Here is a 57671-nt window from a genome sequence, read left to right as displayed (position 1 = left end):
GGATGCAGATCAGCGCGTCCATGAGCTGGCCGCCCTCAACGAGGGAGCGGGCGGAGTGCTGTTCAAGATGCGTGACGACCCACGAGTCACCTCGGTGGGCAAGGTGATGCGCAAGTACAGCCTCGATGAGCTCCCACAATTCGTCAACGTGCTCAGGCGTGAAATGAGCGTCGTGGGCCCGCGGCCGCCGCTGCGCAGCGAAGTGGAAACGTACGACGGTGAGGTGCGGCGCCGCCTGCTGGTCAAGCCGGGCATCACGGGACTGTGGCAGGTGAGCGGCCGTTCGGATCTCTCATGGGAAGAGAGCGTGCGGCTCGATCTTTCCTATGTCGAGAACTGGTCCATGACAGGCGATCTGCTCATCATCGCCAAGACAGCAGTGGCCGTGCTCGAGAGTGAGGGTGCGTACTGACCCATTCGGGTCGCCTGTGCTGTGAGGGTTGTCCTCGAGTATCGAGGACCGCCGAAGTGTGTTTACTATTCGCGGGTGAGACGCTGACTCACGGGAACTTCAGTACTGACGACGGGGAACGGACAGCATGCGAATCACAGTCTTCGGTACCGGCTATCTCGGTGCCACACATGCCGCGTGCATGGCCGAACTCGGCCACGAGGTGCTCGGTGTCGATGTGGACCCGGCCAAGCTCGCCAAGCTCGAATCCGGCGAGGTCCCGTTCTGGGAACCCGGTCTCGAAGAGGTGCTGCAGCGCAACATCGCTGCCGGGCGTCTGCGTTTCACCGCGTCGTACCAGGAAGCCGCCGACTTCGCTGAGGTCCACTTTCTCGGCGTCGGGACTCCCCAGAAGAAAGGGGAGTACGCGGCCGACATGAAGTTCGTCGACTCGGTCATCGAGACGCTGGCTCCGTTGTTGACCAAGCCGGCCGTCATCTTCGGCAAGTCGACAGTTCCGGTGGGGACGGCCGAGCGTTTGGGCCGTATGGCACGCGAGCTCGCTCCCGCAGGCGACGACGTCGAGGTTGCCTGGAATCCAGAGTTTCTCCGGGAGGGCTATGCCGTCAAAGACACCCTCCATCCCGATCGCCTGGTGCTCGGTGTCGACCGAGCCCGTCCCGGACGCGCGGAGGAACTCGCTCGTGAGGTCTACGCGCAGCTGCTCGACGAGAAGATCCCGTTCTTGGTCACCGACCTGGCTACCGCCGAGCTGGTGAAGGCATCCGCCAACGCGTTTCTGGCCACCAAGATCTCGTTCATCAATGCCATCGCCGAGGTGTGTGAGGCGGCCGGTGCAGACGTCACCGTGCTCGCCGACGCCATCGGCCACGACGAGCGCATCGGGCGGAAATTCCTCAATGCGGGCATCGGCTTCGGTGGTGGCTGCCTGCCCAAGGACATCCGGGCGTTCATGGCCAGGGCCGGCGAACTCGGTGCCGACCAGGCTCTGACGTTCCTGCGTGAGGTCGACAACATCAATATGCGACGCCGCACCCGCATGGTCGAGCTGGCGCGCGAGGCCTGCGGGTCTCTGCTCGGTGCTCGGGTCGCGGTGCTCGGCGCGGCCTTCAAGCCCGATTCCGACGACGTGCGCGATTCGCCGGCCCTGAATGTGGCTGGGCAGATTCAGCTGCAGGGTGCCGCGGTCAACGTCTACGACCCCAAGGCGATGGAGAACTCGCGGGCGCTGTTTCCCACTCTGACCTACAGCAACTCCGCGCTGGAAGCGTGTGAGGGCGCTGATGTGGTGTTGGTGCTGACGGAGTGGAAGGAATTCAAGGCACTCCTGCCGGGGGACCTGGAGGGTGCGGTGCGCAGCAAGACGTTGATCGATGGGCGCAACTGCCTGGATCCGGAGCAGTGGCGTGCGGCGGGGTGGAAGTACCGCGGGCTAGGTCGTCCCTGATCAACACCGACACCGATTGATAATTCATTCGTTGGAATGAATTATCGCGCTCATTCCTTTAGTGCAGCTTTTCGGCTGTTCGACGTCTTGCGAACGTCGATGTCGGCCTAATCCTTGTTTCGCCCCTGATGAGGCGGTGTAGTGGTTTGTTCAGCGTGCTATTGGAAGAAGTATCGCTTTCGATATCACGAAAAACGGCGCTGTAACCTGTGAATCCTCACATTGCTGTGTCGATCGTGTTCATATGTAACGTTTTTCGGCCCCGGCGCGGTTACACCCGGTGGGTTCCCAGTCACTCGTATCGCCTAGTCGGCGATGGTGTGGTAGACCGATTACCTGCTGTTATTTGTTTGTGATCTACGCCGCTCGCATGGTGCGTTCGATAGTGGCGTGGGACGATCTCAATTCGATACCAGTTGCTTTCCGGATTGGTTCGAACCGAACTCGCGCGTTCATCGTCGGTGTGCGCCGTAGTGCAAAGGAGGGGAGCACGTTGGCATCTGTCGGGGCTGCACAGCGCTCTCTGTGGGGATCTCCACGTCCAACCGGGTTGGCGTTGCGCAAGCTGACCTCACGCCACGTGTGGGAAGACCAGTACATCGATCGACTACGCGTCACCGATGTCGTGGCAGTAGTTGCGTCGGTCGCTCTGGCGCAGGTGGTGCGATTCGGTGACGCCGAGACCACCGGCGTGCTCTCGACGATGACGTACACGGGCGTGTCCGTGATCCTCGCCGGGGTCTGGATCGCGTTCCTTGCCATCTTCCGGACGCGCTCACCACGGGTGATCGGTAACGGTGCCGAGGAATATCGTCGGATCGTCTCGGCCACCTTCCGCCTGTTCGGTGTCATCGCGATTGCCTCCTTGCTGTTCCGCATCGAGTTCGCGCGTCTCTACCTTGCGATCGCTTTGCCTGTCGGGTTGCTGGCACTACTGCTGAGTCGGTGGATCTGGCGGAAGGTCGTCACCCGACTCCGCGGCATGGGCGAGTACAAAACATCGGTACTGATCGTGGGCAGCCGTGCGGCGGCGATCGCCATGGCACAGTCCTTCGAGAAATCTCCCTCGTCGGGGTACGCCGTTGTCGGTATTTGCATGCCGGGTTACGAGGCCCCGCGCGACGGTGTGGTGCATGTCGAAGGTACCGACATTCCAGTGTTGGGAGACGAGCACGACGTCCTCCGAGCGATCGAGGAATCCGGTGCCGACACGGTTGCTGTGACCGCGACAGAACAGCTCGGTCACAAGGGCATTCGCAAGATGATCTGGGACCTGGAGAAGAAGGACGTCGACCTGGTTGTCGCGCCCGGTGTTGTCGATGTTGCCGGCCCGCGCCTGGTGATGCGGCCAGTAGCAGGCTTCCCCCTGATCCATGTCGAGAAGCCGCAATACAACGGTGCGACGCGCTTCAGCAAGACCGCCTTCGATCTGACATTCGCTGGGCTGGTGCTGGTGCTGATCTCGCCGATCCTGTTGGCCGTTGCCATCGCAGTGAAGGCAACAAGCCGCGGCCCCGTCTTCTACAACTCCGAGCGGATGGGCATCGACGGCAAGCCGTTCTCGATGATCAAGTTTCGCAGCATGACTGCGGACGCAGACAAGCAGGTTTCCCAACTGCTCGATCAGAACGAGGGTGCCGGCGGGGTTCTGTTCAAGATGCGTGACGATCCGCGGGTGACGCCTGTTGGGAGGTTTCTGCGACGCTTCAGTCTCGACGAGCTTCCACAGTTCATCAACGTTCTGAAGCGTGAGATGAGTGTGGTGGGGCCCAGGCCACCGCTGCGCCGTGAGGTCGAGACTTACGACGGTGAGGTTCGTAGGCGACTGTTGGTGAAGCCGGGAGTCACTGGTCTGTGGCAGGTCAGTGGACGGTCCGACCTATCGTGGGAAGAGACTGTGCGACTCGACCTTTCGTACGTCGAGAACTGGTCGATGGTGGGCGATCTGCTGATCATCGCGAAGACCTTGACCGCAGTGGCCGGAAGCGACGGGGCGTACTGACAAGCCAGCTCGGCCCAGGCGTCCGGCTTCTCCGAGTTCGACGAGAGACCGAAAACTGATTGAATTGTGCTCAGCTCGTTGCAAGTAGGAATCAGTACTGGTCTCAGAGGAGTGGAAACAATGAAACGCGCGTTGATTACCGGCATTACCGGCCAGGACGGTTCATATCTTGCGGAGTTGCTGCTCAACAAGGGTTACGAGGTGCACGGCCTGATTCGTCGGTCGTCGACGTTCAACACGTCCCGCATCGAGCACCTGTACCAGGACCCGCACGACACGGACGCCAAGCTCTTCCTGCATTACGGAGACTTGAGTGACGGCGCTCGTCTGGTTACCCTCCTCACCGAGATCCAGCCGGATGAGGTCTACAACCTGGGTGCCCAGTCGCATGTGCGGGTGAGCTTCGACGAGCCGGAGCACACCGGCAACACCACGGGCATCGGTTCCATCCGACTGCTGGAGGCAGTGCGCTTGGCGGGCCTGCAGTGTCGCTTCTACCAGGCGTCGAGCTCCGAGATGTTCGGGGCAACTCCGCCGCCGCAGAACGAAGAGACTCCCTTCTACCCACGCTCCCCATACGGCGCGGCGAAGGTCTACGCCTACTGGGTCACGAAGAACTACCGCGAGGCGTACGGCATCTTCGCCGTCAATGGCATCCTGTTCAATCACGAGTCACCGCGACGCGGCGAAACATTCGTCACTCGCAAGATCACGCGTGCCGTTGCCCGCATCAAGGCGGGGCTCGAGCAGAACGTCTACATGGGCAACCTGGACGCCATCCGAGATTGGGGCTACGCACCCGAGTATGTCGAGGGCATGTGGCGCATGCTGCAGGCCGACGAGCCGGACGACTTCGTTCTTGCGACGGGCGGCAACTTCTCGGTAAAGGACTTCCTGGTCGTTGCATTCGAGCGGGCCGGCCTGGACTGGGAGGAGCACGTCAAGTTCGACGAGCGGTATCTCCGACCCACCGAGGTCGACGCACTCGTCGGTGACGCCAGCAAGGCCGAGGAGAAGCTCGGCTGGAAGGCTACGGTGCACACCCCGGAACTGGCGAAGATCATGGTGGATGCCGACATCGCAGCACTCGAGCACGAGGGTCGCCCGTGGATCGACCGCCCGTCGCTGCCGGATTGGGCGTGAATACCGTGACAGCAGGTGAATCGAGCGGACTCGACTACACGCCGGGTCCGCTCGATCGTGACGCTCCGCTCTATGTGGCGGGGCACCGCGGTCTGGTCGGCTCAGCGATCTGGCGTCAACTCGAGGCCTCGGGGTTCAGTGATCTGATCGGCCGTTCGTCGTCGGAGCTGGACCTCAAGGACCGTGACGCAGTCTTCGCGTTCTTCGAGGCGATCAAGCCGAAGACCGTGGTGTTGGCTGCAGCCAAGGTGGGCGGCATCCTGGCCAACAGCACGTACCCGGTCGACTTCCTCTCGGACAACCTGAGAATTCAGCTGAACGTGCTGGATGCTGCTCTCGCACAAAACGTTCAGCGGGTGTTGTTCCTCGGCTCCTCGTGCATCTACCCCAAGCTCGCTCCTCAGCCGATCAAAGAGGAGTACCTACTCACCGGGCATCTCGAGCCGACGAACGACGCCTACGCCATCGCGAAGATCGCCGGAATCCTGCAGATTCAATCGGTTCGCAAGCAGTACGGCCTGCCGTGGATTTCGGCGATGCCGACCAACCTGTACGGGCCAGGCGACAACTTCTCGCCGAAGGGGTCGCACGTCCTGCCCGCGCTCATCCGTCGTTACGACGAGGCCCGCCGCGACGGCGTCGATAAGGTGACCAACTGGGGCAGTGGCTCCCCGCGACGCGAGTTCCTGCATGTCGATGACATGGCCGCTGCGTGCATCCACTTGCTCGAGCACTATGACGGACCTGATCAGGTGAACGTGGGTACCGGCGAGGACGCGACGATCAAGGAGATCGCCGGCATCGTCGCCTCGGCCGTGGGCTACGAGGGCGAAACCGAGTGGGATACATCCAAGCCGGATGGGACGCCGCAGAAACTGCTCGACGTGAACAAGCTGCGGGATGCGGGATGGAAGCCGCAAATTGACCTAGAGGCTGGAATAGCTTCGACAGTCGAATGGTATCGAGAGCACGTCGGGAATTTGCGGACGTAGATTGAGGCGCTCCGATGGCGTTGTAGACCTTGCAGACACCTTGGATTACTCACTGACCGTCAGGTCGGCGATTTGTCGATTATCGCCAAAACCATCAAAGCAGTCTCCAACAGCGATGGAGTGTATCAACCAGTGCCGAGAAGATCGAGGTCAAGAAGGGGCGGCTCATCGTGACCATCTACGCTTTGCTCGCTTCTTACAATCGTGCCGTCCTGACGAAGCGCGCAGTGCAGGATCTTTTCTCCGGAGCTAAAGCTGCGAAGATTCCCATAGTTGTGACCCTCGCAGATGACGGCTCCACCGACGGAACCGCCGACGTTGTGTCGTTGGCTTTTCCTGAGACAAATATAATTCCGGGCTCCGGCTCGGACTACTGGGCGAAGTCAATGCAGAAGGCTGAGAGCTATGTACGAAGTCGCTTTGACTTGCATGTTGGTGACTACATCCTGTGGGTAAATGACGACATTCTCCTAGACTCAGACGCAATTTCACGCCTCTTCGACTGGGCAAAGACCGACCCTGACGCGATTTGGGTGGCATCGATGAGGCCGCCCGATGGTGCAGGAGTGTCCTACGGCGGATTGAAGCGGTCGGGCGTGCATCCGCTCGCGGTTCGCCTTGAGACTCCAGGTGACGCTCCCAAGCTAGTAGACACTTTCAACGGGAATCTTGTGGCAATTCCCAAGCGGGCGGTTGACTCAATAGACGGAATAGATGGAAACTTTGCGCACGCACTCGCGGATATAGATTACGGTATGCGGGCCCGCAAGCTAGGTGAGCACATACTCTTGGCACCCAATACCTTCGGTGTATGTGCGCGAAACAAGAAACCAGATGACCAGTCTCTGATAGAAGAGTGGAAGCATTTCACAAGCGTTAAGGGCGGTGGTCACCGAACTTCGATGGTGCGTTATCTGCGTCGTCACGCGCGTACGGGAGCGCACTTCTATAGTTCGGCAACATATCTGAAGTGGTGGGCTACGGGTTTAACCCGGCGTACGCTTCGCCTGCGCGATCGCGATATAAAGCATGGGTAACGATACGCATTGCGTGAAAATATGCTCTAGTTTAGTACCAGCGAGAGGACTGTAAAGTTGCTGTACACAGCTTTACTCGCGAGTGCCGGCCTGACCGCAGTTATTTATGGACTGTGGGCAATATCGAGATACGTCTGGATACCATTTGTTGCCTGCGGGCTTTTTGTTGTTTTTGCGACCGAACTCACGCCCATACTCCCGAACGTCTATGTTGGAGGAGTGCGAATATCTCTATTCGATTACTTTTCCGCGATGTTGATCACAATTTCAGTTGATCGAATACTACGTAAGAAGTCATCGAAAAACCTCAGTACAACGGTCAGAACGCTTGCGTTGTGTTTAACAGCCACCTTCGCGTACTCCTTGTTGCGGGGCGCGGTCTCCTACGGGGTCGGATCTGCAATTAACGAATCCAGACAAGTCATTTATGCCATAGCTATGATCGCCTGGGTGACAACCATTGACCTAAGATCCAAGGCGCTGTTAGATATGGTGCGGAAATGGTCGGTGGGGTTGGTCCTCGGAACTTCCCTTATTGCAACTTTTCATATTGCGGAAAACGGGTTGGGGTCGACTACCGAAAATCTTGTAACATCCGCGGGCGAAGAAATAGGTGGCCGACCCCTTACAGCAGGACAAGCCATGACGCTAGCGCTCGCGGCTCTCGTTATTTTCGCAAAGAGTCAAAGCAATCGTACTAAGATGGACATCCCCATTCTTGTCGTCGCGGCAATCGTTCTTGTACTAGCGCAGCAACGGACCGTCTGGCTGGCACTTTTAGTTGGCCTAGTCATTCTTACACTGCAGTCGAATTTGCGGCAACAGTTTCGTAGCGTCGGTCTCCTGGTTTACGGCGTCGTCGCTGCGGCATTAGTTCTTGTCGCCGCTCCCCTCGATGCCGTCGTTGAATTAATCGGCACGTCGGGTACCGATACGAAGACACTCGACGGCCGCGAGGAAGGTTGGATTGCGCTCTTCGTTCAGTGGACACAATCTGATCCGCATACGATACTATTCGGCTATCCATTCGGACATGGCTGGCTGAGGTTTCAATCCGGAACATACGTGAGTTGGTCACCACACAATTGGTACCTTAACACTCTGTTGCGTAGCGGTTTGATCGGCGTGCTGTGTTTCGCGGCTTTAATCGTGGCTGTGGCGGCCGGTTCATATCGACTGAAATTGACTCCGCCAGCGTCTGCCATTGGTGGCGCTGCGCTAATTTATTGGTGGACATATGGACTGGACTGGTACTGGATGCCGTTTTTGGGACTTGTACTAATAGTCAGTTCGAACAACGGAGCGAAGTTGGTCACAGATCCATCAGAATTAAGTGAGCGCGGGGGAGAACTTAACTGCGGAAATAGATCGGACACGCGGGAAATAGCAACGGTCGCGCAACACGTCCGACACGGGAAAGGTGTGGCACCACATGTCGGCTAAAAAGAGCGAGGATACCGCAGCAATAGGCCGCAACGGCAAACCAAAGCCGACAGTCGCGGTTTTTAGATCCGATTGGCTGCCAGCCTCAGAGACATTCATACGCTATCAACTTGCCAATATGAAGAATTGGAATCCTGTATCGATAGGACTGGGGAGGGTGCAATCCCCACTTGCTCTTGATACCGACCAACTTGCTATGCCGGAAGCTGCCAACGGTGGCACCAGAAGGCGAATCTTCCAAGCGACACGGAGAAGTCGACGCCTGGCCGGATTGGTGCAGCGCTCGAATGCTTCTGTTGTACATGCACATTTTGGCACAAATGGTGTCTTAATCAGACCCGTTGCCCGTCGACTGCAGCTTCCGCTCGTAGTCACTTTTCACGGCGTCGACACGTCCACGGTGTACCATGAGAAAGGCTTATGGGGATGGCTCTACAGAACAAGACTGGAAGAAATCTTCAAGAAAGATGTTCAACTCATCGCCGTTTCAGAGTCGATTAAACGCACTCTAATACAGATCGGCGCGTCAAAGAGTCGGGTTTCCGTAATATACAACGGCGTCATTGCAACAACTGCTGCTGATCTGGTGGGCAGTCGCCATGGCGTGCTGTTCGTAGGCCGCCTAGTCGAGAAGAAGGGCGTAGATGACCTACTTAACGCTATGGCACTTCTTCCTGAGGGTACAGAACTAACAGTCGTGGGTACGGGGCCGCTCGAAAAATATCTTACGGACCTGGCTAAAGCACTAGCCATAAATTGCAAGTTTACCGGCAGTCTGGCTAATCAGGAGGTCCGCAAACTGATGCGATCCGCTGAGGTTGTGTGCGTTCCATCGCGTGTCGGTCGCGACGGCGATGTCGAAGGGCTACCGACGGTCATCCTTGAGGCTGGAGCTGAAGGTACCCCTGTTGTCGCTACAAGCCACGGCGGAAACGCCGAAGCAATAGTGGATGGTGTCACGGGTTTACTTGTCGCCGAGCGTGACGTGCGAGGCTTAGCCGATGCTGTATTAACGTTGATGAAAGCTGGCGTTGCTGATCCGTCAAACGCCAATAGAATCGCTGCGCACGTCTCGCGAGAATTCGACATCTCGAAGCAGACGGCTAAAGTTGAAGAGCTATATGAACGCGTGGTAGAGGTAACCGTTCCAAAATTTTTTTCCGACGCTGGAAGCAACCCAAGCACTTCGCATTCGAGCGGGTCATAGAATGCACATAGGAATTCTTGCTCCAATCGGGCCACATGGTTTGAAACAGTATCTGTGTGAAGCAGATGCTGTTCGCGCTAGCAGCAACTCCGACGCATATGGGACCGCTCCTACCGCTCTTGTCGGGGCATTACTTGACGCGGGACATACTGTCACCGCAGTTAGCCACAGGCGCGGCCATTCTCGTGAAGTATTTTCTGGCGAGAGGCTGACACTGGTTCAAGTTGAATCTAGATCCTCTCGCCGTGCCCAAGCTTTCGACATGTGGCAGGCCGAACGTCGCCTTATGGCGAAAGAGATATTGCGAACAGATGTTGATGTTGTTCATGCACATTGGACGTACGAATGGGCGCTGACTGCTATCGAATTAGAGGTAGATTGTCCGGTCGGAATTACAATAAGGGACGCGCCGCTTACAGTGTTACGCCACAACTTCAATGTCTATAGACTAATGAGAACTGCGCTTGCGGTCCGGGTCAGAATCTCGTCGGGTAAAGCGTCACTTTTCGCAAATTCGCCATATATGGCTAGTGCTTGGAGCAAGCAAATGTTCGATAGGCGCGTTCCGGCGATATTACCAAACATGAGTCCTTTCGTCATCGGAAATCCGGTAGTTGAACGTGCGTCGCATCCCGTTGTCGTAGAAGTTGCCGATGCAGGCAACCGCAAAAATATCAAAACGCTGCTGGAAGCCTTTGCAATGGTACGCAACGTTATTGAGTCCGTAGAGCTTCGCTTACTCGGGCCTGGGTTAGAAGACGATTCACCGCTAGCAAGCTGGGCGCGCGACGCTAACCTGGACGGTGGTGTCACATTTTTGGGTATTTGTAACCGAACAGACACGATAAACGAACTGAGCTACGCGTGGGTTCACGCACATGCGGCACTGGAGGAGAGTTTCGGCAATACTCTTGTCGAAGCAATGGAGTTAGGGACACCCGTTCTGGGCGGACAATCTAGCGGTGCCGTTCCCTGGGTTTTGAACGGTGGCGGTGCGGGCCGGTTGACCGACGTTGCGAGTCCGGACAGCCTGAGTGCCGATTTGGTCGACCTGCTATCGAGGCCGGACGAGTTAACTCGACTGAGCAGAAGCGGGACCGAGCACGTGCGGAGCGCCTTCGGCCCGGCGACCGTCGCGAAGTTGCACATTCGCGCCTACGAACTGATGATTGAGTCTCACAGGGGGGTGTCGCTGTGAAGATAGTCCATGTGATGGGGCAGTTGAATCCCAGCGGAATGGAGAGGATGTTTGTCTCCTCTCAAAAGTATATGCAGGCAGTCGGTGTCGAGTCCATGATTGTCTGCCAAGGACTTCTACATCCGTACCGCGACGCAATTTCTGAATCCGGGATCCCGGTACGGACAGTGCCCGCGATCAGTTCTGTCAAAGGAATGTTTGCATTTATACGAATTTTACGGGACGAACGTCCAAACATTGTGCATGTTCATACTGAAGGCGCCTATCTGCAGGTGGTTTTCTCCGTAGTGTTATGGCGGCGAAAAGCGAAAGTGGTTCGGACGGTACATAATGTTTTTCGACATGCTGGCTTTGCCTTCCACCTCCGTCGCTTAAAGATTGCTGTCACGAAACCGTTTGTTAGTCAAACAATCAGCCCGTCTTCTGACGTTCAACAAAACGAAGTCCGGTTTGGCAGGCATTCATTATTGGTTGAGAATTGGGTTGACGACAAGTTTTACGAATTAGGAAAAGGCCGTGCGCACCAGCCGACGAGTGGGTCGCCGATGTTCTTGATCGTAGGAAACTGTTCGGAGACAAAAAATCACGACTACGTCGTGGAAACGCTCTACAGCCTGAATTGTACGCTCGCGCATCACGGGAATGAGGACGGTGCCACAAATCGTGAAAGATCAAACCTGCAGGCGATGCAGTGTCATGGGTTATTGCGTAGTAGGGGCACCAGTGACCCGTACACCTCTCTGAAGGAATGCAATGTCTTTGTAATGCCGTCTCTAGCCGAGGGGATGAGCGTTGCGCTTCTCGAGGCAATCGCTTCCGGACTGTATATATTGGTGAATGACGTAGAAGGTCTGCGGTGGGCCGCGGGAATTCCTGGCGTGGTGTTGATTGATAGCAATTTGGCGGCTTGGCGGTCGGCTTTGGTGGAAGTCGCATCGATGAACATCCCTTCCGGCTTTGCCCGGGAACCGAGATTTTCGGCTGCGCGCGGTGCGCAGGAGTTGGTCGAGGTTTATAGAACGGTGCTCAATGACGCCGACCAGTAGTGTGAAGCAAATATTGGTGAATATTGGTTGGACATATGGTGCGCAGCTGCTGACGATCATTGCGCAGGTACTGTATGCCGCCGTAACAACGAGGCTCGTTTCAGCAGACGAGTTTGGCGCATATGCGGTGGCGCTAGCTGCGAGTGGATTCGTGCAGTTGATGGCAATGGGCGGGCTCGGCCAGGCGGTTGGCAGGATGGAGCGTTTGCACGTATCTCGACTCGCGTCGCTTTTCTCGTACTCTTGGATACTTGGGGTACTAGGAGCGGTAAGTATTTTTTTCGGTGCACCCGCGTGGGCCCATCTGTGGTCCTCGCCAGCGGCGGTTGACGCAATCCGTCTAGCATCTATTAGTGCCCTCGTGGCACCGGCATTTGGCTTAGTCTCGGGTCTCGTGCGGCGGTTGGGAAAATACCGCCAGTTTGCCGCAACCACAGTGTTATCGAATTTGCTCGGTATGCTCGTGGGTCTGCTTGCTGTTGTCCTTCTTAACGACAGCGTCGGCTTGATGGTATCAGTTATTCTTGGCCAGTGTCTTGGCCTGATTTTTTGTCTGGTTCTATGCGAACGGATGATTGGAAAGCTTGGGTCGCTTGGTGGCGCTCGAACTGATATAACCTACAGTTGGAATCTGACTGGCACAAACCTTGTATCCTATTTCATCGCGAATGCGACTAAAATATCAGTTACCCGGTTTGCCGGTGCTGCTGTTTTGGGCCAATGGAATCGTGCTGAGGTACTCACTACTGTTCCGTTTCAGCAGATTCAGAATTCAATCATCCAGGTTCTCTACCCGGAATTCCGGCATGTCAAAGATAGTCCATCTGCTGCAAGGTCTGTCTGGACCGATCTACTTGTACTGTGTGCGTTTTTGGTCTTACCATTTGCTTCGATCTGTTCGGCCGTTCTTCCGCTAGTCTTGCCCATGCTTTTCGGCGCTGGTTGGACCACAGCGTCTAGATTGACAATGGTGTTGGCATACGTTGGTGCCTTGCAGTTGCTTTCGTCGGTTTTGGGCGGTGCAATCGAGTCGCTAGGTCGTTTTAAGTGGATGTGGTCAAACGGCGCTGTTATAGCTGCACTGCAGGTGGTTGCAGTTACCGTCATTGCTTTAGGCGGCGGATTGGAATCTGCCATGGTCTTCTTGATAATCACATCGATTCTTCGGCACCTAATTCAGGTGGTTCAATGTGTAAAGGGCGGCTACCTGGCCGCAATCCCGATAGTGTTCGGCTATAGTACCGCGATTTTCGCAGCCGCAATGGTGTGGGTTCTGTTTTACGTGCTTCTGAGGCCATCCTTAATACTGTCCGCGCCAACCTGGGCGTTGGTGAGTGCAGGCTTATGGTTTTTCGGAGTAGCTCTCTTGACTATTTATTCTTGGAGATCAATGCCGGTCGCAGTCATCCTCAGACGCTACAGGAATCGCAAATGACTACAACGCGAACGGATGCGAAGCGCGCTTTTTGGGGGTAGGTGCACCATCTCTCATCCATTGCATTGCTTCGTTGGCCCATGCCTTAAGTCTTAGTCTTCAGTGCGCCCTGGATCCCGTGGACGAAACGCATGACCATTGCTTCCGTTGTGTACTGAGCTGAGTCACGCACACAGGCAGCACTCATGCGAGCAAGTTCTTCGGGGGCCGCCATTAGCGCCGCCGCTTCGTCGGCCAGGCTTGTGGGGTTGTCGTCGGAAACTACTGCAGTGTCACCATTGGTCAAGTACGAGAATTCGGGCGCGTGGAATGGCCAATTGGTGGTGAGCATGGGGAGTCCAGATGTCAAGCTGTCGACTGCGGTCAAACCGACTCTTCCCGGATTGAGCATAAAGTCGGCAGATCTAAGAGCAAGTGCTTTTTCGCTTCCGAAAATTGGACCTAGTGTTACCGCCCATTGGTGGTCCCTAGCCCAGTCTCCTACCATTCCCGCTTGATCTCCGTCACCTGCGATAATCAACCGGAAATTCGGAACCTTGCTGTGTATTAGCTGCGCAGTCTCAAGCAAGGTGCCAATCCGCTTTGCGGCATCGAGCCCTCCGATATAGATGCCAGTAAGCCCGCGTGTCAAACCGTGAAGGTTGCTGAAGCGTTGTATTTGAGTATCTGTCACCGAGGCGAGGTCTCTTTTAAGCGCGGCGGTGTCGATTGAATTTTGCACGACCGTTGTCTTTGGTTGAGGGTAGCCACTCGCGACGACTGCGTCGACGCCGGCCTGAGTGTAGCCAAAGAACCACACACTGTTCTTAGTCAGGCGGGTTTTGAGTGCTTCCTCGGACGACTTCTTGTGGACGGTGAAAGTTTGTCCGTGACCCCAGTACGCTATTTTCCTTTTAGTTTTCGGATGTAGCAGTAGCGCGTAGGTTTCTAAATTTCGAATTGCTTGTTCGAGAATGATTAAGTCATAGTGCCTCTCAAGAATTGTCCGCACCGACTTGAAAATGAGATGGCGACCGCCCACCTTGATGTACCGAGTTGGTAATTGTTGAGCAAATGTCGGTGTGAAGCTATCATTTCTCGCGCGCCACTCAAGCGGCGTCTCACCGTAGAATATGTCGAGTTCGATATCAATTTCTTTTAGAGTTTTTTGAAGCCGTTCGAAGAATCGGAGGCGGTACTGTGGCATCCATGGGTGAATGATAGCGACTCGGTGCATTATTCCCCTAAATAGATAAGGCTGCGAGGCATTGGTAGTCTATTGACGGACTTGCTCTGTAGGCTCACCCAATGCTGTTTGAACTCGGCTGCAGTGAAGCGGTACTTTATGTGCGTCGCGGGCGAACCAGCAACTATCGAGTTCTCCGGGACGTCTTTGACCACGACCGCGCCGGCCGCAACGATTGCACTATTTCCAATAGTGACTCCTGACATGACGACGGCGTTGAATCCAACCCAAACGTCTGATCCGATCACGACTGGTTGCGACTGTTCCTGGTGTAGCCCTACCCACGGCGCAGATCTGACGGGGTGTTCGACAGAGGTGTAGTCGTGGTCGAGTCGCCCGACAACGCCTGACCCATTCGCGAAAAGAACCTCATCGCCTATGGTTCCATCCACCTGGATTGTGACGTGTTTGCCGACATAGACGTTATCGCCTATCTCAAGTCGATTTGGGGCCCAGATTACCGACCCGGGTCCAACGTGTAGATTTTGCGCGCCGTGGACATTCTCGCGAACAGCAAGTATTTTGGATAGGTGATCTTTCGTCTTTCCTAGTATGCTCATGTCGTCTCTTTGTCATGCGGTGTACTCATGCCAAGCTTGTTTAGTTTTCTAGATTTTGCCACACTTGCGGCAAACAGGATGTTGCCGAATAGGTATCTCTTCCAAAGTCGGCCTGGTTCGGTTGCGAATCGGTAGAGCCACTCGACTGCATGATCTTGCATCCACCTGGGCGCTTCCTTTGCTGTGCCTGCAACAAAGTCGAATGCGGCACCAACTCCCACGCAAGGCACGCCCACTGAGCGCGCAAGGTATCTAGTCGCATAATCCTGTTTGGGCGATCCGAGAGCGACCCATAGGATATGTGGTTCGCAAGGCTCAATTCGCTGCACGCAACTCTCGTAGAATTTGTGGTCAAGTTCTCCGAAAGGTGGAGCGAAGGCTCCTGCGACGATCGCACCGGGATAGACAGCTTCGATCTTTGAAACCAAGAGTTTTAATGTTTCAGGCGTAGTACCCAGAAAGTAGTGTCTAAGTCCTTTTCGTCTACCCTGGTCGATCGTGTTTACGAATAGGGAGGGCCCGCGCACTCGCCCGGGTCGAGAACCCAGATGGCTGTTCCGACTCATCGCCCAGACTACAGGCGTGCCGTCTGGGAAGTTAACGCCTTCGCCTGAGAGGAGGCCCCTATATTCGAGGTCTTTGGATGCGACCGCGACACAGTATGCGTTTGCGAGACGGACTGGGACGGGTGTCCTGGCTAGTGCTTCGTTAATCATGTAGTCGGTTGCAGACTGCAAGTTTGTGACCTCGAAGGGCACTGTGCCAACCAATGTGCGCTCGAATTGCTGCCGTTCTTCGGTCATGCAGGCTCCATGCTGTTGTTCCGTTAGTTCGCGAGCATTAGTTTTTCGGTCTATCACATGCCGAGACCTTGCTTGTTGTGGGTTGGCCGTATACAAGAAGTCCCACGGCCGGATTGGATGCCAGGGGTTGCGCGAAAGTTGGCCCCCTTGTCTGTCGGCGGTGAGTGAGCCTCGCTCGGTCTGAATGCAGTTGGTTTCAGCGTGTGCCGGTCTTTGGTCGCGCCGTGCCGGATTGTGGGGTGTACAGCCGGGCTTTGGAGTGACTGTTCTCTAAATCTTGCCGGTTGTTTAGGGACGTATGCCAGCGAGTCGGGACCGGGATCCATCATAGTGTGAATTGGTGAGAACTGGGCGGCGGGGCCGCTTCTTTGTGGCGGGGCATGGGAGGGTTGTCCACGGTGTGCGGTTACGTCTACGCCGCAGATAGGGCGGCAGGACTCGATGTCGAACAGCTGAATGACCAGCGTTGTGTGTTGCGATCGACGGCGGCGAGCTGTCCCGGTAGCCCGTTGTGGCGGGTCCCCGGTGGACGGGGCCATCTTGTTCTAGGGTCTTGTGGCCCATGAGCTGGGCGGATAGGACGATGAAGAACTTGGCGGGACGTCAACGAGACTCTGCCTAGGAAATCGTCCGCAAGTTGCGCCGGGCCTATGGCCTCACTGCGGCGGGCAAGGCGGAGCAGGAGGTAGCGGCGTGACCTGTGTATCACCGTTGCGAGCGCACGGATCCAATTCATGTAAATCGGGCTGTGTGGGGGCCGTGAAGCCTCACAACAGGACATTCCCTTGATAGTGCTCCTGAATCGAACTAATGAATTGCCCGAAACGGTGGCCTTCTCGCCCGTTGCACAGAAACCAAATACCTATGTAACGATTGAGCTACGCAGTGACACGTTGCGGGGTTGTACGAACGGACGAGGAGCTCGAAGCATGGAGATACAGGATTACCTGAAAATCCTGAAGGCGCGATGGATCATCATCGCCGTCACCGTGGTCGTAGCGATCCTGGGAGCTTTGGGTGCGTCGCTGTTGACGACTCCGCTCTACGAGTCGAGCGCCAGGATGTTCGTCTCCACATCCGGCGGGACGTCGGTGAGTGAGACGTACCAGGGCAACCTGTTTTCTCAGCAGCGTGTGGCCTCCTACTCGGAGTTGGTGACCAGTGAGGCTTTGGCAGCGCGAGTTCTCGACGTACTTCCTCTCGGTCTGACGCCGTCGCAGTTGGCCGCGAAGGTGAAGGCATCGTCGACTCCCGACACCGTTCTGTTCGACATCACCGTCACCGACTCCTCGCCCGCACGCGCTCGTGACATTGCGAACGCGATGGCTTCGGAGCTGACGGCGCAGGTGCGAGAGTTGGAAACGCCCGAGTACGGGGGAACCCCGTCGGCCGGAGTGAAGACCTTCCAGCAGGCCGAGGCGTCCTCGGCTCCGGTGAGCCCGAAGACCAAGCGCAACCTCGCCCTCGGGGCGGCCGTCGGCCTATTGCTCGGAATCGCGCTCGCGGTACTGCGCGATCGTTTGGACAACACACTCAAGAACCGTCGCGAAATCGAGTTCATTTCCGGCAAGGCGCTCGTCGGCACCATTCCTTTCGACAAGGATCGCAAGACGCACCCTGCCGTCGACTTCCAGGACCTCGCGCAGTCGTCGAGCGCTGAGGCTTTCCGTGAGCTCCGCACCAACCTGCAGTTCCTAGAAGTCGATCATCCGCCACGCGTCATCGTCGTGACCAGTGCGATCCCGGCCGAGGGAAAGACGACCACTGCGGTCAACCTGGCGATCTCGCTTGCGGAGGCCGGGCACCATGTCGTTCTCGTCGAGGGCGATCTGCGTCGTCCTCGCATCTCGAAGTACATGGGCCTCATCGGTTCGGTCGGTCTGAGCACCGTGCTTGCGGGGCAGGCGAAGGTGGACGAGGTACTACAGCCCACCAAGTACGAAGGCCTGCAGGCCATGGCGTCCGGCCCGATCCCGCCGAACCCGTCCGAGCTGCTGGGCTCGGAAGCATCTCGCGCCATGCTGGTCGAACTGCGCTCCAAGTTCGACTACGTCATCGTCGACGGTGCCCCTCTGCTGCCGGTCACCGACTCGGCCGTCCTCACCACCCATGCTGATGGTGCGCTCCTGGTGACCCGATACGGACACACCAAGAGCACCGAATTGGCCAGGGCCATCGGCAATCTCGAAGCCATCGGAGCTCATGTCCTGGGTGTTGTGCTGGCATTGACGCCCTCGAAGAAGGGCGACATGTACAGCTACTCGTACAACTACACCGCAGATAACAACCTTCCTAGGCAGGTGTCACCTCCGGTACCCGCGCCGGCACCGCAAGCACCCGTTGTATCGCTGACGCCGGTGTCCCCACCCGCTCCTGCACCGGTGCATGCTCCGCCGACGCGACAGCCTTCACCTCGGTCCGCTTCCGCATCACCTGCAGCCGGCCCGCGGACAGCAGAGGCGACTCAAGACCCCGAGTCCAAGCCCCTGCCCCATCGGCCGCAGACTCTGCCCAGAAACGGTTCTGAGAATCCGCGGCTACGTAAGTAGTTGGTAGGGGGTCGGACTCACTTCAGTGGCGAGGAGTTCGGTTTCGGTCGCCCGCTGGTACCGATGACAATTCCCGCGAGGGTCATCGAGGCGAGAGTCGCCGGGGTCGAGACGTTCGGACTTTGCGCCGTGAGAGCGCCAGCGGCCAGTAGTTGAACTATCACGGTGAGCCTGCCGCGGTCGCTGGGATCGATCTTTTTTGGCCATGGGTAGCTCCTGACGTGGCATTTGTTGGTGACATCGTCGAAGCTAAACCCGTTGGAAAGCGTCAAAACTATTGGAACGCAATGCAGTTCGGTAGTTATAGTCCCTCTTGCGGGCGTATAACGCGAGAAATGTGGCCTCTTCAGCGAACGTTGTCGAGACTTTCCTTGCCGGAAAGTTCATTCGACTGAATGACGGTAAGGGGTCACTGTCGGAGGACCGTGCTCGGTCGACGACAGCTACTCCGCGATCAGCACTGCGGAACGTCGATGCGTACCGCGGGCTGATCCACCAGAGGCTGCACGGGTGCCGTCGCCTCGCCTGGAGCGGAGGGCTCCTCGAGTGCCCACGACACCGTCTGCGACTTGCCCGGCGGAATGGTGAGGTACGCAGCCTGCACTGGATGGCCCAATTCGGTACCGGCCTGGATGGAGAATCCCGTGATGCCGTTGACCTTCATAGACGTGATCTTCGCGCCCTGCGTACCGTACAGATACACGATCGACTCGTTGGTGCCGTAGGGAACGTTGGGCTGGAACGTGCTCGCCACGTAGGGCGTCAGGCCGTTCGGATCCACATTGTTGGTGAGGGTCGCCGTCACAGTCGACTTACGGGTGCCTGCGGTGCAGGATTCCGCTGAATACGTGATGTCCCGGGTGAGGTAGTAATCGAGCTTGTTGCCGCCGGCGTTGTTGACCACCACGTTGGCGTACGGGGCCGGGCTGTCCGGCAACACGTGACCCACCTTGGTGCCGTCCAGAATTGCCTGCTCGGCCGGGTCGGCGCTCCATATCGCGATGCGGCCCTCGCTGCCGGCGCGGCCCACCGCGTCGAGCAAAGATCTTGTGGGTGCCGCGCCCGTGGTCATCTTCTGCACCACTGCCGCCGCGATCTCCTGCAGGTACGCCTTGCGAGCCAACTGGTCGTCGCCGAACCTGGAATACGCTGTGCTGAGGGTGATCTCGACGACGTTGTCGGCAGTGATTTGCTCACCGTCGGCCAACGCGACCGGGCCGGTGGCACTGAGGATGTAGCTCAACGCAATCGGGTCGGTGGCGATGGCACCGTTGAGCACCTCGCCCGTCTGCTCCGTCCACATGGACGACCAGATCTGGCCGGCGTACGGAAAGTGCGGGCTCGCATTGGAGTTGCGGAAATCGGTGGTGGTGTTTCGGGGAGCCCACAGTGCGTTGTATTCGGGCCCCAGATCGATGGGCTGTTGCAAGAATTCGAGTTCGTTGTTGCTGCCGAGCGTATCGACGCGGGCCGTCCCGTTCTCGGCGCGAATGATGCCGTAGCCGCCCAGCAACCCGCCGGTGCCCCGAGCCTCCGCGTTGGTCTGGAACGCGAGGAAGTAACTGCGCGGGCCGCTGTCGCCGAGCATCGACGGCAGCAGTTCACTGGCAATGCGGGTGTTGGTGAGCAGATTTGCGAGTTCGTGCGTCTGATCGATCAGCGACGTGCGGGCGTCGTCCACCACACCGAGGAAGGCGGGCTCCTCCACCTGCTGGGCACGCTCACTGAGCTCGTCTGCTGCTATGGAGGTCTGCTGTAGCACCGGTTGTGCGTCCCGCAGGGCCGCAGTGTCCACCTTGCCGCCGCCCTCGACGAGGCTGCTCGGATTCAAACTGGCACCCGCGGCCGATGCGGGGGCAAGCACGTCGTCGGCCAATCCCTGCACCACATCGCTTATCTGCGCAACCGACTTCAAGGGACTACCGATATAAGGAACGGCTTTGAAGATCGAGAACGGAATGGACGTCGTCGCCGAGACCGCATCGTTCGCAGATTCGGAGGCGCGAGCCGCTGCGGCCTCGGCTCCCGCCGAATCGCCGTCGAGCAACGCGTCCTTGGCCTGCGTGGCCGAGTCGCGGGTGGCCGTCAGACTCGACTGTGCCGTATAGGACTCGTAACCAAGCCACACCACAAAAGCGATGACAATGACCAGAAATACGCCCACCGAGATGAGAATCGGCCGCTTTCTGCCCGATTTCCGACCGCGGGTATCGGTGGAACTGGTTGCCATCGTCGGTGGCCTCTCGGTCGAGGAAATGTATTCGAGTGCACAGCCTAAATGGGAGTAGGCGATCTGGTGCACCTGCCGTTCCATCCAGGTAGAGCATTCACACCGTGTCGACTAGTTTGTAACGGGCGATGAAACATCAACGCTGTGAGCGGCGCGCCGGCCGAATCGAAGTAGTCAGGGCGCGTGCGTTGAGGAGGTCGGGGAGTGTCGCCAGAGGCGGGTGAGCGGTTCGAGGACGGCCGCTTCCCCCTGTCGGCTGCTCAGATGAATATCTACCTCGCTCAGCAACTGGCACCGGACGTGCCGTTCACCATCGCTCAATACGTCGAGATCCGTGGTGATATCGACCCCTCCGTGTTGATTCGCGCGACGGACATCGCCTGCCGGCGGCTCGAATCGCCTGCCGTGCGGATCGGTGTGGAGGAAGGTCACCCGTACCAGTGGTCGGACCTCCGGGTGCCGTACGCCATGATCTACCGCGATTTCACCGACCGCGAGCATCCCATCGAGGATGCCCAGCGCTACATGGACGAGCAGTATCGGCAACCCGTGGATCTGGTTCGCGACCAATTGATTGCCTCGGAGATCATCCAGGTGGGCAGATTCCACTACTACTGGTACAGCCGGGCCCACCACATCGTGATGGACGGACTGGGCGCAATCTCGGTGCAGGAGCGCACCGCAGCAGTGTACACCGCGTTGATGGCGGGAACGGAAATCCCGAAGACCCGCGCCATCGGAGTGCGGGAGATCTACGACTACGAGGCCGCGTATCCCGACTCCTCCCGCTACGAGACCGATCGCCAGTACTGGCTCGGTCGACTCGACGGCCACCTCGAGGCGCCCAGGCTGGCCGGTAGCCCGCACGAACCTGCCGCCCCCAGCGGCGTGACGGTGAGTGTCGGTGCTGTTCTGGACGCAGACCTCACCGAAGCCGTTGCCGCAGTGGCACATCGGTACAACTCCTCCGACGTGCCCGTCGTGCTCGCCACGTTCGCGCTCTACCTCGCTCGCATGACCGACACCGAAGACGTCATGCTCAGTTTGCCGGTATCGGGCCGAGCGACGACCAAACTGCGGGAATCGTCGGGCATGATGTCCAACGTCGTGCCGCTGCGCATCGGTGTCGAACCAGGAGTCACAGTCGAGGAGCTCCTTCGGCGGATCCAGGTGGAACTCACCGGCGCACTTCGCCATCAGCGGTTCCGCGTCGAGGACATGCAGCGGGCGACCGGTGACGGTACCGGCAGCGCTGCTGCGGGACGCGGTGTGTTCGGTCCCACGGTCAACATCATGATGTACAACAGCACAATTCGGCTCGGCGACGTCATCGGTGAATACCGCGTGCTTTCCAGCGGGCCCATCGACGACATGATGGTCAACGTCTACCCCGGTGTCGCCGGCACCAGTACTCGCGTCGACTTCCTCGGTAACCCGGCTCTCTACACCACGGATGAGCTCGAAGCCCATCATCGACGCTTCCTGGCACTCCTCCGCGAGGTAGTCGGTGCACCCGAGGGGCTCGCGGTGTCGGAGCTGGAGGTACTCGACCTCGAGGAGAAGCGAGCACTGCTCGGCGCAACGGCGACCGCAACGCCCGCGCCGCTGCCCTCGCTGCTGACGTCAGGTGTGGTGGTGCGTGCCACCGGAGTCGATCAGTCCAGTGAAGACTTCACCAGGGTCGCGGAACATATTGCTGCGCAACTGGTCTTGATATGTGCAGGGCCGGAGAAGCGCATTGCCGTGGCAATCGAGCGCTCCTACGAATCGCTACTGGCGCTGTGGTCGGTCTCGATCTCTGGGGCATCGTTCGTCCCACTCGACCCCGCCGAGCCCGCTGAGCGGGTGGCTGCAGTACTCGCCGATGCGCACGTCGAGTTCGGCATCACCACTCGTGCTGGCGCGCAGCACCTTCCGAGCACCGTCCGATGGTTCCTCATCGAGGACTTGCTCGACGCGGACCCGGTTGCCTTCACGCCGCCGACCCTGCACGTCGACAACGAGGCCTACGTCATCCACACCTCGGGGTCGACCGGTAAACCCAAGGCCGTCAGCGTCACTCACCGCGGACTCGCTCAACTCGCGGCCAACGTCGTCGAACGGTACGCCGTCACCCCCGACTCGCGCGTGCTGCACGTTGCGTCGCCGGTCTTCGACGCGTCCATCCAGGAACTTCTCGCAGCGTTCGCTGCGGGTGCCACCCTGGTGATCGCCCCGGCCGACGTCTACGCCGGTCCTGCCCTCGCCCACGTGTTGGACCGCGAGAAGATCACGCACCTGATCACCTCGCCGACGGTGCTGGCAACCCTCGACCCGGACGACCTCGGCTCCATCGAGGTGTTCGACGTCGGGGGAGAGGAGTGCCCTCCCTCGTTGCGGGACAAGTTCGTCGCAGCCGATCGAACGATGCGCAACGCCTACGGGCCGACCGAAACGACAGTGTTGGCCACGTTGTCCGAGCCGATGCAGGCCGACGAACGAGTGACCATCGGCGCGCCGCTGCCGGGTGTCCGTGCGCTGGTGCTCGACGCGCACCTGCGGCCGACGCCCTGCGGCGGCGTCGGCGAGCTCTACTTGGGCGGCGACGGACTGTCCCGCGGATACAGCGGGCAGACGGGCGTGACATCGACACGATTCGTCGCAGACCCCGGGGTATCAGGAGCGCGGTTGTACCGCACGGGAGACATCGTCCGTCGGTCGTTCGACGGTTCCACGATGGAGTACCTGGGCCGCAACGATCAGCAGATCCAACTGCACGGGCGTCGTCTCGAACTCGGCGACGTGGAGTCCGCGGCCACAACGTGTGCGGGAGTGACCGCCGCCGCGGCCGTTGTTCGCGACAACCGACTCGTCCTCTATGTCACCGGAGTGCCGGCGGGGCTGGACAGTCATCTCCGACACCGCCTGCCCGCCTGGATGATTCCCAGCACCGTCGTAGCTCTGGACGCGCTACCCATGACTGCGGGTGGCAAAATCGACCGTCGTGCGTTGCCCGCCCCCATCGCGCGCGTGAGCACCGAATACGTTGCGCCGCACACCGATACGGAACGTATCGTGGCGAAGGCATTCGCAGACGTCCTCGAGGTCGATGGCGTGGGGCGCGAGCACTCGTTCTTCGAGCTCGGCGGTGATTCACTCAGTGCCACCCGAGTGCTCGCACGCCTCGGATCCTCGATCGCGTTGACCGTTCTGTTCGCCGACCCCACAGTCCGCGCAGTCGCGGCGGCCATCGACTCGTCCGCGGCGCGCGAGGTGTCGCTCGAGCTCCTCGATACCGTGCTGCCCGGGCGCATCCCGCTGTCGTACGCGCAGCAGCGGCTGTGGTTCCTCAACCAGTTCGATCCCGCATCGTCCGCATACAACATGCCGGTGGTAATCCGAGCCCGAGCCGGTGACGATCCCTCGTTGGTTCTGACCGCTCTCCGTGACGTCGTCGAGCGACACGAAGCTCTGCGCACGTACTACCCGGCCGATGACGACGGTCCGAGGCAGGTGGTGCGGCCCACCGATACCGTCCTCGTCGAGGTGCCCGAGCGCATTGTCTCCGAGCGGGCTCTGGATGCTGCTGTGGCATCGATCGCGGCCGAGGGATTCGATGTGACGGCCGAAGTGCCCATCCACGCAACGCTTCTGAGCGTGGAGGAATCCGGTGACACCGTCGTCGTGGTCGTTGTGCACCACATCTCGATGGACGGTTGGTCGGTCGACCCACTCGTACGCGATTTCGCCTTCGCATACGCCTCTCGTGGAGCAGGTCACGCGCCGACGTGGCCACGACTGCGCGCGCAGTACGGCCAGTACGCGGTGTGGAACCGGACGATGGTGGATTCGGTTGCCGACGAACAACTCTCGTTCTGGGCTTCGGTACTGGGTAGTGGCGACTCCGCACCGGCGGAGCTACCAGCGGACTTCCCCAGGCCGGCGGTGCAATCGATGAGCACCGGTGCAGTTCCCTTCGAGATCGGGTCGCGCCTGCACGCGGGCATTCGTGAGCTGGCCCGATCGACGAACTCGACCACCTTCATGGTCGTCCATGCCGCCGTGGCTGCCGCCCTGAGCCGCTTCGGTACCTCGAACCGGGTGGTGGTCGGGTCTCCGACTGCAGGGCGAGGTCACGAAGCGCTCGACGAGATGGTGGGCATGTTCGTCGGAACCCTGCCTCTCGCAGTCACTGTGGAGCCGTCGGAAAGCTTCGCGTCGTTGCTCGATGCAGTGCGCACCGCAGACCTCGACGCCTTTTCGCACTCCGACGTCCCGTTCGAGCGCATCGTCGACGCCCTGGCGACCGATCGATCCCTCGACCGGCATCCGTTGTTCCAGGTGATGCTGGCATTCGACAATGCGCCGCACCGATCGGTCGAGGACCTGCCCGTCTCGGTACTGGAGATACCCACCCGCACCTCGGAATTCGACATCACCCTCGTGCTCGCAGAAGCTGCTGCAGAGCATGGAGATTCGGGGGTCCTCACCGGCCAGATCGAGTATGCGTTGGACCTGTACCAGCAGGCCACCGTCGAACAGTTCGCGTCGGTGACTCTGGCCATCCTGAACGCGGCGGTGGCGAATCCCGCTGTGGTCGTCGGCGACCTCGCCCTTGCCGGGGCGCCGACGCTGCCCGCCTCGACGGTGGGCGGAACACTGCTCGACGTGTTGTGCGCTAGGACAGCAGTTTCGGGTGATGCTGTTGCTATCGACGGCCTGGAGTCGGTGACGTACGCCGAGCTCGATCGTCGGTCGAACCGGATCGCGCGACTGCTCGTCGTACACGGTGTCGGACCGGAAAGTCTTGTGGCCCTGTCCCTGGAACGCTCGGCCGAGTACATCGTCGCGCTGTGGGCCGTGGTGAAGGCGGGCGGGGCGTTCGTGCCCGTGGACCCGCGCTACCCGGCTGCGCGCCGGGAACAGATGCTGCAGCACATCGAGATCGGGTTTGGCGGCATCGAGGCGACAGTGCACTGGCTGGACGAGAGTCAGGCCCAGAACTTCAGCGACCTGCCCCTGGCCGATGCCGATCGCCTGGCAGCGCTGAAACCTGCGCACCCAGCCTACGTGATCCACACGTCGGGTTCGACGGGAACACCCAAGCCCGTCATGGTGACGCATCAGGGTGTGTACGCACTCGCGCAGCAAGTCGTTCCGCGGTACGGCGTGACGTCGAGTTCGCGCGTGCTGCATGGATACTCGGTCAACTTCGACGCCGCTGTGCTCGAGCTGGTCCTTGCCTTCGGGGCCGGCGCAACCATGGTGATCGCGCCGGCCGACCTGCTCGGAGGCGACGAGATGTCGGCCTTCCTGGTCGCGCATCGCGTCACCCACTACCTGTCCACACCCGCAGTGCTCGCCACTGTGCCGCCGACCCCCGGGATCGAGACCGTCGCCGTCGGCGGAGACGTATTGGGCACCGGTGTCGTGGACGGTTGGTCGCCAGGGCGGTCGATGCTCAACGCCTACGGTCCCAGTGAGGCGACGGTGGTGGCCACACTGGCCGAGTCGCTGCGCGCCGGTGAGCCGGTCACCATCGGCAGACCGTTGGCGCACGTGGGAGCGGTTGTGCTCGACGACCGGTTGCACTCGGTGCCACTGGGGGGCGTCGGGGAGTTGTACCTCGCAGGGTCGGGCGTGGCTCGCGGCTATCACGCGGACCCGGCGTCGACCGCCGCGAGGTTCATCGCGGCACCCGACGGGACACGGATGTACCGGACAGGCGACCTCGTCCGGCAACAACCGTCGGGCGTGCTCGACTACCGCGGTCGCCGGGACCACCAGGTTCAGATCAACGGTGTGCGTATCGAACTGGGGGAGATCGAGAGTGCACTGACGGCCCACCCCGACGTCAGCGCCGTGGTGACAGCGTTGCGTGAGAACAGAATTCACGCATGGGTCGTGGGGCTCGGCGCGCAGGACGCGGCCCAGTGGCTCCTGGACAGGCTCCCGTTGTCGATGCAGCCGGCCGTCATCACCCGGATCGACAGTGTTCCACTGACCGGCAACGGCAAAGTGGATCTCTCCGCCTTGTACTCGGACACGCTGCACGGTGGCGATCCGGTGGCGGTGCGCACCTTGGCGCAGGAGGTGATTCTCGGAATCTTCGCCGATCTGCTCGGCATCGACAATCCGGCCGTCGACGGCAACTTCTTCGTCCTCGGCGGGGACTCTCTCGTCGCGGCCCGTGCTGCGACCCGAATCGGTGCCGCGCTCGGCACCCACGTTCCGGTGCGAACCATTTTCGAATCCCCCACCGCGGAACAACTCGCGTCCGCGATCGAGTCTCTGTCCGACAAGTACACCTCGCTGCCCGCCCTGGTCCACCATCCCGACGCGCGCTCCTACTCCGGCCTTGCCCCGGCAGAGCGGCGAATCTGGCTGCAGAATCGATACGACCCGGCATCGGCCGCGTACAACATCGCGTTCGAGGTTCCGCTTCCGGCCGACCTCGATCTCGATGTTCTGCGCGCCGCGATAGCGGATGTGCTGAAACGGCATACACCGCTCCGCACGATGTACCCGTCGACCGCAGACGGTCCCGTCACCGTTGTTCTCGACCCGCAGATCGTGCTGTCGACACTGGACGATGCCCATGCAGAGCAGCATGTTTCGGCCCTGCACGGCTTCGACCTGACCCTCGAAGCACCGCTGCGACTGGGCATGGTCGATCGAGGCGGCGAGCGGGTGCTGTCCGTAGTTGCGCACCACATCGCGATCGACGGCCTCTCGCTCCGTCCACTGGCCCGAGACGTCGAGATCGCTCTCCAGGCCAGAATGTCCGGATCCGCACCGGAATTCGGCGCTCTCGCAGTCGACTATTCCGACTATCGAGTGTGGCAGCGGGATGTTCTCGACACGGTGGCGTCGGATCAGCTCGAGTTCTGGCGTCGCACCCTGGACGGCGTGCCGGAGTTTCTCGACCTGCCCACCGGAACTCCTGATCCCTCGGCCGACACCGCCGCGGAGTTCTCCGTCGACCAGGAAACCCTCACGCGGCTGCGTTCGCTCGCGCATCGGTTGGGTGCAACGGTGTTCGTCGTGGTCCACGCAGCGCTGGCCGCCGTGCTCGCCGAAGCCAGTGGCACCCAGGACATCGCCATCGGAACCCCGGTCGCGGGCCGATCCGACCCGGCGCTCGACCACCTCGTCGGCATGTTCGTCGGTACCGTCGTACTCAGGACGGAGGTCGATCCGTCGACGACGTTCGAGGACTTCGTGACCGTTGTGCGCGACGGGGATCTCGATGCATTCGCGAACTCGGACGTACCGTTCGAGTGGGTGGTGGACGCGGTACAACCCACTCGTGCCGTCGATACCCATCCGCTGTTCCAGGTGCTCCTGGCCTTCGGTGATACGGCAACTCCCACAATCGAACTGGGGTCGTCCTCGATCGCCCCGCGGCGTGTGGACATCACGGACACACAGTTCGATCTCGAGGTATTGATCGACGAGTCCGAGTCCGGACTGATCGGCCATCTCGGGTACTCGCCCGCACGGTTCTCGCGATCGGTGATTCTCGGACTCGCCGCGCGCCTGACCGAGGTGTTGACCATGGTCTCCACGCAACCGAACACTCGTCTCGGCAGCGCGGACTTCGGGCACGTGGCATCGGCCGTCACCTCTCACCGGGACAGCGCACCCGAGCGCTATACCTTGGCGGCAGTGTTTCAGCAGGCCGTGCAGAGGTGGCCCGACAACACCGCTGTGATCGACGGGTCGCGATCGTCGACCTACCGTGTGATGGACCGACAGTCGAATGCTCTGGCAGACAGGCTGATACAGGCAGGCGCTCGGCCTGGCGCTCTGGTGGCTGTTGCCTACCCTCGATCCGTCGAATACCTCGTCGCGATCTGGGCCGTGGCCAAGACCGGTGCCGGCTTCCTGTGCATCGACCCCTCTCAACCTGTGGCCCGGGTGCAGGAGATCCTCTTGTCCGCAGCCCCGGTCACGGGAATCTCGGCTGCCGATTTCCACTCGGTCGGGCGCGACTGGGTGACCGTCACCGGCGACGAGCTCGACCGTGTCGATGCTCGTGAAGCACCGCTGGACAGCGTGGCCTACGTCGTCTACACCTCCGGTTCGACCGGAGTGCCCAAGGGCGTGCAGGTGACGCACCGCGGTATTGCGAATCTGGTGCAGAGCCAACGAGAACTCTTCGGAGTGGAGCCGGGATCCCGGGTGCTCCAGTTCGCATCCCCGAGTTTCGACGCGTCCATCTTCGAGACGCTGATGGCCGTCGGTGCGGGTGCCAGCACGGTGATCGTTCCGGCCGAGGTGCACGGAGGACGCGAACTCGAAGCGCTCGTCGATCGACACCAGGTGACCCACGCCTGCCTCACGCCGACCGTCCTGCAGGTGACCGACGCGGAGACCCTGCCGTCACTTCGAGTGATCGTCATGGCGGGTGAAGCTGCCAATTCTGCTCTGCTGCAACGATGGTCACGCAATCGATCGGTGTTCAACGCCTACGGCCCCACCGAGGGGACCGTCATGAGCACCTGCACCACCGACCAGCGTGCATGGGACGCCGGTCCGGTGACCATCGGTGGACCGATTCGCGGCTACGACGCAGTGGTCCTCGACGCCCGTCTACGCCCGGTGGGAAACGACGTCGTCGGGGAGCTCTACCTGGGCGGGGCCGGTCTCGCCGAGGGATACGTGGGGCAGAGCGGAACGACGGCAAGTAGCTTCGTTGCCAATCCTTTTGGCGACGGCCGACTCTACCGAACCGGCGATCTCGTGCGCTGGGTTGTTCAGAGCAGCGATCGCGAACTCGAATATCTGGGCCGAGTGGATTCACAGGTGAAAGTTCGCGGCCATCGCGTCGAGCTGTCCGAGGTGGAAGCGGCGCTGCTGCGTCACCGAAATGTACGCCAGGCCTGCGTGATCGGTCGTGCGGACTCCCTCGCCGCCTACGTGGTGGGCGGCGTCGAACCGCGGGAGGCTCGCGATTTCCTCGCGAGGACACTCCCGGCATACATGGTGCCCGGTACCGTGACCGTCGTCGACGCACTGCCGATGACGTTGTCCGGCAAGGTCGATGTGAGTGCGCTGCCCGAGCCCTCGGTGATGTCGGCGGAACGGCGTGCCCCGGTCTCCGCGAACGAAGTGTTGGTGCACGCAGTGTTTTCCGACGTATTGCAGGTGACCGCCGAGGACATCGGTGTGGACGACAACTTCTTCGAACTCGGCGGGCACTCCCTCTCGGCGGTGCAGGTGATGGACGCACTGGGGTACCGGCTCGACCGTCGGCTTACCATCAGCCTGCTGCTGATACATCCGACGATCTCGGCCCTGGCTGCGCAACTCGACGAGGGTGAGCACGGTTCGGACAGTGCCTTCGACGTGGTGCTTCCGCTCCGAACCGAGGGCGTGGGCGCGCCGCTGTTCTGTGTGCACCCGGCCATCGGAATCGCATGGAGCTACTTCTCGCTGCTCGGGGAGACCGACCGCCCGCTGTACGGGCTGCAGGTGCCCGGCATCGCCGACGGTGAGGCGCCGCCGTCCTCGATCGACGAGTTCGCCGCGAGATACGTCCGTGAGATCCGAGGTGTGCAGGCGCACGGTCCCTATCACCTACTCGGGTGGTCGCTCGGCGGCGTCATCGCGCATGCTGTTGTGACGCAACTGCAGTCGGACGGTGAGGACGTGGCTCTGCTCGCTCTGGTCGATGCTCAGCTCTCGGCTCCGGAGGGGGCTTCGGAGTTCGGCATCGACGACCTCGCTCGTCAGCTCGGGGTCGAGGGTGACTCGTTCGAGGCCATCGTGGATGGATTGCGCGAAAACAGAAGCGAATTGGCGTTTCTCACCGTGGATCAATTGCGGCGAATGTATCGCCCCGTCGCGATGGCTCCCACCTGGGTGGCGTCGTACGCGCCGGCTGTGTTCGCGGGGCCGGTGCACTACTTCGCCGCTCGCGGCTCGCACGGTGCGGAGCAGTGGACGCACGTCATCGACGGCCGGATGTCGGTTCACCGGGTCGATGTGGAACACCAAGACATGCTGGGCGAGATCGGTGCCCGTGCACTAGGCCGAGTGATCGGCAACGATGCGGTGGGGAAAGGTGTGGCGTGATGAGCGAACAATTGGAGCCGTACGTCGATGACGTGCGAGCTCACTACGACCTGTCGGACGAGTTCTTCGCTCTGTTCCTCGATCCGAGTATGACGTACAGCTGCGCCTACTTCGAGCGTGAGGACATGACGCTGGAGGAGGCGCAGACGGCCAAGATCGACCTCGCCCTCGGCAAGTTGGATCTGAAGCCGGGTATGACGCTGCTCGACATCGGTTGCGGTTGGGGAGCTCTCGCCAAACGTGCGGTCGAGAAGTACGACGTCAACGTCATCGGTCTGACGTTGAGCCACAATCAGTACGAACACGGGCGCGCGGTCGTGGCCGACCTGTCGACCGACCGTACCGTCGACATCCGGCTGCAGGGGTGGGAAGAATTCGACGAGCCCGTCGACCGCATCGTCAGTATCGGCGCGTTCGAGCATTTTCGGCGCAACCGGTACTCGGCGTTCTTCGCGAAGTGCCGCTCGGTGTTGCAGCCGGGTGGGCGAATGTTGTTGCACACCATCGTCATCACGCCGCCCGATCCGACCTCCGGGGCGGGCGGTCTCACCCGCGAGGATGCGCACTTCTCGCGCTTCATCCTGCGCGACATCTTCCCCGGCGGACAGTTGACGCTCGTCAAGGTGGTGAAGTCCAAGGCGGCCGAGGCAGGCTTCGAGTTGCTTCGGGAGCATCCTCTGAGGTTGCACTACGCGAGGACACTCGATACCTGGGCCGAGAAACTGATCGCATCTCGCGACGAGGCCATTGCCGTGTCCTCGGAGGCGACGTACGACAAATACGTCCAGTACCTCACCGGCTCGTCGGCTCGATTCAAGAGTTCACGCATCGACGTCGTGCAATTCACGCTCGAAGCCGGAGATGCACCTGCACCGTGACACCGCTCGATTACGCGGTGTCCTATTCGGTGGTGGTTGGTCAATGGTTCTGCGCGGTGACTCGGTTGCGGATTCCTCGACGTCGGCTCGGCGAATGCCACGACCGAGCCACACGGCGGGAACAGTGCCGATCACCAGCCACACGGCGACAATGCCGAGCACCCACTACTTGGCCCGAATTCGTAGCGGGGCGTTGGTTGGATGGGTGTGAAATCCGACCACGAAGCATGCCTCGGGCCCGAGCGAACTAGTTGGCTGTCACTACGGTGCATTCGATCAACATGAACAGCGGGCGGGTGAAATTTTTCTCCCAAAATTCGTCGGACCGTCTCTGTTCTGCGGACGGTCGAGGCTCCAGAAGAGTCGTGATCGCGAACCCTGCCGCCGTGATCATGCCGATGTGCTGCTCCAACGAATAGAACTGCTGAAACGACTCGACGGGTGAAGTCAGTCCCCCGACATCGAACCGCTGTTGGACTGTTCTGACGCCGAAGTAGTCATCGATCGTGGACGCAAAGCCGACCCCGTCTCTTTCGCCGCGGGCGGCGTAGAAGCAGGGATGCATGGACAGCACCAACAAGCGCCCGGAGGGCCGGAGCACCCGGCGGAATTCATCGAACCGTTTAGCCGGGTCGGCTATGCCGTGGGGGAGACGGTTCGCCACTACGACGTCGATACTCGCGTCATCCAAAGGTAGGTCGGCCACGTCGGCGTGATGATATTCAGAGCGGAGGCATCCACCTTCGGGGTGCTCGCGAGCCGCCGTGATCAACTCTTCGCAGGTATCTACGCCGTGCACGTGCGCTGCCCCGTGTGAGATGAGTTCACGAGTGAAATACCCTTCGCCACAACCCGCGTCGAGCATATTCGCGCCGGTGCAGTCGCCGATCAGATTCATCAGGGCGACGTCGGTGACCTCCGTCTGAAATTTGTCGAGTCGTTGCCGAACGATGCGCTCCCAGTACTCCGCATTCTGCTGATACCCGCGCGATACTTCCAGGTCACCCAGCATCTCGTCTCCCTGTGTCATGTGTTCACGAGATCGCGGTGATCAGTGCGACGCACGCGGCCCGAACCCCACGATCTTCGATACCGTCGTCCAATCGGCACTTCACCGTCTGGGCCAACCGCGACTTCGCGGTCCCGAAGCCATTGTCGTGAGCCAGGACCGCCGGGATTGCCGACGTCACCAGGTAATGCACGTACGCCTCGTTCATGTCCTCTAGGTCATGCAGGATGATCGACACGGTGTCGCTGAGCGTTGTTGTCGACGGAATCGAGAAATCCGTCGACTGGGCGAGGTCCGAACTGTAGGAGGCGATGGACCATAATTCGTTGCGCTGCAATAAGGGGCTTACCTTCACACAAGCCGAGTAACTGCTGGATACGTCGACATCGCCACTGGCGAGAATTGCACCGATGATCGAGCTTCGGTACAGGAAGGCAGACCTTCGCTGTGGCGCGTCGCCGGCGATGACCATCGAGGTCCGATCGATCTTCGTGAGTTTGTGCACCAACATTCCTGAACCGACTGTGCCGTAGAGGGAATTGTCGGAAGTGCAGCTTTCGGACTCCACCATCCGCGTTGCTTGAGAAAGGAACTGGTCTTGGTTGATCAGTAGCGCGTCCGGTCCGATAGTGAACAGCGCATCGAGTGCGATGTCAGGAGCGGCTCCCCATGAGCGTGTCAGCCACGCGTGAGCGGATCGCTGGTCCTGACGCATCACACCGGCCGCCGCGCTCAGCACCGTGGCGAGGTGAATGCCTGAGTTCGGTTGCCGCGCAAACTTGCCGAGCACAGGCTTCGATATTTCCAAGCCTGCTTCTCGGCACTGTCGCAGCGCCCCTTCGAGAACGCGCGTGCGACTGCGCCGGGCGACATATCCGGCGAGGTCGGGAATGACCGCAACCAAGCTCTGAAGGGTAGAGCCGGCGATCTTGTCGAGCCAAAGGTGATCGGACCACAACCGCGAGACGGTGCTCGTCGATATACCGGACAAAAGGACGACATCGGCCATCGTCAGCGATGTCCGGCCGGAGATCGATGCCAAGGACTGAGGGCGCTGAAGTCCAGCGTTTTGCGGCCATGCCGGTTCAGGGCGGGGTGATTCTCCCCGCCTGTCCCCTTGGGGCGGCAGTTTCGTTACCAAAGTCCTCTCCCCCTGTCAACGGTGGTCCCGCCTACGTGACAACTGTAGCGGACGGTCGTTACTTTCCCTCATGATTCGTGGGTGGACCCGATCGACTCGATATCGCCGGGACCGCTGCACAACCGATCTGTTGGTACTTCGGAGAAAGGCACAACAATGTCTCGCACGATCATTCGCTGCTCGACTGTCATTGCTGCCACGGGTTTCGTGGCCCTTGCGCTGTCATCCGGGATGGCGCAGGCCCAGGACATCTCGAAAGCACCCGTGACGATCGCCGCTCCGGCCAGCCAGAGCGCCGGAACGTTGACGCAGGTTTCGGAAGCCGAGTTCGTGCTCCGGCCCAGCGAAGGAGTATCCGTTGCGGTAACCGCTACGGGTGCATCCCTTACCGACGGCATCACGTCCGAGGCCCTGCCGACGTCGGCAACGGACAAAACCGGTGCACCCGTCGAACTTCGGTACGTGCAGGGTGCGGACGGCCTACACATCCAGGTGATCAACCCCAACCAGTCATCCGCCGAACCTGCACCAGGGACCGAGACCCAGGAAGGTTTCTGGCAGTGTGCACTGGGCACTGCCGGTGGCGCGGGCGGTGGTGGGCTCGCTGGAGCGGGTGTCGGTTCTGCCTTGCCTGGACTGGGTACAGCTGCCGGTGGCATCATCGGTGGTCTCTCCGGCGCAGCCACAGGCGCAGCCGCATCGTGCTTCTGACATAGGAGGATTCCATGCGCACCGTCCTTTGGGCACCGCGTTTCGCCGCTGTGTACTTCCTCGCGGCTGTAGCACTGCTCGTACTGTTCATCGCCATCGATTCGAGCTTGGCAATAGCCGCGCCGCTCGTTCTGATTTTGATCGGACTGGGAGTTGCTGTGCTGATTCGGAATCGGACGGTTCGGCAATGACAAAATCCTGAGCGCGTCCTGACGAAACCCCGGAAAGCCCTTCGGTACAGCACTGCACCGAGGGGCTTTTCGGTTCCTGTAGAAGAGGAAGACATGATGCACCCAATTCGACTGCGCTCCTTGGTGATGGCGACCGCTGCGCTGGCACTGTCGATCCCGACCCTGGCTGGCTTCGGCGGATCGGCCTCTGCCGCGCCCACCACCGGTCTGACGTTAGACCCGGTTGGCTATCGCGTCGTCGACGGGAAACCTGATGTCGGCACACCACTCTCGGGCGTCGGTCTGACCGAGGACATCGGCTACTCGGCCACGGCATCGTCGAACGGGGCGGTCCTGCTCAGTCCGCGCTCGGTCATCGGGTCCGACGATCGGACTCAGGTCTACGACACGCAACTGAACCCCTACCGCCGCTCCGGTCAGATCACGGTGTTCGACAGTTCCCGAACGAGGACGGCTACCTGCACCGGCTGGTTGATCTCACCGACTGCTGTGGTGACCGCGGGGCACTGCCTCACCGACGGCACAGCGCCAACGGTCGACCTCGAATTCGCGCCGGCGCGCAATGGCGTCGGCAACGACCCATACGGCATATTCCGGGCGACGGAGGTGTGGTTCGACGCCCAGTACGGTTTGCCGGGTCGGGATTGGGGTCTGATCAGACTCGATGCCCCTGTCGGTGACGATGTCGGTTGGTACGGAATCGAATCGGTCGACAACGCGGACTTGGTCGGTCGCCAAGCACGAATCATCGGGTATCCCGGCGATAAAGCCGCAGGAACGATGTGGCAGGCCATCGACACCATCAGCGCCGAAAGCGACCGCATGCTGTCCTACGCGACCGATACGTTCGGTGGACAGAGTGGAGCAGCCGTGGCCACCGATGACGACGACACTGCGGTCGCAATCCACACCGACGGCGGGAGCACCAACAGTGGCACCGTCCTTTCTGGTGAATTGTTCAACACTCTCGCTCGGTTGCGGTAGGCCCGACAGTTCACGCCGCACGAGTACGACGTAGCTGTGCCAGGATTGAGCCGCGCATGCAGACCCACGTGAACGTTCGTCGACAAGGATGCCCACATGAAGAAGGCTCGACTCGGTTTTGTCAGTGGACTGTTCGCTGCCGCGGTGCTGGCCGTCAGCGTGATGGCCCCCGGAACCGCTGCCGCAGCACCTCTTCCGGTCGTCGGGCCCGGCAGTGGCTTCGTCACCACCGGAGGCATCGACGATCTCACCGCATGCTCCATCGCGGCAGTCGGATACGACGACGCCGGCCGACTCGTTGCGCTCACCGCAGGGCACTGCATCCTGCGCACGGGTCTGCCCGTCACCCTCGTCGGATCGCCCACGGCCCCGGTCGGCACTACGGCCGTCGGGCATTGGGGACCCGATTACGGTGTCCTCGTCCTCGATCCCACCAAGGTCACACCGGTGGCGAGTCTGGGCGGAATCACCGTGACGGACATCGGCATCGGATCGGTGGGTCAGCCGGTCTGCAAGAGCGGGCTCGGCAGCGGACTGACGTGCGGCACCATAGTCGACAACCGAGGCAGCGACCTGATGGCCGACGCCGTCACCGTCTGGGCCGACTCCGGCGCGCCCCTGGTGGCCGGCACCACGCTCGTCGGAATCGCCAGCCATGCCTCGGGCGCTCCGTTGCTCAGTCCCACCGCTTACGCGTCGGCGTCGGAATCGGTGCGGTTGCTGAGCGAGTCGGGGGCTCCGGGTGCGGGCTTCCGCCCGGTGGGAAGTTGACGCAGCCGGACGGCGCACGGTGAGCAAGCGAAACTTTGGGGACATCATCAGGGCGGGCTGGCGAATCCTCGCTGTGTCCGTTTTCGTATGCGTGTCCGTGGCGTTCGTATTTACATTGTTGGTGACGCCGGTATACGAATCGCGGGCTCAGATGTTCGTCTCCACGCCAGATCAGACCTTCAGAGAAGACACGTACAAGGCGGACTTGTTCTCGCAGCAGCGGCTCGTGGCGTATGCGGAACTGGTGAAAGGCAATTTTGTCACGTCCAGAGTCGTTGACGAGCTCGCACTCGATCTCAGTCCGGCGGAGCTGGCCCAGAAGGTGACGATGTCGTACTCGGTGGAGAGTGTCGTGTTCGACATCGTCGCTACCGACAACTCTCCCGAGATCGCACGAGACATCGCGAACGCCATGGCTGTCGAACTGAGTGAAGTGGTTGCAGATCTGGAGGCTCCCGAGGACGGTGAGACTCCCTCGGCAGCCGTCGGGATACGCAACCAACCCGAGGCCTCGTCTACTCCGGTCCGGCCGAACACTGCGCACTATCTCACGATCGGTGCTGTAGTGGGATTGCTTGTCGGTGTTGCGTTGGTATTCGCACAACTCCGTTTCGGAAGGGACCGGCCGTAATTCAGCCGGTACCGCGAATCTGCGCTTCTGTTCGAGCCTCGGCCTCTGCATAGTCGCGTGCCGATGCCTGTAGTTTTCGAGCGAGGTCTTTCACCTCGGTCGACAGCGTCGAGTCGGCTGTTTCCCACGCAGACACGAGGGCCGAGAACGCCACACCTGCTGCTCCCGGCCAACACGCTGTACCCGCCGACATGTCGCGTGCCACCACGGCCAGATCAGCAGACGCCCTCTCGATCGCAAGGTCGGTTCTGCCCGCTGCGTCGAGAAGCGCAGACACGACGACTTCCAGACGATCCCCCATCACATTCCTCCCCCGAGGCAGTTGGTGCCTGTCACTACGGTGAACGTAACACCCGGTTGGGACGGCGGTGGGCTGGTACCTTGACCGCGTGGTTGACATCGGGGGAATCAACGACTGGGACACGGCGGGGCTCGAGCGGCTCAGTCGCTCGCTCGCCAGCAGAATCAGCACCTTGATCGAACTGGGTGATCAGCTCGCTCGCCCCGAACTCGTCGACGGCTGGGTAGGGGAGACCAGCGAGGAGGCCCGCCGTGCGTTCGATGCCGTCGTAGACCGCCTGACCGACTCCGCAGCGCAGACCGGGGCCGTCAAGAGGCTCACCGACGACACCGAAAATGCCGTCACCGCGCTGAAGCGAGCGCTCGCCGACGTCTCGTCACTCGCTTTCGCGAACGACTTCGCCGTGTGCAACGACAACACCCTCTGGGACAGATGGGCTTTCGAGCGATCGCCGAATCAGACCGACGCCGAAGCCGCCGACCGTCAGCGACTGAAAGCCGAACTCCTCGACCGCGTCGGCGAAATCGTCCGTCGTGGAACGGACATCGAAGAGAACGCGGCCGGGATCATGACTGCTGCCGCGCAGAATTCGATCACCGACCACGGCAGCACCGACGTACGCGAGGCCGTCGATTTCGGCGGTGATCAAGGATCGATGAAGGCCCCGATGCCGCCGGAAGACGGCAAGCCCGCTGAGAACAACCAGTGGTGGGATTCGCTCACCGACGATCAGCGTGACTACGTCCGGTCCGAGCGCCCCTACTGGATCGGAGACCTCGACGGTATCCCTGCCGCCGAGCGGTCGACTGCGAACCTGGCGCAACTGGATCTCGATCGCAGCACCATCGACGGGCAGATCAACGAAGCGCGCGCTCGATTCGAGCAGACCGAGAACGCACTCGACGAGAAGAGACTGCAACTCGCACTGGACAAACGGGCATCTCTGGATGCCGTCGAACGCGTGATGTTCGAGCTGGGGGAGGACGGCAACGTGGCACGGGATCCGGAAGGAAACCGAATCCCGTTCCCGGACAGGCAATTGCTGTCTTTCGATGCCTCTCCGGGCCGGACGCTGGCAACCGCGGTGGTCGCGGTGGGAGACGTGGACACCGCCGACCACGTGTCCGTACACACCCCGGGCTTCACCAGCACCGTCGACGGCGGCCTGGCAAACCTGGTGGGCGACGTGAGGTCCGTGCGGGACCTGTCCGAGTGGCAACTCGACCACTACAGCACCGACACTGCCGGGCAGAGCGTCGCGTCGGTGGCCTTCATGGGATACGAGGCACCGCAGAACGTGGGGGTGCTGTCCGATGACATGGCACGGACGGGAGGCGACCGACTGGCGTCCTTCCTCGACGGCATCGACGCATCGCGCTCGGACGACCCCCATCTGACGGCCGTCGGACACTCCTATGGTTCTCTCACAACAGGATTCGCGCTGCAGGACGGTACCGGTGTGGACGACGCGGTGTTCATGGGATCGCCCGGTGTGGGTACCGACAACCTCGGCGCACTACACATCGGCGGTGACGCGTACACCCTCGCATCCGGCGGAGACGGTGTCGCTGCATTGGCCCGATTCGACGGTGATCCACGCGAGATCGCCGGAGTGCACGATCTCTCGACCCGAGCCGCAGACATCGTGATGCCCGACGGTACCGACGTCGCGCTCATGTCCACCGATCGATTCACCGGCCCCATCATCGACCGGATGGGAAGTCACAGTGATTACTACAAGCTGGACACCACCAGTCAGTTCAATCAAGCTGCCGTGGTCGCCGGCATTCCGGATGTGGCGGTGGCCCGATGACGACACCGCGACGCGCGTGCGCCGCCGTACTCGCTGCCGTATTCCTGGGAGGGTGCATGAGCAACACACCGGAGCCGTACGAGGGGGATCATCGTCAGCCCGGGAAGGCCGATTCGGAAATCAGGGCAGAGGAAACTGCCGCACTGACCGAGGAGTTGAAGCAACGGCCGGGGCGGCTGAGCGTTGTGGAACCGAAGTTCGAGCGAATGCAGGAGGAGATCAAGGCGGCGATCTCGACACTGGTGCCGGGCCTGGAATGGTCCACCACCCGAGCGCGCAGCGAATCACCCTGCAGCGCGCCATATTCGAACACGCCGGGGATCGAGGTGAAACTGCTGCCGTTCAGTTCCGATACTCCCATTCCGTCCGATCGATGGGCGGCAGTGCTCGAGGCAGTCGATTCCATCGCAGTGGCCAACGGTTTCGACGGAGTCGATCTCAATCACGAAGACGAGCAACGGCGCTCGGTGAGCATGCGCGACCCCGACGGCGGCCGGATACTGCTGGGTGCAGGCGGACGCACCGCGCTGATGATCACGACGGGCTGCTACTTGCGGTGATTCGGTGTGCGCTGAAGAGTCGCCCGCGCTACAGCCGTTCCGTTCCTGCTCGATGGGTCGGATCGATGAGGAACAGGCTACTGCCGTCCAATCCGTCTCTGCGGTGGATGTTTCCGCGTAATCCGGCTTCGACCAATCGCACGGCGATGTCGTAGATCTCGTAGAGGCGTTCGTCGGTGAGGTCGGGTCGAATTGCAAGATGGATTTCGTCGCCGATGTGCCGCATCACGGCCTGGAAGTTCGGGCTCACCGCGCTGTAAAGCTCCTGGCACTGGATCGCCAGCGCGTCGGTCATCACGTAGTCGTCCTCCGCGCCGAGCAACGGCGTCACACCGAAGTCCTCGAGCAGGTTGATCAACTGCACCCCACTGCGTCCGGCTGCCGTCGACCGATCGGCCAGCGAACCCGATTCCACCTCTTTGGTGGTGAAAATCAGAGTTGCCTCGGCGCTGGGGTCGAGTAGACCCAGATCGGCGCGCATCGCAGTGAGCAACAACGAGTGCATTCTGATGATGTACGCATGCTCGCTCTGCAGGCGCTCGTAGGCGGGAGTAGGGATTCGGGCTTCGGGTGTCAGCGGGGCCAATACCCGCCGGTCGATACCGGTCGACAATTCCAACGCCAACGGATGTACGCGCCTGCGCGCGACCACCAGTGCTGCGGTGAGCGCCAGATTCAATTGGTCGTAGGCTTTGTTCAACGCCCGCGTCGCAGCAGCGAGGTCACCCACCGGTGTGGAGACCACCGCCGCCAGAATTTCCTCGGCGACAACTCGATCGACATTCGACAGCGCAAACAGCAGCTCCTGGTATCGCGCCGTCACCTGGTCGCGGTTCCACGAGTCGTTGTCGCTCGACTGGCGCACTTGACGATCGACAGCAGTGTGCAGCGCCGCCACCTCGCGGGAAATGACGTCCTCGTTCGCGCCGACCCGACGCACGGTCAACGCCGCCCACGCAGCACCGAGCGCGGCAATGACGACGACGATCAAAGTCCACAACGCAATTGCGGACACACCCGACTCCGAAGCAGCCAAGACGCTGGTAGTCATCGCTACATCATGCCGGACTGTGTTACCCAACGTCCTTCTTTCGCCGTACTACCTGCAGTTGCGGCATTCGGGACTACCTGCGCCGCGATACGACGCGGGTCGTTGTCGGGCAACGAAGCGATGAGAATTCGGCGCGGATGCGACGCGGGCCCGGTGATGAGGTACTTCTGACCGGGCCGTACGCGGGCTGCTTCGGCGAGTACCTGTTCCGACGGGGAATCAGGTTCGCGCAGTGCGTCGGACACAATGCGGCGAGGGTCGTACTGGCGCAAGTCCAGCGATTCCCACTCGCTCCGACGCAACGGAACGCCCATCTCGTCCTCCGCTGCGCTGCGGGTGGTGTCGACGAAACGGCGCACGGAGCGCACGGCCCGCGCGAGTTGATGGGCATACCCGGGGAGCCGCGATGGACCGAGGACGAAGCCCGCGACGATCGCTACCAGGAACAGTTTCTCGAAGGTCAAGCCGAACATGATGTGAGCTCCGGTTTCGGTGGTGTGAGGGCGCGTCGTGCGGCTCGCCTGTCGTGTATCTCGGTGATCGCGACGGCCGCACCGAACAGGGTCGCCATCGGCAACGCGACCAGGAACATGGAGAGGACGTCGGCGGCGGGAGTGACCAGTGCACTGAACAGCGCGATGGCGACGACGCTGAGCCGCCAGCTGCTGCGCAGTCTCTGTGCGGAGAGGATGCCCAGGCAGTTCAACATCACCAGCAGCGCGGGGAGGACGAAGGCGATACCGGTGGCCAGCACGATCCTCATGACGAAATCCACGTAGTACGAGGCGTTGAGGATGGTGCTGTCCTCGTCGGAGGAGAAGCCGGCGAGCACGCTGACCATGCGCGGAAAGATGGTGAATCCAAACACGCACCCGGCCACGAACAGTGGAGCCGCTGCAGCCGAGAACCCGTACACGTACTTCTTTTCCCGACGCGTCATGCCGGGGGTGAGATAGGCGAACAGCTCGCGCAGCCAGACGGGGCTCGACACGATCACGCCGGTGAACAGTGCGATCCTGAGTTCGAGATCGAAAGCGCCGGTGACAGTGTCGAAGTTGAGACTCGCCTGACGGGTGAGGGCCAGCTCTTCGACAGGGGCACGCAGGATGTCGAGGATCTGATCGGAGAGGGCGAATCCGATCGCAATGCCGACGAGAAGCGACACCGCCGCGCGAACAGCGCGGCGACGTGCCTCGCAAATGTGCCCAGCGAGGGGCATCACACCTCGCGCGGCGGTGGTTGTGGTCATGACGCGTGTCGGTACGGAACCGTGACGTGTTCAGCGTCGGCGGCGTCATCGCGGTTGGTAGTCGTCTTGTCCTCGCGCACTTCGTCTTTGAGGATGCGCATCGACTGGCCGACGCCCTTGGCGAGTGCGGGTAGCTTGGTGGAGCCGAACACGAGCAGAACGATGGCGAGGACGATGAGGGCGTGCCATCCGGTGAGGTTGTGCAACATTGTGATTCCTTCGGTTGTGGGGTAGGTGCGATCAGTTGGTGGGTGCGGTACCGGCGGCGGGTGGGCCGCCTGCGGGTGGAGTGCCGCCGCCCATCGGAGGCTGACCGCCACCTCCTGCAGGTGCTCCTCCACCTGTGGCCGGTTCGGTGGTGGTGTCGATGGCCACGGCCAAAGATCCGACGTAGCCGGAAGTGGGGTCGCCCGAGAACGTCCCCATCTCGAGGTCGTAGCCGTCCCCGAACACATTGTCGTTGTCGAGGCTGCCGAGCTGAGCCAGGTTCTTCGCGGAGTTCGGGTAGGAGTCGAGTTGATAGATCGCGTCGAGAATGTCCTGAGGGAACGCGACCTGCGAGGTAGCAATAGCGTTGTCCGCGTTGGTTGCTGACGCCGCGTCGGGATAGACCTCGAAGTGCATGTGGGTCCAGCGACCCGAGTAGCATCCGGGGACGATGGTCTCGAATGTGACTGTGCCATCGGAGTTTGCCGCTTGAATGCCGCGCAGATACGTCTCGTCCTCGACACCCTCGGAGTACATCGAATACTGGCCGTCCGCATCGCACTGCCACAGGTAGACGGCAGCACCCTCGAACGGTCGATTGTCGTTCGCGAGGTCGGTGAGTGTGAAGGTGAACGAGAGCGGCACTCCGCTGACCGTCGTGCCGCCGTCGAGACTCGACGTGATATCGCTGCGCACGATTCCCGATTCTTCGAGAACATTGACGCCGTTGGTGCCGTCGGCCGGGTAGGGGCCGTTGGTCTCCTGGGGGATTTCACTCGTGGCGCTCGCGGTGGTCGCCGTCGTGGAAACTGCTGTGGTGGTGCTGCTTCCGGCGTTCGAGCTGGTAGAGCAGGCAGCCAGTGCGAATGCCCCGGCCCCGGCACCGACGATACTGAGGACGCGGCGGCGAGTGATCAGGGTGGTGATGTCGAACCCGGCACCCTGATCGACCACTTCCTCGGCGGGGCGGTCGAGTAGTCGTCCCTCGTAGGTGGGACCGGCAGAAGTGTTGATGGGCTGGGGGTTTGGGGGCGTCGGAATTCGGGTCATCGTCGGATCTCCTCTGAGATGGCATCGGTGTTTTCGGTAATGCCAATACTCTGGGATGTTCCGGTGAGGACGCTGAACCCTCGCTGCAAGGTTCCTGTGAGCCCGGGGCGGTCGGTTTTGCCAGAATGGATAGCTAAGGCTAACCTACAAATTCGATCACCGAGACACAGGACTTTCATGACTCATCGCGCAACTTCTTGCTTCGCTGCAGTGCTCACCGCGGTGGTGGCCGCGTCCATCGCGCTCGCCGGCTGCAGTTCGTCCGATAGTGCCGACGCCCCGGCCGATGCGCCGTCTACCGGCTCGTTTCCTCTGACCGTGCAGCACATGTACGGCGAGACCACCCTCGACGCAGTGCCAGAACGAGTGGCTACCTGGGGATTCGGTACCACCGACGCGGTACTCGCCCTCGGCATCGTGCCGGTGGCCATGCCCTCGGCCGAATACGGCGGCGGTGACGATCTGATCTACCCGTGGATATCCGATGCGATCGATTCGAGTGGCGGGCCGGCACCGATTCTGCTCGACAACGTCACCAACGCCTTGACGGTCGAGAAGGTGTTCGCCGCCGATCCCGATGTGCTGCTGGCCCCGCACTCCGGCCTGACGCAGGCCGAATACGACGCGGTGACCGACGCGGGAATCCCCGTCATCGCCCCGCCCGAAGAGCTGTGGTCGACGCCGTGGCGTGACGTCATCACCACCACCGGAGATGTTCTCGGCGTTCCGGATCGGGCCCGCGATCTGGTGTCCGATCTGGACCGACAGGTGAGCGAGGCAGGTGCGCAGCATCCCGAATTCGAGCGCCGCACAATCGCATACGTGTCGGAGGCTGCCGACGTGTACTACCTGCTGCTGCCGTCGGACCCTCGGGTGGAGCTGCTCGAGAACCTCGGCTTCGTCTCGCCTGCATCGGTGACCGATCTCGCGACCGATGACGCCACCTACTCGACCACGGTCTCGGCGGAGAACATCTCGAAAATCGACGCCGATGTGGTGTTCACTCAGGTCGACACCGACGACGCGCTACAGCAATTCGTCGATTCGCCTGTGTCACGGCAGATTCCGGCAGTCGCGGCGGGTGCAGTCGCCGGGTTCGTCGGCCAGGAAGCCGGAGCTGCAGTGGGTCCGACGGCGTTGTCGATTCCGTACTTCCTGCCGACTCTGGTCGACGGTCTCGCAGCCGCCGTCAACAACGCCGGCTGAGTACTACCGAGGAGCGGTAGTCTGACCGGGATGTCCGTCCGTCGACTCCGGGAGTGCCCATGACCTCACGCTTGCCCGACGTGTTCAGCCCGTCGGCCGTGCAGTACGGCGAGACCGTCAGAGTGGATGACCGCACGACCGTTCTGCCGGTATCGCGTCGATCGGCTCGGGGAGCAGAGACCGCCGTGGGGTTGTTCACCATCACCGACGGCACGGCCACATGGACTCCGGCTGTCGATATGGGCCGCATCCATCTGATCGGTGCACTCACCGGCCTCATTGCCGCGACATTGGGATGTGCGGCGGTCGTGAGGCGGCCACCGTGGCCGAACGTCACCATCGATCGTTGAGGGGTCACGCCCGACGAAGGACGTCCCGTGTGAGCTCGAGCTGGCCGAGGTGCTGGGCCAGCTCGCGCACCAGGTGTGTCAATACCCACTCCGGGGTGGCGGTGGCGAGCTCCGGGCGTGTGGTGCCCATGACGGTCCGATCGCGAATCCCTTCGTGCAGTGCGGCATTCACCCACTTGGGTAGACGCGCCCGAACCTCGTCGACCCGTGTGGTCAGATCGTCGACCCGGCCCTCGGCCGTGAACTCGGCGGCGCGGTCCCGCGGGATCTTCAGGCCGGCGATCACCGAGCCCGCCCAGTACTCGATCACGGCGACGCAGTGGAACACGATGGCGTACGGACTGTTGGCACCTGGCAGGTCCGGTTTCGTGTTGGCCAGCTCGTCTCCCAGGTCCCGCAGGATGTCCGTCATGGACGACAGGCTCTGGCCGGTGATCGCCAGAGTGGCGTCAGCGACACGGCTTTCGACGTCGTCTTGCTGCGACGTCACCACGGGTTCTTTGCTCTGCACCATCGGACCGTACACCGGGTCGAGCTGCTCGCGGCGTCGAGTCGACATGTGCGGTGAGCTGGCATCCGTCGTGGGCAATTCCGCGGAAGAACGCTAACTTTGCGGTTGTGTTCACCGACATCGAAACTGCCCGGCTGATCCTGCGTCCCCTGCGTGACGAAGATCGACCGACGATGATCGAATTGCACACCGATCCCCGCACCACCCGATTTGAATCGGACCCGCCCGACGCCGCACAGGTCGACCTCATGGTCGACTCGTGGCTGGCACACTGGACAGAACACGGGTACGGGTACTGCGCGGTGAGCACCCGCATCAGCCCGAACGTGATCGGGCTGGCAGGGATTCGAGTCCGTGACTTTCACGGCGAACGTGTGCTGAACCTCGCCTACCGCTTCGGTCCGGAGGTGTGGGGCCACGGCTACGCGGTGGAGGCGGCAACAGCAATTGTGGACTGGCGTGCCCGCACGCTGCCGTGGATTCCGTTGGTGGCGAGCGTGAATGTGGCGAACGAACGCTCGGGCCGAGTAGCCGAACGCGCCGGCTTCACCGAGTACACGGAAGAGTTCTACGACGGTGCGCACTCGCGTCACTACCGACTCGATGCGACCCAATGAGACTCAGTGGCACTGTCGCCGGTTCACACTGCTCGGGTAACCCGAACCACCGCGTCGCGCAACGTTTTCGGGTGCACACCTGTACCGACGACGGTCCGGGAACGCTCGATTGCGGTATCGACGCGCCAGGAGGAGGCGTCGAACAGGGTAGTGATGTTTTTCGCGGTGACGGTGGCCTCGCGCGGTGGTGCCCCCTCGTGTGAATGATGGTGCGCGGCATCGAGCAGATGCCCGACGATGAGCAACGAACCGCCCGGTGCCACCCACTGCGAAATGTGTCGATAGAAGTCCAATTGCGGAATCGACGGATGCGCGTAGTGGGTCATGACCAGATCCCATCGCTCGTCAGGATTCCAGGTGGTCAGATCGGATTCGATCCAGGTGACGTCGACCCCGGCATTCTGTGCCTGCTGTGCGGCGGCATCCAGAGCAGCAGCGGAGATGTCGGCACCGGTGACCCGCCAGCCCTGTTCGGCAAGCCAGATCGCTTCCGCCCCGGCACCACATCCTGCGTCCAGTGCGGTGCCGGGCGTCGACCCAGCTGTTTCCTCCACGAGATACGGATTCGCTGCGACGGTATGGGATGTTCTGTCATCCCAGTGGTGCTCCCAATAGTCCTTGTCGAAGGCGTGCGTCATGTCATGGCCTTTCGTGGCGGTGTGTGATTCCAGAGTGACAGCCCCAACGGGGATATGGCAACTAAATTTGCCGTATCGGCAAGTTGCACGGAATTCGCGCTGTGTCAGCGGGGTGCGTCGGTGACCATTCGATTGCGGCCGGAGCGTTTCGCCTGAAACATCAGTGCGTCGGCTCTGTCGAGTGTGTTGCGAAGACCTTCGTTCGGTCGCTGGACCGTGTACCCGGCGGAGAACGTCACCCCTGAATTGGTGGTGGCGGCCGCAAGAGCCTCGAGGATCCGAAGAGCACCACGACGATCGCAGTTGCGGAGGGTGATCGCGAATTCCTCTCCGCCCCATCGTGCCAGGAGTCCCTCGGCACCGATGCAGTTGCGGGCCGTCGACGCGAAGTCACGGAGCAATGCATCGCCGGCTGCGTGACCGAAGTGGTCGTTGAACTGTTTGAAGTGGTCCAGATCGAGAACTGCGACGACTGTGTCGACCGAATCGTCGTCGACGACGGACACGGCATGGTCCGACCAGCCGCGACGGTTGAGAGCCCCGGTCAGTTGATCCGTTCGGGACGCACGCAGGATGCCGTCCTCGACCTCTTTTCGTTCGGTGATATCGAGAACGGCGGCGAGCGTCCACTCGGCATCGGACGGGCCGGTGAAAGGAACCAGAGTCAGTAGAGCCCAGCGAATCTCGTCGTTCGGTCGAACGAACCTCACCTCGACCTTCACGGATTTGTCTGCGGCCGTCCCGGCAGCCATCAGATCCTCGACGCTGCTGTGGAGTGCGAGGTCGTCCGGGTGAGTGTGGACCGTCGCGGATCGACCGATCAGTTCCGCGGAGGGCAGGCCCACGAGTTCGCAATAGGCGGCATTGACGGCGACGAACAATCCGTCGGCGTCGGAGAGAGCCTGCGCCACGGGGCTGGCGGCGAACATGCGCCGGTACCAGTGATCCTCCACGACGTAACGACCCGCTCTCTCCCCTTCCTGCATCGCGAGTCTAGTCCAGGCCGGGTCGAGCTCAACGACATGTGCGTCTGCCGGAAGCTCGCTCCGGCCGACTGTTGCGGGAGTTGTCGCCAGTAGGCAGTGAAACTGGCACGAATGTACGACTTTCGGGAACCGTTCGCGCTCGGGCCCCGTCGAAGTGGTGGGTAGCAGTTCGACAATGGGGGCTTTTCGATGATGAAGAAGTGGCGTGAAGTGACGAGCGCCGAGTGTCAACGGGATTTCGACGACCTGCTCGACGTGTGTATCGAGATCGCCTCCGAGCGCATCACCGAGAAGTGGGGCCTCGAACCGGTGGCGGTCGTCAATCACATCTCCGACGGTCAGAGGGTCCTCGCGTTGGAGGCGGAGGCACCGTCGAACGTGGCAGTTCATACGACACTCGTCGACCGGTTGCGTGCCACGTCCAGTGATCTCCGGTCGTACGCCATCGTCTCGGACGCGACCGTCGAGGGGGCGTCGGACATGCATCTCGAGGTTCTGCTCGAACACCGCGACTACGCGATGCACATTCTCGTTCCGTACCTGCTGCCCGATACGACGACCTTCGACCTGGGACCGATGAGAGCGTCTGTGGGGCAGCGACTTCTGTGGGGTTGAATCCGGCCGGCGTCGCCGGAGCAGGAGATTGGCACTCTCGACCGTCGAGTGCCAAAATGGAGTCACATTCTTACCCGAAAGGAGTCGACAGTGACGGTCACCTCTTCCAACTTCGATGCACGTGAGTTGGACGAAAACACGCCCCCGAAGTGGTGGAATCGGCGCATCCGTACCCGCGCTCAGGTGACCGAAATCGCCGTGATGTTCGGTGCCCTGTCCGTGGTCTCGTTCTGGGCCGCCGGACTCGGCGTCGCCGCCGGCATCATTGCCGTCGCCTCCGCATTGTGGGCCGATCGCACCCCCGACCTCACCGGTGAGCGCGCCGAACGCACCGACACGGCGTTGGCTGTCGGTACCGGAATTGTCGGCGTCATCGTCGGTGTGGGTTTCCTTGCGATGGTGCTGTAGAGCGACTTCGTCGCACGTGTACGGAAACTCGTAGCCCGCTACGAACTTCTGTGCACGGCAATGGTGCGCGAAAGTCTTCGAGGCCGGTCGACCGCACAGCGGTCGGCCGGTTTTGTCGTTCGAAACGAATTCCTCGAGTATCTGCGACGGTCCGTTGCACTAACTCGGTTTATGTGTGACGCTGTGTTGCGTACACATTGCTCGGACGCAGGCGGAAGGAACACCATGACTGCAGTCGACGACTCACGAACGCTCTACCGAGACACCTTGCATGCGCTGTCGACGGCATCGGTGCATCAGCATTTCGACGCCTTCCTCGACATTCCGTGGGACGAGCCCGAGTACGCGATCGTTCCCAACGATCCGCGCTGGGTGCTGCCCGACGCCGACCCACTCGGACACACCGACTGGTACAAGTCACTTCCCCTGGACCGGCAGATCCACATCGGTATGTATCGCCAGGCCAGCATGGTCAAGGTGGGACTGCAGTTCGAGCAGATCCTCATCAGCGGCCTCATGCACTACGCCCTGACGCTGCCCAACGACTCACCCGAATTCCGGTACTCGACGCACGAGGCCACCGAAGAGTGCCACCACACCCAGATGTTCCAGGAACTGGTGAACCGCATCGGCATCGACGTGCCGGGCGGGCCCGCGTGGTTCCGCAAGATCGTGCCGGTGCTCGCGCTGTTCGCCAGTCGATCTGCACCGTTCGGATTCTTCGTCGGCGTCCTCGCGGGCGAAGAGCCGATCGACCACATGCAGAAGGGCGTCCTGCGTGCCGGTAGCGTCGGACACCCACTCGTCCAGCGCGTGATGCAGATTCACATCGCCGAGGAAGCCCGTCACATCGGCTTCGCGCATCAGTTCCTGCGGTACAAGGCTCCTCGTCTCGGCACCTTCGAGAAGGCATCGATATCGATCCTGACGCCCGTCATCATGCGATTGCTCTGTGACGTCATCATGAAACCGAGCAAGCAGATGCGACGCGACCTCGACATCCCCGACGAGGTCGTGGACGCCGTGTGGTGGAACAGTGACTCGTCACGAAAGGCATTGCGCGACACTTTCGGTGACGTACGGATGCTCGCCGGCGAACTGGGACTGATGAACCGCGTGTCCCGACGCGTGTGGCGCGCTCTCGGTATCGACGGACGGCCCTCGCGCTACCGCAGTGAGCCGTCGTTCGGCTGAGCTCCTCGGGCGGCTTCGACAGGAACGGTTTCGAGGGGGACCTGAGGTATCGCGATCCCGCGGGACGCCCCGAGACCCTTGACCTGAAGCCAGATGGTGTCGGCCAGGAACGTGGCGAAATGGTCCAGGCCGGTGCGTGATTCGGTCTGCCCACTCCAACTGCGCACCGCGCCCATGCATCCGGAGACCAACCCTGCCACCCACGGCCGCACCAACGACCAGTCGTCTGTCGTCAGGTCCGCATGGACGAGCGCGAGGAACGCGGCGACGCTGACCTCGAGCTGCTCGGCCAGCATCGCGTTGGTCTCTTCGAGAGGAGTAGGCGACTCGGCGCTCACATCCTGCTCGACGAAACGCGTCCACGCGGGATGTTCGGCAACCCACCGCACGTAGGTACTCACCACGCGGTGGACCACATCACGAGGGGTCCCGGTCAACTCGAAGGAGGTGACCAGGGCTGCCGACAGTTGATCGCAGATGGCCCGCTGAATCGCGGTGTCGAGGTCGGTGCGGTCGCGAAAATGACGGTAGAGCCCGGTGCGATGGACCCCGGCTTCGGCGGAGATCTGGGCGGTGGTGAGCCGCTCACCGGGAGCGATATCGCGCGCCAGAACCGTCATGGCGGCGTCGATGATATGGCGTCGACGATCGGTGTTGTGCTGTTCCCAACGCCGCTTACGGCCATCGGACTTCGGGCGTTGGCCAGCGTCACTCATGCTGCATGATCTCACGTCCGCATCGAGTGAGGCCGTCAGTTGCTGCGTTTACGAAGCGCGAACAGCACACCTGCAGCACCGACCACGGCCACCACCGCCCCGATCGTCCAGAGTGGGAAGCCGTTGTCCTCGACCACCTCGGTGTCCTGAGGTGCGGCCTGCGCGGCCTCGTTGGTGAAGTCGAGGTCCGCGACCGGCGGTGCGGCCGCAGCCTGGGTGAGTTGGAACGGGACGCTGCCGGTGATCGGATGTCCGTCGGCGGAGACCACTCGGTAACCGATGGTGTACTCGCCCGCCGCGCCGAGCCCGTCCAGATCGACGGTCACCGTGCTGCCGTCGACGCTGGGATCCGATGCTGCCCAATCGATCCCATCGGGTGCAATGACGGTAACGGTGGCGAAGTTCGACTGCACCGCCTGATTGAACGTCAGGGTCACCTCGTCCGGCGCGGCGTCGAGCGCGGCGTTCTCGGCAGGGTTGCTCGACTGCAGAGCCGCGTGCGCCGACGCCGGAGCGATCGACAGCGTCGTCGCAGTGAGAATGGCGGCTGCAATCACGGCCAGGCGTTTCATCGGATGCTTTCTTGTTGTGGTGCAGGGTTATTCGTGCGAGGGCTCGCCGGTGACCTTGTGATCGGCGAAATTGAGGCCCTCACGCACGAGACGAGCGAGGTGACCGTCGGCCAAGCTGTAGATGACATTGCGGCCGTCGCGTCGAGTGTCGACGAGTCCGGTGAATCGGAGCTTGGCCAGATGCTGACTGACGGCGGTGCGCGATGTTCCGGTGGCGGTGGTCAATGCACTGACGTCTGCGGGGCCGCGGTCGAGTAGCCACAGGATGTGGAGTCGGGTGGGATCGGAGAGCATCCGAAAGGTGTCGCTTGCCGTCGCGAGGCGCGCTGAGTCCGGTTGGACGGCATGGTCGAGACTGATGCGCGGTTCCTTCTTCGGTGGCATCGAACGTCTTCTCCCTACGCGGAGACGACGACCGGATCACGGGTGCGACTCCACAGGCGTGCTGCGGACAGTCCCGCTAGTGTAGCCAAGCCGGTGAGCACCGCAGCCGCGGTGAACTGTCCGAATTGCGCCCCCACCCAACCGGCGACCGGGTACGTGATCAGAAACGCCGCATGAGAGAGCGAGAACTGCGCCGTGAAGATCGACGCTCGAGTGGTCTCGTCGGACTCACGACGCAGAATTATGGCCGACGGTGTGTTGATCATCGAGGTTCCGATGCCCAGGATCGACCAAGTTGTGGCGAGAGCAATCCAGGCCGATGGTCCTCCGCTGAGGGTCGAGACCGCCGTTGCTGCGGCGGTTCCCGCGACGGCTACTGCGGCACCGGTGAGCATGAGGCGGTGATCGTTCGTGGATCTGAGTACTCGTGGGACGAACAATGCTGCGACCATCGAGCCGGCACCGTAGAAGCCCAGCGCGAAGGCCAGTGAGCTGCTGCTGCCGCCGAACAGATCGCGAACGTAGACCACGGAGTTGACGGTCACCAGTGCGGTGGCTGCAGCAACGACCGTGTTCAGTGCCAGTAAGCCCTGCAGCTCATGGCGCTTCAGGAACGTCCTGATTCCGTCGGTCGGCCTGTTGTGCTCGGCAGCAACGTGTTTCGGCAGAAGAGTCCCGATCACCATCGCCGCGGAGACGACGAAACCCAGTGCCGTGCCGACGAACAGGGTGTGGAAGCTGATCACCGTCAACAATGCCGCTGCGATCAGCGGGCTCACCAGGGACTCGAGGTCGTAGGCGAGCCGGGACAGCGTCAGTGCGCGGGTGTACTGCCGTGTGTCCGGAACGACCGACGGGATGACGGCCTGGAAGGTGGGCGTGAAGGTTGCCGACGCTGCCTGCAGAACGAAGATCAGGACGTAGATCTGCCATACCTGATCGACGAAGGGCAATGTCAGCGCGGTGAGTGCTCGCACGACATCCGCGGTGACGAGTACGAGCTTGCGGGGGAGCGCGTTCGTCAGAGACGAAACAATCGGTGCGACAAAAACATACGCGATCATCTTGATCGCCAGGGCAGTGCCCAGCACTGCTCCGGCGGAGCTGCCGGCGATGTCGTAGGCGAGTAGACCGAGAGCGACCGTCAGCAACCCGGTGCCCAGCAGCGCAGCAACTTGCGCAGTGAAGAGGCGTCGGAAAACGATGTTGTTGCGAAGCATGACTTCAACGTACACACGTGTGCGCACTTGCGCACTCGTGTATTTTTTGGATTGAGCCTGTTGCAGGCGAAATGCGACACTCTCCGGTAACGTCTAGCGGTCGGCGTTACAAATGAGGTGGTTCATGACCGTCACCCGCAACACATCGAACGAGGTGATGCGTCGCGCCGTCGATCAGCTGCCGTCGATGATCGGCTACTGGAACAGCTCGCTCCGAAACGTCTTCGCCAATCAGGCTCATGCCGACTACTTCGGCATCGAACCGCCGGATTTGGTCGGCATGCACATCAGCGAACTGCTGGGAGATGTTCTGTACGAACTGAATCTGCCGCACATCACCGGTGTCCTCGGCGGCGAGCTGCAGCAGTTCGATCGCACGCAGATAGACGTTCGCGGCGCGGTTCGTGCCACCCAGTCCACGTATGTCCCCGATATCGCACACGGTGTGGTCGTGGGTTTCACCACGATGGTCGTCGACATCAGCGCGCGCGCAGAGATGGAACGCCAACGAGACCGAGCGATCCGGCTGTTCCAGATCGGGATGGAGAACGCCCCGATCGGCAAAGCGGTCCTCACGGTGGACGGACGATGGCTCCAGGTGAACAAGGCCCTGTGCGAACTACTCGGTTACACGGTGGAAGAACTGCAGGACAAGACCTTTCGCGATCTCACTCATCCCGATGACATTCCCCTCGCCGACGAGCACCTGCGAGGATTGGCCGACGGAACCCTCACCAGCGTCGCGTCCGAGAAGCGATACATCCGCAAGGACGGTGCCACCATCTGGGTGCAGCGCAACGCCACCGCGGTGCGCGACGCCGAGGCCGGTGACGTGATCATCGCGCAGATCCAGGACATCACCGCACGAAAGACCGCGGAAGCGACACTCGAACGCCAGGTGCTGATCGACGACCTCACCTTGCTGGGGAATCGTCGACGACTCATGGCCGAGTTGAACAGTCTGAAGGTGATGGCCACCGATCGGCCGGTCGGAATGCTCTTCGTGGACGTCGACGAGTTCAAATCCATCAACGATCGATTCGGGCACGCAGTCGGCGATCGAGTACTCGCCGCGCTCGGACGACGCATCCTCGACAACACTCGTGCTCAGGACATCGCCTGCCGCGTCGGCGGTGACGAATTCGTCGCCCTGCTGCACAGTGCCAGATCGGCCGAGGGAGTCGAACGGCTCGCCGACCGAGTCCGCGGACTCCTCGCCGGTCCCTACGACATCGACGGCACCGACATCCCGGTATCGGTGAGCGTCGGATGGAGTTGGGAACCGACCACGGACCCGGACCAGCTGCTGCGCATCGCGGACGAACGAATGTATTCGTCCAAGCGCGCCTGAGGTTCTGGATCAAGGCGGGTTTCAGTCGGTCGGAGTGCAACAGAGTCGCATTCATTCGCCGTCGGGGTGCGGGTGCGGGGTGCGGTCGGGTGGGGTCGGTTCTTTCGCAAACGCGCGCGCGTTTGTCAGACGCGAGCGGATTAGGCCCGAATCGGACGCGATCTTGCGCGCGTTCAGCAAACGCGCGCGCGTTTGCGGACGTGGTCACGACGTCAGATCGATCTCGGTCCCTACTCCGGTGGCACGGGCGCGGTGAATGACCAGTTCGGCAACAGCGAGATCCTCCAGTCCGATGCCGGTGGAGTCGAAGAGTGTGATCTCTGCGTCGGTGGAGCGTCCGGTCTTCCGGCCGGTGATGACATCGCCGAGCTCGGTATCGAAGTGACTGTCGTCGACGGCACCCTCGGCGATCGCCAGCAGTGCATCACCCGACTTCGACAGGGCAGTGGCGATGCTGTCCACTACCACCCTCGACCGTGCCATGGCCGTACCGTCGACCTCGCGTTCGTTCGGGCGCGGTGCGGCCCCGACGACGTTGAGGTGAGTGCCGGCGTTCAACCACTGCCCGAACAGGATCGGCTCGACGGACGGAGTGAGCGTGCAGACGATATGGGACTGTCGCACAACGTCTTCGACCGATACGGCGTGTTCGATCTTCAGGTCCAAGTCCGCGATGCCGTCGCGAAACCGTTCCACCGTGTCCGCGGATCGCGACCAGACCACGATGCTGTCGAGATCGCGGATGCTGGACAGCGCACGGACGTGTTCGACGGCCAAATTTCCTGCTCCGACAACTCCGACGACGGAGCTGTCGGCACGTGCGAGGTGCGCGGTGGCCACGGCACTGGCGGCAGCGGTACGAATCGCCGTGATCGCCCGGCCGTCGAGCACCGCGACGCACTCGCCGGTGCGAGTCGACGTCACCAACATGGTCGAGCGCTGCCGGGGAAGGCCGCGTGCGCGGTTCCCCGGCAGGTCCGACAACACCTTCACCACTGCGAGCTCAGCGGTGCCGGACTGCGCCACCATGGGGATGATCCGACCGTCCTCGGTCCCGTCCATCGACGGCGGAGCCGGATTCTGAGCGCTGCCAGTGGACAGCTCGCTCAGAGCGCGCTCGACCGCACCGAACACTGCCGCGCGGTCGAGCAGCGACGAGATCTCCGAATGACGCAGTACCAGTGTCATGGTCAGCCGACCGCCGTGAGCTCGGCTGCGTCGACCACGCGAGAGGTGACCAGGTCTGCGAACGACGGTGCGGAGCGAACCATGCCTTCCTCCTGCAGGATTCGCATCCAACGGTCGCTGGCATCACCGTCGATGCGAACGGTGTCCCAGGTCTGCGACTGCTGAATTCTGGTGCAGGCCGCAGAGAGCGTCGGCATTGCAATGTTCGGCCAATGCTCGGCAAGCAGCGGCTGGAGCTCGGTTACCGGGGTGGCCTTGACGGTCGCCATCGCGGCGTCGAGACCTGTTGCGAACTTCACGAGTCGTTCTTCGAGCTCCTCGAAACGATCTGTGCGGCAGTAGTACACACTGTTCGGTCCGAGTCCGCCGACCTCGGCGTACTCGACGACGATATGGCCGGTACCGCGATCGGACATGATCTGAGTGGTGGTGATGTCGAGGATGATCGCGTCGCCCAGGCCGTCCTCGAACAGTTCGACGAACATCGGCGTCGACAGGTCCCGTAGGAAGGTGGTGCGCGACGAATCGACTCCGCTCTCGCGCATCATGCCTGCGGTGATCGCATACGGTGCGCTACCCCCGATTCCCGGAGCCAGCACCGTCTTTCCGGTCAACATCGACCAGCTGAATCCCTGCGGCGTCGGTTCCCGCATGACGAGGGCCTTGGGAAACTGGTGATTGAGCTGTGCGAAGACCGTGAGCTGTCGTGATGTGCCCCAGTACATTCCGGGGACCCACAGACCGCCGAGAGCGATGTCGGCTTCGCCGCTGGCGAGGTCGTCGAGCACGCCGGTCCACGGGTCGCAGGCCTTGGCGTGGACGGACAGGCCGTTGTCCGCGAAGAGTCCGGCGTGGTCGGCGTAGTACTCGGGAAGGTAGTTCAGTCCGTGCGCCGTAGCGGAGATGGACAGGTGATCGGTCATGGTGTTCTCTACTTTCTTTCGTGATAGGGCTCTGAATTACGCTGCTACGAGTTCCTTTTCGTTCACCGCCTCCAACGATCGGCCGAAGGTCTCCGGGCCGAACTTCGCGGCGACGACGAGGAGGACGTACATGCCGGCGATCATCATGAATACTCCAGCAACACCGGCGATATCGAAGAAGAAGAGGGCTGCGAACGGCATGACGGCTCCGGCGACATTGCCGATTCCGTTGACTACCGAGGTGCCCATGCCGCGGATGGACGTGGGGAACAGTTCGGGTGTCCATACCGAGAGCATCGTGTTGAGCATCATCGTGAAGAACTGGAAGATCGCACCGAGGATCAAGATGGTGGCGACGCTGTTCGCCAGGGTTGCGAAGGCGATGGCGGAGATGCAACCCAGAGTCGCAGCGGTCATGACGGTGGGGCGTCGACGGACGCGTCCGGCCAAATAGCATGCGGCACAGGCTCCGAACAGGCTACCGATGTTCATGATCATCGTGAACAACAGCGAATCGGTGAGCGAATAGCCGCGGGAGACCAACAGGATGGGCATCAGGAACAGCAGCGTGACCTGAGCACCGAAGGACATCCACGATGCGGCTCCGACGGCGGCTGTGCGGCGCAAGTTCTGTCCCTTGAATACCTCGGCGTAAGACGTCTTCTCGGTGGTGGGGAGAATGTCGTCGGCAGTGACGAATTGCCTTGTCGGTCCCGGGTTTCGGAGACCGGAGATGGAGCCGCTGGCCAGCCTCGTGAGGCTGCGATTGGCCTCGTCGACCCGGCCCTTGGACATCAGGAACCGTGGCGATTCGGGCAGATAGCGCCGGAAGAAGACGACCAATACGGCTGGCAGCGCGAGGATTACGTAGGTCCAGCGCCACGAGGTGTCGTCGCCGCCGAGCATGCCGCCGAGCGGGCCGAGTACCAGCATGAAGAAGCCGAAGGAGGCGATATTGCCGATGCCGCCGGACGAGATGTTGAGCGTCGCCAGCAATGAGCCGCGGTGACGGGTAGCGACGAGTTCGGCGAGAATGGCCAAGCCGACAGTGAATTCGCCGCCGAGGCCGATGCCGACGATGAAGCGGCTGGCGAGCAACATCTCGTAGCTCACGGCCGCGGCGCTGATCAGGCCACCGAGCGTGTAGACGAGCAGGTTGAGGCTCAACGCCGTTCGTCGACCCCAGCGGTCTGCGATGTATCCGCCGACGAGGCGTCCGACGAGACCGCCGATCACGGTGGCGGTGTTGATGAGAGTCAATTGCGCGTTACCGATTCCGAGTGATTCCTTGATGAGCGGTCCCATCGCGCCGGTCGAGTTCTGCTCCAGGCTGTCGAAGAACAGACCGGCCATCAGCAGCAGGATCACTGCGCCCTGCACTCGGGTGAAGCCGATGCGATCGAGAGCATTGGTCAGTCCTGATGCGGGTGGCGGGGTGGGTTCGTTCGGGGGGATGG

At 61.5% G+C, this 57671-nt stretch carries 50 protein-coding genes (1 of these 50 running past the window's edge); 28 read left to right on the top strand and 22 right to left on the bottom strand.

The annotated features are described in order from the left end of the window. From CH275_RS05260 to CH275_RS05215, 11 genes are all read left to right on the top strand, one after another. Positions 1–412: the 3' end of a sugar transferase gene (locus tag CH275_RS05260; RefSeq protein ID WP_094675898.1), read on the top strand. It extends 1082 nt beyond the left edge of the window; 412 of the gene's 1494 nt are visible here — the last part of the coding sequence; its start codon lies beyond the left edge, outside the window; it ends in the stop codon at positions 410–412. A gap of 127 nt (positions 413–539) precedes the next feature. Further along, entirely contained in the window at positions 540–1859 is a 1320-nt protein-coding gene (locus tag CH275_RS05255) for a UDP-glucose dehydrogenase family protein (protein ID WP_094675896.1), read from the top strand. Between the two features lie 493 nt (positions 1860–2352). Then, entirely contained in the window at positions 2353–3861 is a 1509-nt protein-coding gene (locus CH275_RS05250; RefSeq protein ID WP_373453678.1) for a sugar transferase, read from the top strand. Between the two features lie 120 nt (positions 3862–3981). Then, entirely contained in the window at positions 3982–5004 is a 1023-nt protein-coding gene (gmd, locus tag CH275_RS05245; protein WP_094676361.1) for a GDP-mannose 4,6-dehydratase, read from the top strand. Then, positions 5001–5996 carry a GDP-L-fucose synthase family protein gene (locus CH275_RS05240; protein WP_306436934.1) on the top strand — a complete coding sequence of 332 codons (996 nt, stop codon included), beginning with the start codon at positions 5001–5003 and terminating at the stop codon, positions 5994–5996. The genes gmd and CH275_RS05240 overlap by 4 nt, the downstream gene beginning before the upstream one ends. 170 nt (positions 5997–6166) lie before the next feature. After that, on the top strand, positions 6167–7033 hold the full coding sequence (locus CH275_RS05235; protein WP_179275995.1) for a glycosyltransferase family 2 protein: 867 nt from the start codon (positions 6167–6169) through the stop codon (positions 7031–7033). A 57-nt stretch (positions 7034–7090) separates the two neighbouring features. Next, positions 7091–8476, top strand: coding sequence for an O-antigen ligase family protein (locus CH275_RS29110; protein ID WP_143546691.1), 1386 nt, complete (start codon positions 7091–7093; stop codon positions 8474–8476). After that, positions 8466–9683, top strand: a complete 1218-nt coding sequence (locus CH275_RS05230) for a glycosyltransferase (protein ID WP_094675892.1) — start codon at positions 8466–8468, stop codon at positions 9681–9683. Before CH275_RS29110 ends, CH275_RS05230 begins: the two co-directional genes overlap by 11 nt. Position 9684: 1 nt before the next feature. Next, positions 9685–10881, top strand: coding sequence for a glycosyltransferase family 4 protein (locus tag CH275_RS05225; RefSeq protein WP_094675890.1), 1197 nt, complete (start codon positions 9685–9687; stop codon positions 10879–10881). Further along, complete coding sequence (locus CH275_RS05220) at positions 10878–11927, top strand: glycosyltransferase family 4 protein (protein ID WP_094675888.1); 1050 nt, start codon at positions 10878–10880, stop codon at positions 11925–11927. Before CH275_RS05225 ends, CH275_RS05220 begins: the two co-directional genes overlap by 4 nt. Next, positions 11911–13362: an oligosaccharide flippase family protein gene (locus CH275_RS05215; protein WP_094675886.1), complete on the top strand. Its 1452-nt coding sequence runs from the start codon at positions 11911–11913 to the stop codon at positions 13360–13362. Before CH275_RS05220 ends, CH275_RS05215 begins: the two co-directional genes overlap by 17 nt. A gap of 85 nt (positions 13363–13447) precedes the next feature. On the opposite strand, the gene CH275_RS05210 is transcribed toward CH275_RS05215, so the two are convergent. Genes CH275_RS05210 through CH275_RS05200 form a run of 3 tightly spaced genes read right to left on the bottom strand, consistent with a single transcriptional unit; the run spans position 13448 to position 15863 of the window. Next, entirely contained in the window at positions 13448–14548 is a 1101-nt protein-coding gene (locus CH275_RS05210) for a glycosyltransferase (protein WP_179275993.1), read from the bottom strand. A 29-nt stretch (positions 14549–14577) separates the two neighbouring features. Next, positions 14578–15147, bottom strand: a complete 570-nt coding sequence (locus CH275_RS05205) for an acyltransferase (RefSeq protein WP_094675882.1) — start codon at positions 15145–15147, stop codon at positions 14578–14580. Beyond that, on the bottom strand, positions 15144–15863 hold the full coding sequence (locus CH275_RS05200; protein WP_256990886.1) for a WecB/TagA/CpsF family glycosyltransferase: 720 nt from the start codon (positions 15861–15863) through the stop codon (positions 15144–15146). The genes CH275_RS05205 and CH275_RS05200 overlap by 4 nt, the downstream gene beginning before the upstream one ends. Positions 15864–16879: 1016 nt before the next feature. Here CH275_RS05200 and CH275_RS05195 point away from each other — a divergent pair. Continuing rightward, positions 16880–18499 carry a polysaccharide biosynthesis tyrosine autokinase gene (locus CH275_RS05195; RefSeq protein ID WP_094675878.1) on the top strand — a complete coding sequence of 540 codons (1620 nt, stop codon included), beginning with the start codon at positions 16880–16882 and terminating at the stop codon, positions 18497–18499. Between the two features lie 454 nt (positions 18500–18953). Here the strand turns inward: CH275_RS05195 and CH275_RS05190 are convergent, their stop codons facing one another. Further along, entirely contained in the window at positions 18954–20729 is a 1776-nt protein-coding gene (locus CH275_RS05190; protein WP_094676359.1) for a DUF4012 domain-containing protein, read from the bottom strand. A gap of 204 nt (positions 20730–20933) precedes the next feature. On the opposite strand from CH275_RS05190, the gene CH275_RS05185 reads away from it, so the two are divergent. Further along, on the top strand, positions 20934–30788 hold the full coding sequence (locus CH275_RS05185) for a non-ribosomal peptide synthetase (RefSeq protein ID WP_094675876.1): 9855 nt from the start codon (positions 20934–20936) through the stop codon (positions 30786–30788). Continuing rightward, positions 30788–31666 (top strand): cyclopropane mycolic acid synthase family methyltransferase, encoded by an 879-nt coding sequence (locus tag CH275_RS05180; protein WP_094675874.1) that lies wholly within the window; start codon positions 30788–30790, stop codon positions 31664–31666. The genes CH275_RS05185 and CH275_RS05180 overlap by 1 nt, the downstream gene beginning before the upstream one ends. A gap of 247 nt (positions 31667–31913) precedes the next feature. On the opposite strand, the gene CH275_RS05175 is transcribed toward CH275_RS05180, so the two are convergent. Both CH275_RS05175 and CH275_RS05170 read right to left on the bottom strand, forming a co-directional pair. Further along, positions 31914–32678 (bottom strand): class I SAM-dependent methyltransferase, encoded by a 765-nt coding sequence (locus tag CH275_RS05175; protein WP_179275992.1) that lies wholly within the window; start codon positions 32676–32678, stop codon positions 31914–31916. 22 nt (positions 32679–32700) lie between these two features. After that, entirely contained in the window at positions 32701–33717 is a 1017-nt protein-coding gene (locus CH275_RS05170; RefSeq protein WP_143546690.1) for a hypothetical protein, read from the bottom strand. Between the two features lie 255 nt (positions 33718–33972). Here CH275_RS05170 and CH275_RS05165 point away from each other — a divergent pair, with 255 nt between their 5' ends. The 5 genes from CH275_RS05165 to CH275_RS05150 all read left to right on the top strand — a co-directional run bounded on the left by CH275_RS05165 (position 33973) and on the right by CH275_RS05150 (position 37104). Next, entirely contained in the window at positions 33973–34527 is a 555-nt protein-coding gene (locus CH275_RS05165; protein ID WP_094675868.1) for a hypothetical protein, read from the top strand. A gap of 14 nt (positions 34528–34541) precedes the next feature. Further along, positions 34542–34718, top strand: coding sequence for a hypothetical protein (locus CH275_RS29380; protein WP_179275991.1), 177 nt, complete (start codon positions 34542–34544; stop codon positions 34716–34718). Between the two features lie 93 nt (positions 34719–34811). Beyond that, a complete protein-coding gene (locus tag CH275_RS05160; protein WP_218828749.1) occupies positions 34812–35702 on the top strand; it encodes a trypsin-like serine peptidase in 891 nt (296 codons plus the stop codon). 96 nt (positions 35703–35798) lie between these two features. Then, the gene (locus CH275_RS05155; protein WP_094675864.1) at positions 35799–36473 is read left to right on the top strand and encodes a hypothetical protein; all 675 of its coding nucleotides are present in this window, start codon (positions 35799–35801) and stop codon (positions 36471–36473) included. Beyond that, entirely contained in the window at positions 36445–37104 is a 660-nt protein-coding gene (locus tag CH275_RS05150) for a YveK family protein (RefSeq protein WP_094675862.1), read from the top strand. Before CH275_RS05155 ends, CH275_RS05150 begins: the two co-directional genes overlap by 29 nt. A gap of 1 nt (position 37105) precedes the next feature. Here the strand turns inward: CH275_RS05150 and CH275_RS05145 are convergent, their stop codons facing one another. Beyond that, positions 37106–37405 (bottom strand): WXG100 family type VII secretion target, encoded by a 300-nt coding sequence (locus CH275_RS05145; RefSeq protein WP_179275989.1) that lies wholly within the window; start codon positions 37403–37405, stop codon positions 37106–37108. An 88-nt stretch (positions 37406–37493) separates the two neighbouring features. Between CH275_RS05145 and CH275_RS05140 the strand changes: the two genes are divergently transcribed. After that, positions 37494–39218, top strand: coding sequence for an alpha/beta hydrolase (locus CH275_RS05140; protein WP_143546688.1), 1725 nt, complete (start codon positions 37494–37496; stop codon positions 39216–39218). 56 nt (positions 39219–39274) lie between these two features. Continuing rightward, positions 39275–39778: an LppA family lipoprotein gene (locus tag CH275_RS05135; RefSeq protein WP_179275988.1), complete on the top strand. Its 504-nt coding sequence runs from the start codon at positions 39275–39277 to the stop codon at positions 39776–39778. A 28-nt stretch (positions 39779–39806) separates the two neighbouring features. Here CH275_RS05135 and CH275_RS05130 read toward each other — a convergent pair whose 3' ends face one another. The 5 genes from CH275_RS05130 to CH275_RS05110 are packed head-to-tail and all read right to left on the bottom strand — an operon-like array spanning position 39807 to position 43335. Further along, on the bottom strand, positions 39807–40829 hold the full coding sequence (locus CH275_RS05130; protein ID WP_094675854.1) for a hypothetical protein: 1023 nt from the start codon (positions 40827–40829) through the stop codon (positions 39807–39809). Positions 40830–40831: 2 nt separating this feature from the next. Next, on the bottom strand, positions 40832–41302 hold the full coding sequence (locus tag CH275_RS05125) for a preprotein translocase (RefSeq protein WP_256990860.1): 471 nt from the start codon (positions 41300–41302) through the stop codon (positions 40832–40834). Further along, positions 41290–42078 (bottom strand): twin-arginine translocase subunit TatC, encoded by a 789-nt coding sequence (gene tatC / locus CH275_RS05120; protein ID WP_094675852.1) that lies wholly within the window; start codon positions 42076–42078, stop codon positions 41290–41292. Before tatC ends, CH275_RS05125 begins: the two co-directional genes overlap by 13 nt. Next, positions 42075–42287, bottom strand: a complete 213-nt coding sequence (tatA, locus tag CH275_RS05115; RefSeq protein ID WP_094675850.1) for a twin-arginine translocase TatA/TatE family subunit — start codon at positions 42285–42287, stop codon at positions 42075–42077. The genes tatC and tatA overlap by 4 nt, the downstream gene beginning before the upstream one ends. 31 nt (positions 42288–42318) lie before the next feature. After that, positions 42319–43335 (bottom strand): intradiol ring-cleavage dioxygenase, encoded by a 1017-nt coding sequence (locus tag CH275_RS05110; RefSeq protein WP_094675848.1) that lies wholly within the window; start codon positions 43333–43335, stop codon positions 42319–42321. A gap of 177 nt (positions 43336–43512) precedes the next feature. On the opposite strand from CH275_RS05110, the gene CH275_RS05105 reads away from it, so the two are divergent. Beyond that, complete coding sequence (locus tag CH275_RS05105; RefSeq protein ID WP_094675846.1) at positions 43513–44541, top strand: ABC transporter substrate-binding protein; 1029 nt, start codon at positions 43513–43515, stop codon at positions 44539–44541. Positions 44542–44600: 59 nt separating this feature from the next. After that, entirely contained in the window at positions 44601–44891 is a 291-nt protein-coding gene (locus CH275_RS05100) for a hypothetical protein (protein ID WP_094675844.1), read from the top strand. 4 nt (positions 44892–44895) lie between these two features. On the opposite strand, the gene CH275_RS05095 is transcribed toward CH275_RS05100, so the two are convergent. Next, positions 44896–45450: a DinB family protein gene (locus CH275_RS05095; RefSeq protein ID WP_256990859.1), complete on the bottom strand. Its 555-nt coding sequence runs from the start codon at positions 45448–45450 to the stop codon at positions 44896–44898. A gap of 59 nt (positions 45451–45509) precedes the next feature. Between CH275_RS05095 and CH275_RS05090 the strand changes: the two genes are divergently transcribed. Further along, positions 45510–46019 (top strand): GNAT family N-acetyltransferase, encoded by a 510-nt coding sequence (locus CH275_RS05090; RefSeq protein ID WP_218828748.1) that lies wholly within the window; start codon positions 45510–45512, stop codon positions 46017–46019. A gap of 23 nt (positions 46020–46042) precedes the next feature. Here the strand turns inward: CH275_RS05090 and CH275_RS05085 are convergent, their stop codons facing one another. Both CH275_RS05085 and CH275_RS29375 read right to left on the bottom strand, forming a co-directional pair. Next, a complete protein-coding gene (locus tag CH275_RS05085) occupies positions 46043–46657 on the bottom strand; it encodes a class I SAM-dependent methyltransferase (RefSeq protein ID WP_094675842.1) in 615 nt (204 codons plus the stop codon). 104 nt (positions 46658–46761) lie between these two features. Next, the gene (locus CH275_RS29375) at positions 46762–47643 is read right to left on the bottom strand and encodes a GGDEF domain-containing protein (protein ID WP_179275987.1); all 882 of its coding nucleotides are present in this window, start codon (positions 47641–47643) and stop codon (positions 46762–46764) included. A 189-nt stretch (positions 47644–47832) separates the two neighbouring features. Between CH275_RS29375 and CH275_RS29370 the strand changes: the two genes are divergently transcribed. The 3 genes from CH275_RS29370 to CH275_RS05070 all read left to right on the top strand — a co-directional run bounded on the left by CH275_RS29370 (position 47833) and on the right by CH275_RS05070 (position 49860). Next, positions 47833–48258 carry a hypothetical protein gene (locus CH275_RS29370; RefSeq protein WP_179275986.1) on the top strand — a complete coding sequence of 142 codons (426 nt, stop codon included), beginning with the start codon at positions 47833–47835 and terminating at the stop codon, positions 48256–48258. Positions 48259–48348: 90 nt separating this feature from the next. Continuing rightward, positions 48349–48666, top strand: coding sequence for a hypothetical protein (locus tag CH275_RS05075; protein ID WP_094675838.1), 318 nt, complete (start codon positions 48349–48351; stop codon positions 48664–48666). Between the two features lie 225 nt (positions 48667–48891). Next, the gene (locus CH275_RS05070) at positions 48892–49860 is read left to right on the top strand and encodes an AurF N-oxygenase family protein (protein WP_094675836.1); all 969 of its coding nucleotides are present in this window, start codon (positions 48892–48894) and stop codon (positions 49858–49860) included. Here CH275_RS05070 and CH275_RS05065 read toward each other — a convergent pair. Genes CH275_RS05065 through CH275_RS05050 form a run of 4 tightly spaced genes read right to left on the bottom strand, consistent with a single transcriptional unit; the run spans position 49833 to position 52752 of the window. Next, positions 49833–50576 carry a TetR/AcrR family transcriptional regulator gene (locus CH275_RS05065; RefSeq protein WP_094675834.1) on the bottom strand — a complete coding sequence of 248 codons (744 nt, stop codon included), beginning with the start codon at positions 50574–50576 and terminating at the stop codon, positions 49833–49835. The two genes, CH275_RS05070 and CH275_RS05065, sit on opposite strands and share 28 nt — an antisense overlap. 35 nt (positions 50577–50611) lie before the next feature. Next, entirely contained in the window at positions 50612–51148 is a 537-nt protein-coding gene (locus CH275_RS05060; RefSeq protein ID WP_094675832.1) for a copper resistance CopC family protein, read from the bottom strand. A 27-nt stretch (positions 51149–51175) separates the two neighbouring features. Next, the gene (locus CH275_RS05055; RefSeq protein ID WP_094675830.1) at positions 51176–51532 is read right to left on the bottom strand and encodes an ArsR/SmtB family transcription factor; all 357 of its coding nucleotides are present in this window, start codon (positions 51530–51532) and stop codon (positions 51176–51178) included. Between the two features lie 14 nt (positions 51533–51546). Further along, positions 51547–52752, bottom strand: coding sequence for an MFS transporter (locus CH275_RS05050; protein ID WP_094675828.1), 1206 nt, complete (start codon positions 52750–52752; stop codon positions 51547–51549). 124 nt (positions 52753–52876) lie between these two features. On the opposite strand from CH275_RS05050, the gene CH275_RS05045 reads away from it, so the two are divergent. After that, positions 52877–54103 carry a GGDEF domain-containing protein gene (locus CH275_RS05045; protein WP_179275985.1) on the top strand — a complete coding sequence of 409 codons (1227 nt, stop codon included), beginning with the start codon at positions 52877–52879 and terminating at the stop codon, positions 54101–54103. Between the two features lie 204 nt (positions 54104–54307). Here the strand turns inward: CH275_RS05045 and CH275_RS05040 are convergent, their stop codons facing one another. From CH275_RS05040 to CH275_RS05030, 3 genes are all read right to left on the bottom strand, one after another. After that, positions 54308–55291: an ornithine cyclodeaminase family protein gene (locus CH275_RS05040; protein ID WP_094675824.1), complete on the bottom strand. Its 984-nt coding sequence runs from the start codon at positions 55289–55291 to the stop codon at positions 54308–54310. 2 nt (positions 55292–55293) lie between these two features. Then, on the bottom strand, positions 55294–56214 hold the full coding sequence (locus CH275_RS05035) for an ABC transporter substrate-binding protein (protein WP_094675822.1): 921 nt from the start codon (positions 56212–56214) through the stop codon (positions 55294–55296). A 36-nt stretch (positions 56215–56250) separates the two neighbouring features. Beyond that, positions 56251–57671 (bottom strand): MFS transporter (locus tag CH275_RS05030; RefSeq protein ID WP_256990858.1); only part of this gene is annotated, 1421 nt, incomplete at its 5' end.

The sequence above is a fragment of the Rhodococcus sp. 06-235-1A genome (assembly GCF_002258785.1).
GTDB lineage: Bacteria > Actinomycetota > Actinomycetes > Mycobacteriales > Mycobacteriaceae > Rhodococcoides.
Note: the sequence above shows the minus strand (reverse complement) of the source record. Positions and strands in the feature narration are given on the sequence as shown.

Excerpts from the sequence above, each read along its gene's own strand:
- CH275_RS05255 (WP_094675896.1), top strand. The coding sequence starts at position 540 with ATGCGAATCACAGTCTTCGGTACCGGCTATCTCGGTGCCACACATGCC.
- gmd (WP_094676361.1), top strand. The coding sequence starts at position 3,982 with ATGAAACGCGCGTTGATTACCGGCATTACCGGCCAGGACGGTTCATAT.
- CH275_RS05230 (WP_094675892.1), top strand. The coding sequence starts at position 8,466 with ATGTCGGCTAAAAAGAGCGAGGATACCGCAGCAATAGGCCGCAACGGC.
- CH275_RS05225 (WP_094675890.1), top strand. The coding sequence starts at position 9,685 with ATGCACATAGGAATTCTTGCTCCAATCGGGCCACATGGTTTGAAACAG.
- CH275_RS05215 (WP_094675886.1), top strand. The coding sequence starts at position 11,911 with ATGACGCCGACCAGTAGTGTGAAGCAAATATTGGTGAATATTGGTTGG.
- CH275_RS05210 (WP_179275993.1), bottom strand. The coding sequence starts at position 14,548 with ATGCCACAGTACCGCCTCCGATTCTTCGAACGGCTTCAAAAAACTCTA.
- CH275_RS05205 (WP_094675882.1), bottom strand. The coding sequence starts at position 15,147 with ATGAGCATACTAGGAAAGACGAAAGATCACCTATCCAAAATACTTGCT.
- CH275_RS05200 (WP_256990886.1), bottom strand. The coding sequence starts at position 15,863 with ATGATTAACGAAGCACTAGCCAGGACACCCGTCCCAGTCCGTCTCGCA.
- CH275_RS05195 (WP_094675878.1), top strand. The coding sequence starts at position 16,880 with ATGGAGATACAGGATTACCTGAAAATCCTGAAGGCGCGATGGATCATC.
- CH275_RS05190 (WP_094676359.1), bottom strand. The coding sequence starts at position 20,729 with ATGGCAACCAGTTCCACCGATACCCGCGGTCGGAAATCGGGCAGAAAG.
- CH275_RS05180 (WP_094675874.1), top strand. The coding sequence starts at position 30,788 with ATGAGCGAACAATTGGAGCCGTACGTCGATGACGTGCGAGCTCACTAC.
- CH275_RS05175 (WP_179275992.1), bottom strand. The coding sequence starts at position 32,678 with ATGCTGGGTGACCTGGAAGTATCGCGCGGGTATCAGCAGAATGCGGAG.
- CH275_RS05165 (WP_094675868.1), top strand. The coding sequence starts at position 33,973 with ATGTCTCGCACGATCATTCGCTGCTCGACTGTCATTGCTGCCACGGGT.
- CH275_RS29380 (WP_179275991.1), top strand. The coding sequence starts at position 34,542 with ATGCGCACCGTCCTTTGGGCACCGCGTTTCGCCGCTGTGTACTTCCTC.
- CH275_RS05160 (WP_218828749.1), top strand. The coding sequence starts at position 34,812 with ATGATGCACCCAATTCGACTGCGCTCCTTGGTGATGGCGACCGCTGCG.
- CH275_RS05155 (WP_094675864.1), top strand. The coding sequence starts at position 35,799 with ATGAAGAAGGCTCGACTCGGTTTTGTCAGTGGACTGTTCGCTGCCGCG.
- CH275_RS05145 (WP_179275989.1), bottom strand. The coding sequence starts at position 37,405 with ATGGGGGATCGTCTGGAAGTCGTCGTGTCTGCGCTTCTCGACGCAGCG.
- CH275_RS05135 (WP_179275988.1), top strand. The coding sequence starts at position 39,275 with ATGAGCAACACACCGGAGCCGTACGAGGGGGATCATCGTCAGCCCGGG.
- CH275_RS05130 (WP_094675854.1), bottom strand. The coding sequence starts at position 40,829 with ATGACTACCAGCGTCTTGGCTGCTTCGGAGTCGGGTGTGTCCGCAATT.
- CH275_RS05125 (WP_256990860.1), bottom strand. The coding sequence starts at position 41,302 with ATGTTCGGCTTGACCTTCGAGAAACTGTTCCTGGTAGCGATCGTCGCG.
- tatC (WP_094675852.1), bottom strand. The coding sequence starts at position 42,078 with ATGACCACAACCACCGCCGCGCGAGGTGTGATGCCCCTCGCTGGGCAC.
- tatA (WP_094675850.1), bottom strand. The coding sequence starts at position 42,287 with ATGTTGCACAACCTCACCGGATGGCACGCCCTCATCGTCCTCGCCATC.
- CH275_RS05110 (WP_094675848.1), bottom strand. The coding sequence starts at position 43,335 with ATGACCCGAATTCCGACGCCCCCAAACCCCCAGCCCATCAACACTTCT.
- CH275_RS05105 (WP_094675846.1), top strand. The coding sequence starts at position 43,513 with ATGACTCATCGCGCAACTTCTTGCTTCGCTGCAGTGCTCACCGCGGTG.
- CH275_RS05100 (WP_094675844.1), top strand. The coding sequence starts at position 44,601 with ATGACCTCACGCTTGCCCGACGTGTTCAGCCCGTCGGCCGTGCAGTAC.
- CH275_RS05095 (WP_256990859.1), bottom strand. The coding sequence starts at position 45,450 with ATGTCGACTCGACGCCGCGAGCAGCTCGACCCGGTGTACGGTCCGATG.
- CH275_RS05085 (WP_094675842.1), bottom strand. The coding sequence starts at position 46,657 with ATGACGCACGCCTTCGACAAGGACTATTGGGAGCACCACTGGGATGAC.
- CH275_RS29375 (WP_179275987.1), bottom strand. The coding sequence starts at position 47,643 with ATGCAGGAAGGGGAGAGAGCGGGTCGTTACGTCGTGGAGGATCACTGG.
- CH275_RS29370 (WP_179275986.1), top strand. The coding sequence starts at position 47,833 with ATGATGAAGAAGTGGCGTGAAGTGACGAGCGCCGAGTGTCAACGGGAT.
- CH275_RS05070 (WP_094675836.1), top strand. The coding sequence starts at position 48,892 with ATGACTGCAGTCGACGACTCACGAACGCTCTACCGAGACACCTTGCAT.
- CH275_RS05065 (WP_094675834.1), bottom strand. The coding sequence starts at position 50,576 with ATGAGTGACGCTGGCCAACGCCCGAAGTCCGATGGCCGTAAGCGGCGT.
- CH275_RS05060 (WP_094675832.1), bottom strand. The coding sequence starts at position 51,148 with ATGAAACGCCTGGCCGTGATTGCAGCCGCCATTCTCACTGCGACGACG.
- CH275_RS05055 (WP_094675830.1), bottom strand. The coding sequence starts at position 51,532 with ATGCCACCGAAGAAGGAACCGCGCATCAGTCTCGACCATGCCGTCCAA.
- CH275_RS05050 (WP_094675828.1), bottom strand. The coding sequence starts at position 52,752 with ATGCTTCGCAACAACATCGTTTTCCGACGCCTCTTCACTGCGCAAGTT.
- CH275_RS05045 (WP_179275985.1), top strand. The coding sequence starts at position 52,877 with ATGACCGTCACCCGCAACACATCGAACGAGGTGATGCGTCGCGCCGTC.
- CH275_RS05040 (WP_094675824.1), bottom strand. The coding sequence starts at position 55,291 with ATGACACTGGTACTGCGTCATTCGGAGATCTCGTCGCTGCTCGACCGC.
- CH275_RS05035 (WP_094675822.1), bottom strand. The coding sequence starts at position 56,214 with ATGACCGATCACCTGTCCATCTCCGCTACGGCGCACGGACTGAACTAC.